General features: G+C 67.6%; 38 protein-coding genes, 2 tRNA genes and 1 pseudogene. 18 read left to right on the top strand and 23 right to left on the bottom strand.

Annotated features, from left to right (window positions below; all coding sequences use genetic code 11):
* Positions 1–2: 2 nt before the first annotated feature.
* The 5 genes from NQ204_RS16120 to NQ204_RS16100 all read right to left on the bottom strand — a co-directional run bounded on the left by NQ204_RS16120 (position 3) and on the right by NQ204_RS16100 (position 3,353).
* Positions 3–76, bottom strand: a tRNA-Pro gene (locus tag NQ204_RS16120).
* Positions 77–217: 141 nt separating this feature from the next.
* A tRNA-Pro gene (locus tag NQ204_RS16115) sits at positions 218–294 on the bottom strand.
* Positions 295–349: 55 nt separating this feature from the next.
* Entirely contained in the window at positions 350–466 is a 117-nt protein-coding gene (gene cydX / locus NQ204_RS16110) for a cytochrome bd-I oxidase subunit CydX (protein ID WP_079222503.1), read from the bottom strand.
* 133 nt (positions 467–599) lie between these two features.
* Positions 600–1,754, bottom strand: coding sequence for a cytochrome d ubiquinol oxidase subunit II (gene cydB, locus NQ204_RS16105; protein WP_116864928.1), 1,155 nt, complete (start codon positions 1,752–1,754; stop codon positions 600–602).
* 15 nt (positions 1,755–1,769) lie between these two features.
* A complete protein-coding gene (locus NQ204_RS16100; RefSeq protein ID WP_256644388.1) occupies positions 1,770–3,353 on the bottom strand; it encodes a cytochrome ubiquinol oxidase subunit I in 1,584 nt (527 codons plus the stop codon).
* 223 nt (positions 3,354–3,576) lie between these two features.
* Here NQ204_RS16100 and cydD point away from each other — a divergent pair, with 223 nt between their 5' ends.
* Entirely contained in the window at positions 3,577–5,325 is a 1,749-nt protein-coding gene (gene cydD / locus NQ204_RS16095) for a thiol reductant ABC exporter subunit CydD (RefSeq protein ID WP_256644387.1), read from the top strand.
* Complete coding sequence (gene cydC / locus NQ204_RS16090; RefSeq protein WP_256644386.1) at positions 5,322–6,995, top strand: thiol reductant ABC exporter subunit CydC; 1,674 nt, start codon at positions 5,322–5,324, stop codon at positions 6,993–6,995. The genes cydD and cydC overlap by 4 nt, the downstream gene beginning before the upstream one ends.
* 118 nt (positions 6,996–7,113) lie before the next feature.
* Here the strand turns inward: cydC and NQ204_RS16085 are convergent, their stop codons facing one another.
* From NQ204_RS16085 to ccmA, 11 genes are all read right to left on the bottom strand, one after another.
* The gene (locus NQ204_RS16085) at positions 7,114–7,458 is read right to left on the bottom strand and encodes a DUF1294 domain-containing protein (protein ID WP_256644385.1); all 345 of its coding nucleotides are present in this window, start codon (positions 7,456–7,458) and stop codon (positions 7,114–7,116) included.
* Positions 7,459–8,571: a homoserine O-acetyltransferase MetX gene (metX, locus tag NQ204_RS16080; protein WP_256644384.1), complete on the bottom strand. Its 1,113-nt coding sequence runs from the start codon at positions 8,569–8,571 to the stop codon at positions 7,459–7,461.
* A gap of 136 nt (positions 8,572–8,707) precedes the next feature.
* Complete coding sequence (locus NQ204_RS16075) at positions 8,708–9,700, bottom strand: tetratricopeptide repeat protein (RefSeq protein WP_343238534.1); 993 nt, start codon at positions 9,698–9,700, stop codon at positions 8,708–8,710.
* Positions 9,694–10,143, bottom strand: coding sequence for a cytochrome c-type biogenesis protein (locus NQ204_RS16070; protein ID WP_256644389.1), 450 nt, complete (start codon positions 10,141–10,143; stop codon positions 9,694–9,696). Before NQ204_RS16070 ends, NQ204_RS16075 begins: the two co-directional genes overlap by 7 nt.
* A 4-nt stretch (positions 10,144–10,147) precedes the next feature.
* Complete coding sequence (locus NQ204_RS16065; protein WP_079222496.1) at positions 10,148–10,765, bottom strand: DsbE family thiol:disulfide interchange protein; 618 nt, start codon at positions 10,763–10,765, stop codon at positions 10,148–10,150.
* 8 nt (positions 10,766–10,773) lie between these two features.
* The gene (locus tag NQ204_RS16060; protein WP_116865084.1) at positions 10,774–12,693 is read right to left on the bottom strand and encodes a heme lyase CcmF/NrfE family subunit; all 1,920 of its coding nucleotides are present in this window, start codon (positions 12,691–12,693) and stop codon (positions 10,774–10,776) included.
* A gap of 12 nt (positions 12,694–12,705) precedes the next feature.
* Entirely contained in the window at positions 12,706–13,167 is a 462-nt protein-coding gene (gene ccmE, locus NQ204_RS16055) for a cytochrome c maturation protein CcmE (RefSeq protein WP_108769353.1), read from the bottom strand.
* Positions 13,164–13,352, bottom strand: a complete 189-nt coding sequence (ccmD, locus tag NQ204_RS16050; protein ID WP_116865085.1) for a heme exporter protein CcmD — start codon at positions 13,350–13,352, stop codon at positions 13,164–13,166. The genes ccmE and ccmD overlap by 4 nt, the downstream gene beginning before the upstream one ends.
* A complete protein-coding gene (ccmC, locus tag NQ204_RS16045; RefSeq protein WP_256644382.1) occupies positions 13,349–14,101 on the bottom strand; it encodes a heme ABC transporter permease CcmC in 753 nt (250 codons plus the stop codon). The genes ccmD and ccmC overlap by 4 nt, the downstream gene beginning before the upstream one ends.
* 43 nt (positions 14,102–14,144) lie before the next feature.
* Positions 14,145–14,840, bottom strand: coding sequence for a heme exporter protein CcmB (ccmB, locus tag NQ204_RS16040; RefSeq protein ID WP_116865087.1), 696 nt, complete (start codon positions 14,838–14,840; stop codon positions 14,145–14,147).
* A complete protein-coding gene (ccmA, locus tag NQ204_RS16035; RefSeq protein WP_481563019.1) occupies positions 14,837–15,484 on the bottom strand; it encodes a heme ABC exporter ATP-binding protein CcmA in 648 nt (215 codons plus the stop codon). Before ccmA ends, ccmB begins: the two co-directional genes overlap by 4 nt.
* 212 nt (positions 15,485–15,696) lie before the next feature.
* Here ccmA and NQ204_RS16030 point away from each other — a divergent pair, with 212 nt between their 5' ends.
* From NQ204_RS16030 to NQ204_RS16020, 3 genes are all read left to right on the top strand, one after another.
* Positions 15,697–16,845, top strand: a complete 1,149-nt coding sequence (locus NQ204_RS16030) for a pyridoxal phosphate-dependent aminotransferase (protein ID WP_256644381.1) — start codon at positions 15,697–15,699, stop codon at positions 16,843–16,845.
* A 13-nt stretch (positions 16,846–16,858) separates the two neighbouring features.
* The gene (locus NQ204_RS16025) at positions 16,859–17,665 is read left to right on the top strand and encodes an amidohydrolase (RefSeq protein ID WP_108769347.1); all 807 of its coding nucleotides are present in this window, start codon (positions 16,859–16,861) and stop codon (positions 17,663–17,665) included.
* Positions 17,666–17,783: 118 nt separating this feature from the next.
* A complete protein-coding gene (locus NQ204_RS16020) occupies positions 17,784–18,218 on the top strand; it encodes a hypothetical protein (protein WP_256644380.1) in 435 nt (144 codons plus the stop codon).
* Positions 18,219–18,323: 105 nt separating this feature from the next.
* Here the strand turns inward: NQ204_RS16020 and NQ204_RS16015 are convergent, their stop codons facing one another.
* Genes NQ204_RS16015 through NQ204_RS16005 form a run of 3 tightly spaced genes read right to left on the bottom strand, consistent with a single transcriptional unit; the run spans position 18,324 to position 21,793 of the window.
* Positions 18,324–20,000, bottom strand: coding sequence for a pseudouridine synthase (locus tag NQ204_RS16015; protein WP_256644379.1), 1,677 nt, complete (start codon positions 19,998–20,000; stop codon positions 18,324–18,326).
* Positions 19,993–20,874, bottom strand: coding sequence for an SMC-Scp complex subunit ScpB (gene scpB / locus NQ204_RS16010; RefSeq protein WP_116864332.1), 882 nt, complete (start codon positions 20,872–20,874; stop codon positions 19,993–19,995). The genes NQ204_RS16015 and scpB overlap by 8 nt, the downstream gene beginning before the upstream one ends.
* A gap of 13 nt (positions 20,875–20,887) precedes the next feature.
* Positions 20,888–21,793 (bottom strand): segregation and condensation protein A, encoded by a 906-nt coding sequence (locus NQ204_RS16005; RefSeq protein ID WP_116864331.1) that lies wholly within the window; start codon positions 21,791–21,793, stop codon positions 20,888–20,890.
* A 371-nt stretch (positions 21,794–22,164) separates the two neighbouring features.
* On the opposite strand from NQ204_RS16005, the gene NQ204_RS16000 reads away from it, so the two are divergent.
* The 10 genes from NQ204_RS16000 (at position 22,165) to NQ204_RS15955 (ending at position 36,017) form a co-directional block, all read left to right on the top strand.
* Complete coding sequence (locus NQ204_RS16000; protein ID WP_116864333.1) at positions 22,165–22,464, top strand: YciI family protein; 300 nt, start codon at positions 22,165–22,167, stop codon at positions 22,462–22,464.
* Complete coding sequence (locus NQ204_RS15995; RefSeq protein WP_116864330.1) at positions 22,461–22,736, top strand: BolA family protein; 276 nt, start codon at positions 22,461–22,463, stop codon at positions 22,734–22,736. The genes NQ204_RS16000 and NQ204_RS15995 overlap by 4 nt, the downstream gene beginning before the upstream one ends.
* 148 nt (positions 22,737–22,884) lie before the next feature.
* Complete coding sequence (locus NQ204_RS15990; RefSeq protein WP_116864329.1) at positions 22,885–23,922, top strand: LacI family DNA-binding transcriptional regulator; 1,038 nt, start codon at positions 22,885–22,887, stop codon at positions 23,920–23,922.
* A 75-nt stretch (positions 23,923–23,997) separates the two neighbouring features.
* Positions 23,998–27,057: a TonB-dependent receptor gene (locus tag NQ204_RS15985; protein WP_256644378.1), complete on the top strand. Its 3,060-nt coding sequence runs from the start codon at positions 23,998–24,000 to the stop codon at positions 27,055–27,057.
* Between the two features lie 248 nt (positions 27,058–27,305).
* Positions 27,306–28,910, top strand: a complete 1,605-nt coding sequence (locus NQ204_RS15980) for a glucoamylase family protein (RefSeq protein ID WP_116864327.1) — start codon at positions 27,306–27,308, stop codon at positions 28,908–28,910.
* 49 nt (positions 28,911–28,959) lie between these two features.
* Positions 28,960–30,255: a sugar ABC transporter substrate-binding protein gene (locus tag NQ204_RS15975; RefSeq protein WP_305888447.1), complete on the top strand. Its 1,296-nt coding sequence runs from the start codon at positions 28,960–28,962 to the stop codon at positions 30,253–30,255.
* Positions 30,252–31,133, top strand: coding sequence for a carbohydrate ABC transporter permease (locus tag NQ204_RS15970; protein ID WP_116864325.1), 882 nt, complete (start codon positions 30,252–30,254; stop codon positions 31,131–31,133). Before NQ204_RS15975 ends, NQ204_RS15970 begins: the two co-directional genes overlap by 4 nt.
* Complete coding sequence (locus tag NQ204_RS15965; protein ID WP_079222477.1) at positions 31,130–31,966, top strand: carbohydrate ABC transporter permease; 837 nt, start codon at positions 31,130–31,132, stop codon at positions 31,964–31,966. Before NQ204_RS15970 ends, NQ204_RS15965 begins: the two co-directional genes overlap by 4 nt.
* A complete protein-coding gene (locus tag NQ204_RS15960; protein ID WP_256644376.1) occupies positions 31,963–35,130 on the top strand; it encodes a discoidin domain-containing protein in 3,168 nt (1,055 codons plus the stop codon). The genes NQ204_RS15965 and NQ204_RS15960 overlap by 4 nt, the downstream gene beginning before the upstream one ends.
* A 2-nt stretch (positions 35,131–35,132) precedes the next feature.
* The gene (locus tag NQ204_RS15955; RefSeq protein WP_256644375.1) at positions 35,133–36,017 is read left to right on the top strand and encodes an endonuclease/exonuclease/phosphatase family protein; all 885 of its coding nucleotides are present in this window, start codon (positions 35,133–35,135) and stop codon (positions 36,015–36,017) included.
* A gap of 164 nt (positions 36,018–36,181) precedes the next feature.
* Here NQ204_RS15955 and NQ204_RS15950 read toward each other — a convergent pair whose 3' ends face one another.
* A complete protein-coding gene (locus NQ204_RS15950; RefSeq protein ID WP_256644374.1) occupies positions 36,182–39,436 on the bottom strand; it encodes an Rne/Rng family ribonuclease in 3,255 nt (1,084 codons plus the stop codon).
* Positions 39,437–39,843: 407 nt separating this feature from the next.
* On the opposite strand from NQ204_RS15950, the gene NQ204_RS15945 reads away from it, so the two are divergent.
* Positions 39,844–40,818 (top strand): RluA family pseudouridine synthase, encoded by a 975-nt coding sequence (locus NQ204_RS15945; protein ID WP_116864321.1) that lies wholly within the window; start codon positions 39,844–39,846, stop codon positions 40,816–40,818.
* A gap of 101 nt (positions 40,819–40,919) precedes the next feature.
* Here the strand turns inward: NQ204_RS15945 and zupT are convergent, their stop codons facing one another.
* The 3 genes from zupT to NQ204_RS15930 all read right to left on the bottom strand — a co-directional run bounded on the left by zupT (position 40,920) and on the right by NQ204_RS15930 (position 42,591).
* A complete protein-coding gene (zupT, locus tag NQ204_RS15940; protein ID WP_256644373.1) occupies positions 40,920–41,729 on the bottom strand; it encodes a zinc transporter ZupT in 810 nt (269 codons plus the stop codon).
* Between the two features lie 98 nt (positions 41,730–41,827).
* Entirely contained in the window at positions 41,828–42,244 is a 417-nt protein-coding gene (locus tag NQ204_RS15935; protein ID WP_079222471.1) for an energy transducer TonB, read from the bottom strand.
* Positions 42,241–42,591: a 4a-hydroxytetrahydrobiopterin dehydratase gene (locus NQ204_RS15930; RefSeq protein ID WP_079222470.1), complete on the bottom strand. Its 351-nt coding sequence runs from the start codon at positions 42,589–42,591 to the stop codon at positions 42,241–42,243. The genes NQ204_RS15935 and NQ204_RS15930 overlap by 4 nt, the downstream gene beginning before the upstream one ends.
* 90 nt (positions 42,592–42,681) lie before the next feature.
* Between NQ204_RS15930 and NQ204_RS15925 the strand changes: the two genes are divergently transcribed.
* Positions 42,682–43,281 (top strand): NfuA family Fe-S biogenesis protein, encoded by a 600-nt coding sequence (locus tag NQ204_RS15925; protein WP_116864319.1) that lies wholly within the window; start codon positions 42,682–42,684, stop codon positions 43,279–43,281.
* A gap of 10 nt (positions 43,282–43,291) precedes the next feature.
* Positions 43,292–43,813 (top strand): annotated as a pseudogene (locus NQ204_RS15920) (hypothetical protein); the annotation flags it as partial.

Raw genomic sequence — 43,813 nt, 5'->3', positions numbered from 1 at the left:
GGTCGGGGAGACAGGATTCGAACCTGCGACCTCTACGTCCCGAACGTAGCGCTCTACCAGACTGAGCTACACCCCGAGGGGAGCCGCCTATTCTATCCATTCACCCCGATGGCGGCAAGGGGCAAATGGTGTTTCTTCACACTGCCGAAGCAATGGAATCCTTCAGGGAACAAAAAAGCCTGGAAGACTTCACCAGGCTTCAATGCGACCACCGAAGTGGTCGGGGAGACAGGATTCGAACCTGCGACCTCTACGTCCCGAACGTAGCGCTCTACCAGACTGAGCTACACCCCGAAGGAGCCGCCTAAGATACCGTGTGAAGGCCAAGGCGGCAAGGTTTTTTTACAGCTCAGCGACTGTTTTCTTTCTCGAGGCGGTTCCGCTCGCGCGATTCGAACCACATGCCGTTGAGGATGGCCACGGTGGAGGCCAGGCCAGTGCCGAGGATCCAGGCGAAATACCACATGCTCGTATCTCCTTCGTTCGGGGCAGGTGCCGACCGTGGGTCGGCGCCTATTGCTCATGGTGGGTGCCGACCATCGCTCAGCACCTGTTGCTCGTGGTGGGTGCCGACCGTTGGTCGGCACGGATGCAATCCATCAATACGCGTTCGGGTTGTCGCCCATTTCTTCGACCGTGGTCTTGCCCTTCAGCACGCGGTACACCCAGGTGGTGTAGGCGAGGATGATCGGCAGGAAGATGGCCGTCGCCAGCAGCATGATCCACAGCGTCAGGTGGCTGGACGAGCTGTCCCAGACGGTGAGGCTGGAGGTGGGCTGGCTGGAGGACGGCAGCAGGAAGGGGAAGATGGCGAAGCCGACGGTGAGGATGATGCCGGCGATGGACGCGCCCGAGGCGATGAAGGCCAGACCGCCGCGCCGTGCACGCAGCAGCACCGCACTGGCCAGCGCACCCAGCAGGCCCAGCACCGGGAACACGATCGTGGCCGGCATGCTGCTGTAGTTGCGCAGCCAGCCACCGGCAGCCGTGCCGATCGCCGCCGTCTTCAGCAGCGGGTTGGTCGGGCCGTCGGTCACCACCTGCGAGGTGATCTGGTAACCGGGCAGGCCGAAGGCCACCCAGAGGCCTGCCACCGCGAACAGCACGAAGCTGATCAGTGCGGCGATGCTGCCGTAGCGTGCGGCACGTTCGGCCACCGGGCCGTCGGTCTTGATGACCAGCATGGCCGCACCGTGCGAGACCAGCATGGCCACGCTGACCAGGCCGGCGATGAGCGCGAACGGCGTAAGCAGGCCGAAGAACGAACCGGTGTAGGTCACGCGCAGGGTGTCATCGAAGTGGAACGGCACGCCCAGCAGCACGTTGCCCACCGCCACGCCGGCAATCAGGCCCGGCAGCAGGCCACCGACGAACAGCACGCGGTCCCAGTTGTCGCGCCAGCGCCTGGACGGCATCTTGCTGCGGTACTTGAAGCCGACCGGCCGCAGGATCAGGCCGAACAGCATCGCGAACACCGCCAGGTAGAAGCCGGAGAAGCTCACCGCATACAGCGGCGGCCAGGCGGCGAAGATCGCACCGCCACCCAGCACCAGCCAGACCTGGTTGCCTTCCCAGACCGGGCCGACGGTGTTGATCACCAGCCGGCGTTCCTCATCGGTTTTCGCCACGAACGGCAGCAGGGTGCCGACGCCGAGATCGAAACCGTCCATCACCGCCCAGCCGACCAGCAGGATGCCGAGCAGCAGCCACCAGATCACGCGGAGCGTGGTGTAATCAAGTGCAATGAATTCCATCTGGATTCTCCTGCCTCAGGCCTGTCCGGCAGCGGCTGCAGTGGGGGAAACAGGGCGGATGTCGGCCTGCAGCGTCGGCAGGATGTCATCCGGTCCGGTGCGCACGGCCTTGAGCATCAGCTTGATCTCGATGACCAGCAGCACCGTGTAGGTTGCGGTGAAGATGGCCAGCGTGGTCAGGATTTCATGCAGGGCCAGGCCCGACGCGGCGTAGAAAGTGGGCAGCACGCCATCCACCGCCCACGGCTGGCGGCCGTATTCGGCCACGAACCAGCCACATTCGATCGCGATCCACGGCACCGGCAGGCTCCACACCGCCAGCTTCAGGAACCAGCGCTTGTCCTGGAAGTTGTTGCGGCAGGAGAAGTAGAACGCCAAGGCGAAGAACGCGATCAGGTAGAAGCCCAGGCCCGCCATGATGCGGAAGGTCCAGAAAAGCGGTGCCACGCGCGGCACGGTATCCATCGCGGCCTTGGAGATTTCCTCCGGGGTGGCGTTGAGGATGTCCTCGCGGTAACGCTTCAGCAGCAGGCCATGGCCCAGGTCCTGCCAATGGCGGTCGAACATCTCGCGCGCCTGCAGGTCGGTCTTGTCCTTCTTGATGCGTTCCAGCGCGCCATAGGCGAGCTGGCCACCGCGGATGCGGTGCTCGGCGCGGTCCACCAGTTCCAGGATGCCGGGAATCGGCTGGTCCAGCGAACGGGTGGCGATCAGGCCCATCAGGTACGGGATCTTGATCGCGTAGTCGTTCTGGTGCGTGGTCTGGTTGGGAATGCCGAAGGCGGTGAAGTCGGCCGGCGCACGCTCGGTTTCCCACATCGCTTCGATCGCGGCCAGCTTCATCTTCTGGTGCTCGCTGGCGGCGTAACCGCTCTCGTCACCCAGCACCACCACCGACAGCGAGGACAGCAGGCCGAAGGCTGCGGCCACCGCGAACGAGCGACGGGCCATGTCCTTGTGCTTGTTGCGCAGCAGGTACAGGGCGCTGATCGACATCACGAAGATGGCACCGGTCACGTAGCCGGCGCTGACGGTGTGCACGAACTTGGCCTGCGCCACCGGGTTGAACAGCACCGCGGCGAAGTCCACCACTTCCATGCGCATCGTGTCCGGGTTGAACACCGCACCGGTCGGGTTCTGCATCCAGCCGTTGGCGATCAGGATCCACACCGCCGACAGGTTGGTGCCCAGCGCCATCAGCCAGGTGACGGTGAGGTGCTTGACCGGGCTCAGGCGCTTCCAGCCGAAGAAGAACAGACCGATGAAGGTCGCTTCGAGGAAGAAGGCCATCAGGCCTTCGATGGCCAGCGGCGCACCGAAGATATCGCCCACGTAGTGGCTGTAGTACGACCAGTTCATGCCGAACTGGAATTCCATCACCAGGCCGGTGGCCACGCCGATGGCGAAGTTGATGCCGAACAGCGTGCCCCAGAACAGGGTCATCTGCCGCCAGACCTGTTTGCGGGTCATGACGTACACGCTCTCCATGATGGCCACCATGAAGGACAGGCCGAGGGTGAGCGGTACGAATAGGAAGTGGTACATCGCGGTCAGAGCGAATTGCAGCCGCGACAGTTCTACGACTGTCTGATCAATCATGGCCTGGCTACCTCGTGGGATAGTGCCGTTGCGGGTGGCGGGAAGGGTGGTCTACGGGGGAATGATGTGACCGACTACTTCAAACAGCCTTGATCCAGATCAATGTATGAATGAGTGCCCAAGGGGATCGTATGCCTTTCCCGTGACGCCTGCGACCACCTGCCGCAGGGGCGCCTGCGACCTGCGCCTACAATGCGGAGCATCCCCGTTGCCTGTGAAGACCTTGAGCGCTGCCGAACCTACTGCTGCCGAGCCCCGCACCGCGGAGGAGGAATCGACCCTGCAACGGCGTGCCCGCACCGCCTGGCTGGCCGGCCTGGCCCATGCCGCGCGTGGCCGGCAGCGGCTGGCGGCCCTGTGCATCAGCCTGTCCGGCGCCCTGCTGATCGGCCAGGCTGCCGCGATCGCCTGGCTGGTGCAGACGGTGCTGGTGGAGCGCGCGCCGCTGGCCAGCGGCCTGCCGGTGCTGGCCGCGCTGGCGGTGATCCTGGTGCTGCGCACGCTGTTGGGCAGTGCCACCCAGGCCGCCGCGGGCGACGTCGCCGATGCGGCCCGCCTGGCCCTGCGCGAGCGCGTGTTCGCGCGCCTGCTGGGCCGTGGCCCGCTGTGGCTGCGGCAGCGCCGCACTGGCGAGCTGGGCGAACTGATGCTGCACCATGGCGATGCCATCGAGAGCTATTACAGCGGCTTCCTGCCGGTGCGTACCGAAGTGGTGGTCGTGCCGCTGCTGATCCTGGCCGCGGTGGCCTGGGTCGACTGGGTGGTGGCGCTGATCCTGCTGTTCACCGCGCCGCTGGTGCCGTTCTTCATGATGCTGGTGGGCTGGGGCGCCGAGGCCGCCGGTCGCGCGCAGCTGGGCGAACTGGCACGCATGAGCGGCCACTTCGCCGACCGCATCAAGGGGCTGGGCCTGCTGCGCCTGTATGGGCGGGGCGAGGCCGAACTTACCGGTATCGAAGCGGCTGCCGAAGGGGTGCGCGTGCGCACGATGAAGGTGCTGCGCATCGCTTTCCTGTCCTCCACCGTGCTGGAATTCTTCGCCTCGGTAAGCGTAGCGATGGTCGCGCTATACCTCGGCCTGAGCTACCTGGGGCTGATGTCCCTGCATGCGACGGTGCCGACGCTGGGCGCGGGCCTGTTCTGCCTGCTGCTGGCGCCGGAGTTCTACGCACCGCTGCGACGGCTGGCCGCGCATTACCACGATCGCGCCAATGCACTGGCCGCCGCTGCCGAAGTCGAGCGCCTGCTGCTGTCGCTGCCCGAGGAGCCAGCGGTGGCCGAGGTACCGCCGGCACCGCTGGCGGTGGAGCCGGCCGAGGCCGCCTTGCCGCCGCTGCAGGCGCAGGGTCTGGTGCTGCGCCCGCTCGGTGCCCCGCACGATGTGTTGCAGGACGTGGACCTGCGGCTGGAGCCCGGCCAGCGGCTGGCCCTGGTCGGCCCCAGTGGCTCGGGCAAGAGCACGCTGCTGGAAGCGCTGGCCGGTTGGCTGCCGCCGCGTGCCGGGCGGGTGCAGCAACGCGCCGGCGTGCAGGTGGCCTATGCCAGCCAGCGCCCCTATCTGTTCCATGGTTCAATCGCCGACAACCTGCGCCTGGCCGACCCCGGTGCCAGCGATGCACGCCTGCGCGCGGTGGCCGAGGCGGCGCAGGTGCTGCAGTTCGCCCGGCGCCTGCCGGAGGGGCTGGACACGCTGATCGGCGAGCGCGGCTTCGGCCTGTCCGGTGGCGAGGCGCGGCGCATCGGCCTGGCCCGCCTGCTGTTGCGTGACCCACAGGTGCTGCTGCTGGATGAGCCCACCGCCTTCCTCGATGCCGAGACCGAAGCGGCGCTGCTGAGCAGCCTGGCCGCATACGCGCGTGGCCGCAGCGTAGTGGTGGCCACCCACAGCCCGGCGGTGATCGCCTGGGCCGATCGCTGCCTGTTGTTGCCGGAAGGGCGCCTGGTCGATCCGGCACAGGCGGTGCGCGCATGAGCCGCTCGACCGATTCGCTGCGCGCGGTGTTCCTGCGCCACCGTCCGCGCCTGCTGCTGACGGTGCTGCTGCTGTGGATCACGATGCTGGCCGGCACCGCGCTGCTGGGCCTGTCCGGTGGCTTCCTCACCGCCGCCGCGCTGGCCGGTGCGGCAGGCCTGGCGCAGGGCTTCAATTTCTTCTCGCCCTCGGCCGGCATCCGCGGCCTGACCATGGCGCGCATCGTTTCGCGCTATTTCGAAAAGCTGGTCGGCCACGATGCCACCCTGCGCATCGCCCGCGACCTGCGCGTGTGGTTTTTCCGCCGCGCGCTGCCGCTGGCCCCGGCGCGGTTGGGTGCCACGCGTACGGGCGACCTGCTGGCGCGTCTGCTGGGCGACATCGGTGAGGTCGACGGCCTGCTGGTGCGCGCCATCGGGCCGCTGGTGGCGCTGGGCGCGTTGTCGCTGGTGGCGGTGGCTTCGGCCGCCCTGATCCTGCCCTCGGCCGCCGTGCTGCTGGCCGTGCTGGCGCTGCTGATCGGCTTCGGCGTGCCGTGGCTGGGCGTGCGCGGGCATGACGATGAAGAGGCTGACCGTGCCGCACATCGCGCCGCACTGCGTACCGCTGCATTCGAAGGCCTGGAGGGTGCGGGTGATCTGGCCGCGCTGCATGCCGACGCCGCGTGGCAGCTGAAGGTGCGGGTGGCTGCCAAGCAGCTGGCCTCGCGCGACCGGCGTCGGCGCTGGCGGCTGATCGCGGCCTCGACCCTGCACGGCCTGGTGGCCGGGCTGGGTCTGGTGGCGATGCTGGCGCTGGCCCTGCAGGCCGCCGAGCAGCAGCGCATTCCCGCGGAAATGGCCGCCGGCCTGGTGTTCCTGACCGTGGCGATGATCGAGTTGTGGGCGGGCATGGGCCTGGCCTGGCAGTCGCTGCAGTCGGGCCGCATCGCTGCGGATCGCCTGCAGTCCATCGTCGAGCAGACGCCGACGGTAGAGGATCCGGCAGTGCCGCAGGCAGTGCCCCGCGCCGCGGCCGTGCAGTGGGAAAACGTGCATTTCCGTTGGCCGGGCGCGGCGCGACCGGTACTGGCCGGCCTGCAGCTGAGCCTGGCGCCGGGTGAGCGCATCGCCATCCGCGGCGACAGCGGCAGTGGCAAGACCACGCTGTCGAGCCTGCTGCTGCGCCTGTGGGATCCGCAGCAGGGGCGGGTGAGCTACGGCGGTCGCGACCTGCGCGACTTCGCCCAGGAAGACTGGCACCGGCAGCTGGCGTGGCTGCCGCAGAACGCGCCGGTGTTCGCCGGCACGGTGGCCGAGAACCTGCGGCTGGGTGATCCGGACGCCAGCGATGACGCGCTGTGCGCAGTGCTGCGCCGCGTGCGCCTGGGTGAGTGGGCCGAGCGCAATGGCGGCCTGCAGACCTGGGTGGGCGAGAACGGCGCGACGATGTCGGCCGGCCAGGCAAGGCGGTTGGCCTTGGCGCGCGCGCTGCTGCGCAATGCACCGATCCTGTTGCTGGACGAACCGACCGAAGGGTTGGACGTGGATACCGCGCATGCGCTGCTGCAGGACCTGGCCGGATTGCTGGACGGGCGCAGCCTGTTGATGATCACCCACGACGACCTGCCCGACGGCGTGGTCGATGCGCAGTACCGTTTGCGTGACGGCGTGCTGGAGCGGGAAACCTGATCGCGGTGGTGCCGGCCGTACGTGGATCACCTGTAGAGCCGAGCCCATGCTCGGCTGCCTTTGTGCACGGAGCCGAGCATGGGCTCGGCTCTACAGGTGTCGTGAGCACGGCGGTTGGTTACCGCGAAAACTCGCGCAGCATCACCGCGATCGACGCCACGTTGGCCAGCACGCACAACCAGAACACCCATTGGAATTCCGCCTTGCGGTGCTTGTGGCGGAACAGCGCCTGGCCCAGCAGCGCGCCCGGCCAGCCACCGGCGAAGGCCAGCAGCTGCAGCGTGCGTTCGGGAATGCGCCATTGCTTGCGCCGTGCCGCCCGCTTGTCATGCCCGTACAGGCCGAACGACAGCGCACTGGCCAGCAGGCACCAGCCACCCAGCCACAGCGGCAGCACGCCGCTGACCGTCAGCGCGAGGAGCGCGCCGAACGCGGCCAGGGCCAGGTTGCGCCGCCAGGCCACTTAGAGCCCGTCGAGGAAACCGCGCACGGCCGGGCCGAAGCGATCGAAATCGACGAGGAACGCGTCGTGGCCCTGCGGTGAGTCCAGGCCGATGAACTGCGCGTCGGCACCGCCGGCACGCAGGCCGTCGGCGACCTGTTGCTGCTGCTGTACCGGGAACAGGATGTCGGTGTTGGCGCCGATGGCCAGCGCCTTTTCAACACGGATCTTCGCCAGACCGGCCAGCACGTCACCGTCGGCATACTCGGCCAGGTCGAACCAGTCCATCGAACGGCTCAGGTACAGGTAGCAGTTCGGATCGAAGAAGCGCACGAAGCGCCGTGCATGGCCTTCGAGGTAGCTTTCCACCTGGAACTCCAGGCCGAACGGGTCATCGTCGGTCTGGTCCGAATCCAGTCGCACGCGTCCGAAGCGGCCATCCCACTCCAGCGCGGAACGGTAGGTGATCACGCCGAGCTTGCGTGCCATGCGCATGCCCGATTCCGGGTAGTCGGTTTCGGTGTAGCGCCCGCCATCCCACTTGGGGTCGAGGCGGATGGCTTCGCGCTGCAGCGAGCGGATGGCGATGGAGAACGGCAATGCCTGCGCGCTGCCGGAAATGTTGACATGGCTGCGGGCGATCCCCGGCTGCAGCATCAGCACCGCCAGCGCGGTCATGCCGCCCATCGAATTGCCGACCACGCAGGCCAGCTGTTCGATGCCCAGGGCATGCACGACCTCGATGGCCGCGCGTGCGCCGTCTTCCACCGACAGTTCCGGGAAGTCGAGGCGATAGAGCTCGCCGGTGGCCGGATTCAGCGAGGCAGGGCCAGTGGAGCCCTTGCAGCTGCCCAGCGAATTGACGCAGACCACGAACCAGCGGTCGGTATCGATCGGCCTGCCGGCGCCGACCATCGCTTCCCACCAGCCTGGGGCCGGGTTGTCGGCGTTGGCGGCGGCATGTGCATCCGGCGACAGGCCGGTGACGATCAGGATCGCATTGCGGCCATCGGCGGCCAGCGTGCCCCAGGTCTCGTAGGCCACGCGCGCACCGTGCAGGGCGCCACCGCGCTTGAACGGGAACGGCGAGGGCAGGGCGTGGAAGCGGGTGCCGGGCGGGATGAATTCGGTCATGCGGGCATTCTAGCGGGGCCGCCTGTGTAGCAGGCGACACGCTGGTTTCCATTGGGGCCGGTATCCGCGCATGGCGTGGATCTAATGTAGAGCCGAGCCCATGCTCGGCTGCCCGGCGAGCGCAGCGGCGCGCGATCTACGGGAACCGCAGCTCCACCACGCCGTCATGCGGCAATGTCACCCGCACCACCTCGCTCTGTAGGTCGCCTTCGCTGCGATTGGCGCTGCCGCTGCGCGAAATGCGTGCCAGCACTTCCACTTCGGCATGCGCGGACAGCGGTGCGGTCGGCATCGGGCTGTCGCCGTCACCGAGGCCGACCGTGGCCGGGAAACCGTCCAGTGGCAGCCTGCGTGCGGCCACCGGCATCGGTGGACCACCGACGGCGCGTGCGAGCACGAACATCTGGGTGCTCGCCGGCCAATCAGCCTGCTTCAACGAGGCGGGCAGCAGCACGCGGACCTGCAGCAGGGCGGGCGCCTCCGCTGCCGGTGCGTCCACTGCCTGGCCGGCGGCCTCGCGGGCGATGGCGACCTGCGCCTGCAGTGCCTGCGCGGCACCGGGCTCCAGGCGCGGCAGCAGGCTGCTCCAGACATCGGCCGCCTCGGCATTGCGGCCGCGTTGGCGCAGGGCGATGCCGAGCAGCCAGCTGGCGCGCTCGGCATCGGGTGCCAAGCGACGGGCCTGCTGCAGCCAGTCCATCGCGGTGTCATCGAACTGTTTGCCCGCATCGGCCTGCGCGCGGGCCTGCGCGGCTTCCACCAGCACGCCGGCATCATCCGGGGCGAGGGCAACGGCGCGGGCGAAGGCGTCGGCGGCGGCGGTGGCATCGCCGAGCTCGGCCTGCGAGCGTCCCAGCAGCGCCCAGCCATCGACGCGTTGCGGGTCGCGCTGCAGTGCCTGCTGCAGTGCCTTCACCCCATCACGCAGGGTCGCCACCGACGGCGCCGGCTGCACCTGTGCGGCGCGCGGGTCGCCCACCAGCAGGTACAGGCAGGCGCCGACCACGCCCAGTGCCAGCACACCCGGCACGAAGCCGCGGCGGCCCTGCCGGCGCAGTGGCCACAGCACCAGCGCGGCCATCAGCGCGGCGACCAGGCCGGCCAGCACAGGCAGAAGGTTGCTCACCAGCCATCTCCTTCGTCGGCGTTGCCGGCCGGTACCGGCGCCACGTTGCGGCCACGGCGGCGGACGATCCCCAGCACCACCACGCCACCGGCGCCGAGCAGCAGCAGCGGGCCACCCCACAGCAGCCAGGTACCGGGCTGCAGCGGCGGCTGGTAGAGCACGAACTCACCGTAGCGGGTCACCAGGAACTGCTTGATCTGCGCATCGTCGAGGCCCTGCTGCATCAACTGCAGCACCTCGCGGCGCAGGTCCTGGGCAATCTGTGCGTTGGAATCGGCCAGCGACTGGTTCTGGCACTGCACGCAGCGCAGCTGCGCGGCCAGGTCGTGGAATCGGGCCTCTTCAGCCGCGTCGCGGAAGGCGAGCGGACGCGGGTCGTGCAGCGGCTGCTGGGCAGGCGCGGGCATCGCCGCCGCCATCAGCAGCGCAAGCAGCAGCCAGTGCAGCGGCTTACGGATTACCGTGCAGGCCGGCATCGGCATTGCCCTGGGCCTTCTCGATCTTCTGCAGCGCCGGGATCAGCTTCTCGTCGACCACCTGCTGGGTCATCGCACCGCTGTACTTCCAGCGCACGATGCCGCTGCCGTCGACCAGGAAGGTCTCCGGCGCAGCAGTCACGCCCCAGTCGATGGCGGTGCGGCCTTCGACATCGCTCAGCACCACCATGAACGGGTTGCCCAGCGTTTCCAGCCAGTGCAGCGCGTCGGTTGGCTCATCCTTCCAGTTGTAGCCGATCACGCGCACGCGCTTGCTCTCGGCGAAGCGGGTCAGCACCGGATGTTCCTCGCGGCAGGCCGCGCACCAGCTGCCCCACACGTTCAACAGGTAAGGCGCACCGCGCAGTTCTTCGCTGCGCACGGTCATGCTCGGGTCGTGCAGCACCGGCAGGGCGAAGGCTGGTGCCGGCTTGTCGATCAGCGCCGAGGGCAGCACGTCGCGCTGCGGGTCGCCCGATTTCATCACCCCGTAGATCATCAGCCCGAGCAGGCCGAAGAAGAACAGCACGCCGATCACGATGGCTACCGGCGGCAGCGGGCGGGACGGGCGCGGGGCGGGGGACTCGGACATGGAAACTCCTACGGACGACGGAAACGACGATCAGCGGCGGTGATGAATCCGCCCAGGGCCATCAGCAGCGCGCCCAGCCAGATCCAGCGCACGAAGGGCTTGATGTGCACCCGAACCGCCCATGCATTGTTGCCCAGCGGCTCGCCCAATGCCACGTAGACATCACCGCTCAGGCGTGCATCGATGCCGGCTTCGGTCATCACCTGGCCGCCGCTGGCGTACTGGCGCTTTTCCGGATGCAGCAGGGCCAGCTCGCGGCCGTCGCGGAACACGCGCAGGTGGCCGCGGTCGGCAGTAAAGTTGGGGCCTTCGCGATGGTCCACGCCTTCAAAGCGCACTTCATGGCGGCCGACCACCACCTGTTGGCCCGGTGCCAGCGCGACCTCGCGCTGCACGTTCAAGGCTTCCACCAGCAGCGCGCCGGCCAGGAACACGGCGACGCCGGCATGGGCGACGATCATGCCGAGCATTTCGCCGGTAAAGCGGCCATTGCCGCGCAGGCGCTGCCAGACGAAGCGCGCCGTGCCGAGGCCAACCCAGGCGGCCGCCGCCACGCCGAGGCCGGCCTTCCACCCGTTCTGCGGCGCCTGCCACCAGGCCAGACCGCCCAGCAGCACGGCCAGGCCCAGCCACGGCGCCAGCAGGGCGAACGCGCGCGACGGCTGGTCACGCTGCCACTTCACCAGCGGGCCAAACGGCAGCAGCAGCACCATCGGCGCCATCAGCAGCAGGAACAGGCTGCCGAAATAGGGCGGGCCGACCGAGATCTTGCCCAGCGACAGCGCGTCGGCCAGCAGCGGGTACAGCGTGCCCAGCAGCACCATCGCGCAGGCGGTGGCCAGCAGCAGGTTGTTGGCCAGCAGCAGGGTCTCGCGCGAGGTCGCGGTGAAGCCGCGGCGCGGGTCATCCGCATCCACGCTGAGTCCGCTGGCACGCAGCACGTACAGCAGCAGGCTGCCACCGACCAGCAGCGACAGGAACACCAGGATGAACAGGCCGCGCGAGGGATCGGCGGCAAACGAATGCACGCTGGTCAGCACACCCGAGCGCACCAGGAAGGTGCCCAGCAGCGACAGCGCGAAGGCGGCGATAGCCAGCAGCAGGGTCCAGCTGCCGAAGGTGCCGCGCTTTTCAGTAACGGCCTGCGAATGGATCAGCGCCGCGCCGACCAGCCACGGCATGAAGCTGGCATTTTCCACCGGGTCCCAGAACCACCAGCCGCCCCAGCCCAGCTCGTAATAGGCCCACCAGCTACCCAGCGCGATGCCCAGGGTCAGGAAGCCCCAGGCCACGTTGGTCCACGGCCGCGTCCAGCGCAGCCAGCGTGCATCCACGCGGCCTTCCAGCAGGGCGGCCACGGCGAAGGCGAACGGCACCGCAAAGCCCACGTAGCCCAGATACAGCATCGGCGGATGGATGATCAGGCCCGGGTCCTGCAGCAGCGGATTGAGATCGCGGCCTTCCAGCGGCGCCGGATTCAGGCGCAGGAACGGGTTGGAGGTGAAGATCAGGAAGGCGAGGAAGCCGACGCTGACCACGCCCATCACCGCCAGCACGCGGGCCTGCACCGGCGCGGGCAGGTGCCGCGAGAACAGCGCCACCGCACCGGTCCACAGCGCCAACACCAGCGCCCACATCAGCAGCGAGCCTTCGTGCGCGCCCCAGACCGCCGAGTAGCGGTAGATCATCGGCAGCAGTGAATTGGAATTCTCGGCCACGTAGCGCACCGAGAAATCCTGCTGCACGAAGGCAGCGGTCAGCACCGCGAACGCGCCGGCCACCAGCAGCAGCTGGGCCAGCGCGGCCGGTCGGGCCACCGCCATCCACGCGTCGTTGCCACGCTGCGCGCCGACCAGCGGCAGGCCGGCCTGCAGCAGCGAGGCCAGCAACGCACACAGCAGCAGGATCTGGCCCAGCTCTGGCAGCACTCCAGGCAACACTCAGCGCACCTCGGTGGCCGGTACCGGCACGTCGTGCTTGCGATGAGCATCACCCATCTTGTCGGCCACTTCCTTCGGCACGTACTTCTCATCGTGCTTGGCCAGCACTTCATCGGCGACGAACACGCCGTCCTGCAGGCGCCCGCTGGCCACCACGGCGGTGCCTTCGGCAAACATGTCCGGCAGGATGCGCGAGGTCAGCACGGCCAGCTGCGCATCGCCATCGGTGACCTCGAAACGGGCATCGAGCGAGCCGACCGGGCGGTTGAACGAGCCCTTGACCACCATCCCGCCGAGGCGGAAGCGGGTCTGCGCATCGACATCGCCGCGCAGTACTTCCGATGGCGTATAGAGGTAGGCGATGTTGCGTTCCAGCGCCATCGCTACCAGTGCGGTGGCCAGGCCGGAGGCGAGCAGGGCCAGCAGCACCCAGGCCATGCGGCGGCGCTGCACCGGCGTCATCGTTCCAGCTCCGCCGTCAGCGCCGGCGCGGACTGCTGCGCGCTCTGTCGTGCCTGCTGCCGCTGCTGGCGCGACCGCGCCTGGCGGCGCGCGGCGCGCAGGCGCAGCCACGAACCGATGGCATCGGCCAGCAGTACCAGCACGAACACCGCATAGGCGCCGATCACGAAGGGCAGGTGGGTCATCGCGGGGTCTCCTCCACGCGCGCGCCGACCCAGGCCTTGCCGGCCTCGCGGTCGAGGTTGTCGGCGCGTGCCTTGGCCAGTACCGAGCCGGCGAACCAGAACTTGGTGCCGATCACCATCCACCACAGCGGCGCGATCATCGCGCTGCTGATCGCCGAGTCACCGAACACGCTGATCGACTGGCGCTGGTGCAGTCCGCCCCACCAGTCCACCGAATAGCGGATGACCGGCAGCAGGCTGACGCCGACGATGGCCAGCAGGCCGGCCGCGCGCGCGGCGCTGCGGCGGTCTTCGATGGCGTGGTACAGGCCGATGACCCCCAGGTACAGGAACAGCAGGACCAGTTCGCTGGTCATGCGCGGGTCCCAGTCCCACCAGGTGCCCCAGGTGCCCTTGCCCCAGATGCTGCCGGTGAGCAGGGTGACGAGGGTGAAGCCGGCGCCCATCGGCGCGCAGGCCATGGCCAGGATCTCGCAGATCTTGATGCGCCAGATCAGCGCGATGGCGGCGTACAGGGCCATCAGCGCGAACACGAACAGGCTCATCCAAGCGCTGGGCACGTGGATGTAGAGGATGCGGAAGCTGTCCAGCTGGCGCGCTTCCGGCGGCACCACCAGCAGCGCCTGATACAGGCCGACCAGCAGCACCGGCAGCGCGGCGATGTAGAACACACGCGACCAGCGGGCAGCGAAACGATCGAAGGTGGGCGGCGAACCGAGTTGATGGAACCAGCGGACGATCGGATTCATGCGTGACGGCTATCCAGCAGGGGTGGATTGGCTCTCTGCCCGTTCAACTCAGGGAAATACGGATGGCCGCAGCCGTCGCCAGCGGTGCCAGCAGCAGTGCGACCACCAGTCCTGCGCCCAGCATCAGCAGCGCACCGACCGGATCCTGCCCGCGGCTGGCCGCCGCCAGGCTGCCCGCACCGAACACCAGCACCGGTACGTACAGCGGCAACGACAGCAACGCCACGAGAATACCAGAGCGCCGGATGCCGACGGTCAGCGCGGCGATCACGCCGCCGATCAGGCTCAGCACCGGTGTTCCCAGCAGCAACGATGCCAGCAACATCGGCAGTTGGTCATGTGGCAGATGCAGCATTTCCGCCAGCAGCGGGCTGACCACGATCAGCGGCAGCGCAGTGGTGGCCCAGTGCAGCAGTACGCGCACCAGCACCAGCCAAGCCAGCGGCACCGGGGCCAGCAGCCATTGTTCCAGCGATCCATCCTCGGCATCGGAACGGAACAGCGAATCCAGCGCCAGCTGCCCGGCCAGCAGTACCGCCAGCCACAGCACAGCACCGGCGGTGGCCGCCAGCGGCTGCGGATCGCGGCCCTGCGCCAGCGCAAACAGCACCACCACAAGCAGGGCGAACAGTACCGGCTGCAGCGCATCGCCACGGCGGCGCCAGAGCAGGCGCAGATCGCGCGAGAACAGGGCGCGGGCGGTCTGCCACAGGCCGGGTTCGGTACCCGGGGCGATCATGCGGCACCTCCGGGCACGGTTGCGGCCGGTTGCCCGGGCACGCGCAGTTCCAGCAGGCGCGTGCGCACCGGCGGTGCGGCATAGGCGCCGTGGGTGGTGACCAGGGCCGCACCGCCGCCGCGCAGATGCGCTGAAATCATCCGGTTGACCAGGTTGATGCCATCCAGATCGAGGTTGGCGTAGGGTTCGTCAAGCAGCCATAGCGGTGCCGGCGACAGCCAGATGCGGGCCAGCGCCAGGCGCCTTTTCTGCCCGGCCGACAGGTGTCGCACCAGGGTGTCCTCATAACCGGCCAGGCCGACGATGGCCAGCGCGCTGCCGGGCATCTGCTTGGCCCGACGGCCGTGCAGGCCGCAGAGGAAGTGCAGGTTCTCCAGCGTGTCCAGGTCCGGCTTCAGCGCGGGCAGGTGGCTGAGGTAGGCGACATAACGGGCGCGCTCGGTGTTGCTGGCCTGCTTGCCGTCGATGCGCACCTGGCCCGCGCCAGGGCGGGCCAATCCCGCCAGCACGCGCAGCAGGGTGGTCTTGCCGGCACCGTTGCCGCCCTGCACCAGCAGGGCCTCGCCGGCGTCCACGTGGAAGTCCAGCGGGCCGAACACGGGTTCGTCATTGCGGGAGAAGCTCAGGCCGCTGGCGGCCAGCAATGCTGGGGTGTTCAAGGGGCAGGGGTCTTCGTGCCGGAGTGCGGCGGCAATTGTAGCGATGAAACCTGCCCCGGTAGTGCCGGGCCATGCCCGGCGGCCGCAGGGAATATGCAACGAGTCGCCGGGTATGACCCGGCGCTACCGGCCTGGTCCACGGGCAGGGCGTGGATTTCGTACACTTTCAGTCCTTGTCTCCCCATTCCCCCAGGCCGATGCAACCCACCACCAAGCTGCCCAAGGTCGGTACCACGATCTTCACCGTGATGTCCCAGCTCGCCGCCGAACACGGCGCGGTCAACCTGGGCCAGGGTTTCCCGGATTTCTCCGCGCCGCAGCGCCTGATCGACGAAACCACCAAGGCGATGACCGCCGGCCTCAACCAGTACCCGCCGATGACCGGCGTGGCCCCGTTGCGCCAGGCCATCGCGCAGAAGTCGCTGGACCAGTACGGCGCCACCATCGATCCGGACATCGAGATCACCGTCACCAGCGGTGCCACCGAGGCGATCTTCAACGCCATCCACGCCGTGGTGCGTGCCGGCGAGGAAGTAATCGTGCTGGACCCGGCCTACGACTGCTATGAACCGGCCATCGAGCTGGCCGGCGCCGTCGCCGTGCACGTGCCGCTGGACCCGCAGACCTTTGCCGTGGACTGGGACCGCGTGCGTGCGGCGATCACCCCGCGCACCCGCATGCTGATGGTCAACACCCCGCACAACCCGTCGGGTGCGATGCTGGACGAGGCCGACATGCAGGCGTTGGCCGACCTGCTGCGTGGCACGCAGATCTACCTGATTTCCGATGAGGTGTACGAACACATCATCTACGACGGCCGCCGCCACGAATCGGCGCTGCGCTACCCGGAACTGCGCGAGCGCACCTTCGTCATCTCCAGCTTCGGCAAGACCTACCACTGCACCGGCTGGAAGATCGGCTACGCGGTGGCGCCGCCGCTGCTGACCGCTGAATTCCGCAAGGTGCACCAGTACAACACCTTTACCAGCTTCGGCCCGGCGCAGTACGGCTTCGCCGCGATGATCCGCGACGAGCCCGAGCACCACCTCGAGCTGGGCGCGTTCTACCAGGCCAAGCGCGATCGCTTCCGCGAGCAGCTGGCCGGCACCCGCCTGAAGCCGCTGCCGGTGCCGGGCGGCTACTTCCAGCTGGTCGACTACTCGGCCATCAGCGACCTGCCCGACCACGAATTCGTGAAGTGGCTGACCATCGAGAAGGGCGTCACCGCCATCCCGCTGTCGCCGTTCTACGAGACCGCGCCGGTCGGCCAGCGCCTGGTGCGTCTGTGCTTTGCCAAGAACGAAGCGACTCTGGACGCGGCGATCGAACGCCTGCGCCTGCTCTGAGGACGTGACGACCATGCAGGACCTGCGCATTTCCCTCGTCCAGGGCGACACCCGCTGGCACGACCCGGCGGGCAACCGTGAGTACTACGGCGCGCTGCTGGCGCCGCTGGCGGGCAGCACCGACCTGGTGATCCTGCCGGAGACCTTCACCAGCGGCTTCTCCAACGAGGCCATCGCCCAGGCCGAAGGCATGGACGGCCCGACCGTGGCCTGGGTGCGCGAACAGGCCAAGGCGCTGGACGCGGCGGTGATCGGCAGCGTGCAGCTGCGTGATGGCGAAGGCGTCTACAACCGCCTGCTGTTCGCCACGCCGGACGGCGCGCTGCAGTACTACGACAAGCGCCACCTGTTCCGTTACGGCGGCGAGCACGAGCGCTACGCCGCTGGTCGCGACCGCCTGAGCGTGGAATGGAAGGGCTGGCGGATCAATCCGCAGGTCTGCTATGACCTGCGTTTCCCTGTGTTCTGCCGCAACCGTTATAACGTGGAGCGGGCAGGGCAGATGGATTTCGACCTGCAGATCTTCGTGGCCAACTGGCCGTCGGCGCGTGCCTACGCGTGGAAGACCCTGCTGCGCGCACGGGCGATCGAGAACCTGTGCTTCGTGGCGGCGGTCAACCGGATCGGTGTGGACGGCAACCAGCTGCACTACGCCGGCGACAGCGCGGTGATCGACTTCCTCGGCCAGCCGCAGGTGGAGATCCGCGAACGCGAGCAGGTGGTCACCACCACCATCTCGGCCGAGGCCCTGGCCGCGCACCGCGCGCGCTTCCCGGCGATGCTCGATGCCGATGCGTTCCACCTGGACGAACGGGCCTGAGACCGGCCCCGGTGTGGCGGCTGAACGCTTGCCACACCGCCTCGCGCGCCTGCATCCACGGTGCACGCGCGCGCTGCTAGATTCGCGGCCAGTCCGACCTGAACTGGAAGTCCTGCCGATGAACAAGCCCCTTGTCCTGCTGCTGGCGCTGGCCGCAGCCTCCCTGGCCCCGGCGGCACACGCCGGTGGCAACCTCGACTGCCAGCTGCGCTACACCCTGTCCGGCTGGTCGCTGATCTACAAGACCGCCTCGGGCAACGGCACCCTCCAGTGCAGCAACGGCGCGACCATGCCGGTGCGCATCCAGCTCAAGGGCGGCGGCCTGACCGTGGGCAAGTCGAAGATCACCAACGGCCGCGGCAGCTTCACCGGCGCGGTGGGCATCAACGAGCTGCTGGGCACCTATGCCTCGGTGGGCGCGCACGCGGGCGTGGTGAAATCCAGCAACGCGCAGGTGATGACCAAGGGCGACGTCTCGCTGGCCCTGTCCGGCACCGGCAAGGGCTGGGACCTGGGCGTGGACGGGACTGCCTTCACCATCAGCCGCCGCTGAGCTCGGTCCATCCACGCATGGCGTGGATCTACTAGGGAATCGTTCCACCCGTCAAAGAAAAACCCCGGCCGGAGCCGGGGTTTTTCATTTCAGACGTATCAGCGATCAGCCGCCGCGCGGGCCGCTGCGACGCGGGCCGCCCGGACCGCGGTTGCTGCCGGGGCCACCCGGGCCACGGTTGCCACCCGGGCCGCCGGGACCACGGTTGCCGCCGGGACCACCCGGGCCACGGTTGCCGCCCGGGCCGCGATTGCCACCCGGACGTGCATTGGCGTTGCCGCCTGGACGACCGTTGCCGGCCGGACGCGTGCTGCCGTACGGGCTGAAGCCCGGATTGGCGTGGTCGGACGGGAAGCTCGGAGCGTTGCCCGGATGGCCGTAGGGGTGCTTGTTGCCCTGGCCCTGCGAGCGGTTGCCCGCACCGCCCGGACGACCCTGGCCGCCGCCGGCGCCACCACGGCCTTCGCCGCCGAAGCCGCCGCGACCCTGGCCGCCACCTGTACCGGCGCCCGGGCCCTTCGGCTTGCCGTACGGGCGGCCCTGGCCGCCTGCACCTGCGCCCGGACCACGGGCACCCGGGCCACGTGCGCCCGGACCGGCGTTGCGGTGGCCGCTCGGGCCGGTGCTGACACCGTCCGGCACGTACCAGGTACGGAACGCGGCCGGGTTGCCTTCCGGCAGCGAACGGTCATTCTTCGGCGCGCGCTGCTTGAACGGCTTCTGCGACTGCTTGGCCGCCGCTTCACCGCTGACGGTCAGGCCGCCCTTGAAGCCGCCACCCTTGCCGCCGCGACCACGGCCGCGGTCTTCGCGCACGTTGTCGAAGCGACGCAGTTCGCGACCTTCATCGGCGGTGCTGTGGCCGTTGACGTAGGCATTGCCACGACCGCCTTCGCGCACGCGCACGGTGGTCTTGGCGGCGCGACGCTGGCCGATCACCGGCTGCAGGGTCAGTGCCGACGGCGCGCCTTCTTCCAGCTTGAGTTGCGCGCGCAGGGCTTCGACCTGCGCGGTGGGCAGTTCGACCGAGTGGCCACGCACCAGTTCGCGCGGCAGGCTGACCTTGCCGTAGCGGGTGCGCTTCAGACGGCTGACCTGGCAACCCTGCGATTCCCACAGGCGGCGCACTTCACGGTTGCGGCCTTCCTTCACCACGACGCGGAACCAGTCGTGCGAATCGGTGCCGCCGATGCGTTCGATCTCGTCGAACTTGGCCGGGCCGTCTTCCAGCGCCACGCCACGGGCGAGGCGGTCGACGATGGCGTCGGAGACCTTCTCTTCGCCTTCCGGGGCGCGCACGCGAACCACGTACTCGCGCTCGACCTCGAACGACGGGTGCATCATGGCGTTGGCCAGTTCACCGTCGGTGGTGGCCAGCAGCAGGCCGGTGGTATTGATATCCAGGCGGCCGATGGCGATCCAGCGCGCGCCCTTCAGCGGCGGCAGGGATTCGAACACGGTCGGGCGGCCTTCGGGGTCTTCGCGGGTGGTCACTTCGCCTTCCGGCTTGTTGTAGACCAGCACGCGCGACGGCTCGGCCAGGGCGGTGGCGACGAAGCCACGGCCATCCAGCTCGATCTTGTCGCCGCTCTTGACCGACATGCCGGTCTGCGCGACTTCGCCGTTGACCTTGACCAGGCCTTCGGCGATGCGCTGCTCCAGCGCACGGCGCGAGCCGAGGCCGGCCTGGGCCAGCACCTTGTGCAGGCGCTCTTCCAGCTTGAACTGTTCGGAGGTGGCTTCACGCTTCAGCGAGAGCTTGTTACGGGGGGTGTCACTCATCAGTTTTGCTCCGGCCGACGGTTTCGAGGCCGGCCTCTGGTTCGGAATCGGCTTGGTCAACAGCCACGGTCGTCGTCGCGACGGCGTTGTCTTCGCGTTCGTTCACTGGCACCGCGCGCTCGCCCGGCGCGGAATCGGGGTGCCCATCATCGAGGGGCGAAGGTGCTTGCTCATCGGTGGCCGGCGCAGCAGCTGCCGCGTCGACGGAATTCTCGGTGTTGCCATCGCCGCCCTGCAGGCCGGCGTGATCATTACCGGCCGCATCGGGGTCGGCGCTGATGTCCGGGCCGGCGGCACCGGCAACGGCGGGACCATCACGGTCCAGCGCCAGCTGCGGTTCCAGCTCGCCCAGGTCTTTCAGTTCCGACAACGGCGGCAGTTCATCCAGGCGCTTCAGGCCGAAATAGTCCAGGAAGCCCTTGGTGGTACCGAACAGCGCCGGCTTGCCGGGCACGTCGCGGTGGCCGACCACGCGGATCCACTCGCGTTCTTCCAGTGCCTGGATGATGTTGCTGCTGACCGCCACGCCGCGCACCTGCTCGATCTCGCCGCGGGTGATCGGCTGCCGGTAGGCAATCAGCGCCAGGGTTTCCAGGGTGGCACGGGTGTAACGGGTCTTGCGTTCGGTCCACAGCCGGCTGATCCAACCATGCACTTCGCCGGTCACCTGGTAGCGGAAGCCGGAGGCGACCTCCACCAGTTCCACGCCGCGGCCTTCGCAGCCCTCGCGCAGGCGCTCCAGCGCACGTTCGATGCTGCCCGGCGGTGCCGGTTCCTCTTCCGGGAACAGGTCTTTCAGCTGGGCCAGGGTAAGCGGCTGGCTCGAGGCCAGCAGGGCACCTTCGACAATGCGGTTGATCAGCGTCTGGTCCATCGGCAGTCAGCGCTCACTCTTTCTCATTGGCGGCGTCGTTGTCGTCGAACTCGCTGCTGAACTGCAGCGGGGCGTTGGTGTTGCCGGCGGCCAGGGATTTCACGTAGATCGGCGCCAGCGGCTCTTCCTGGACCAGGTCCAGCAGCTGTTCCTTGGCCAGTTCCAGCACTGCGAGGAACGTGACCAGCACGCCCAGCTTGCCTTCTTCGGCGGTGAACAGCCCTTCAAAGCGGTAGAACCTGCCGTCCTCTAGACGACCCAGCACTTCACCCATGCGCTGGCGCACGCTCAGGGCCTCGCGCTTGATCGCGTGGCCGCTGAACAGCTCGGCACGCTTGAGCACGTCGTGCAGGGCCAGCAGCATTTCCTTCAGGTCCACCGGCGGCGGCAGCTTCACCGTCGCCCGCTCGGGCATGAAGGCGTGCGCAACCGTGGTGTCGCGGTCCTGGCGGGGCAGGGCGTCGATATCCTCGGCGGCCTGCTTGAAACGTTCGTACTCCTGCAGCCGGCGCACCAGCTCGGCACGCGGGTCGGCCTCGTCGCCCTCCTCGCTGACCGGGCGCGGCAGCAGCATGCGCGACTTCACCTCGGCCAGGATGGCGGCCATCACCAGGTACTCGGCGGCCAGCTCGAAACGCAGCTCGCGCATCACGGTGATGTATTCCACGTACTGCCGGGTGATCTCGGCCACGGGAATGTCCAGCACGTCCAGGTTCTGCCGGCGGATCAGGTACAGCAGCAGGTCCAGCGGACCTTCAAAGGCATCCAGGATGACTTCCAGCGCATCCGGCGGGATGTACAGGTCCTGCGGAATCTGCAGGACCGGTTGCCCATGCACCACGGCCAGCGGCATTTCCTGCTGCTGGGGGGCGGGCGGCCGGGTTGGCGGGTTCGCGTCGAGCGCGAGTTCGGAAGTCATCTAATGGACAATAGGATTGCAACGGACCAGTCGCGGTGCCGGTTCTGCCGGGCCTTCGCCACGGCGCCGCAGGCACCAGACACGCCGGGATCGGCGCGATTCCACACATATCAAACAGCAGGACGCGCCGCAGGAAAACGGCGGCGACGGGACTACGGGGAGGTCGTCTACGTGGCCCGGCCGGTTGGCCCGGTTCGAAGCAGCGGTACGGTCGTCGGGGCTGCGCTGGCCGCAAAAACCGACGGGCTGCTGCATCACGCCACGTGCAATGGTGTCTAGGGTACGGCTTTGCCTGGCCAGTGTCCAGCCGGGCCGGTATCGGCGGCCCATTGGCTAGAATCGACGCACCGCAACATGAACGAGGAATGCCCGTGTTCTATGTGATTGAAGGTTACGACGGCCAGGATGTGCTGGCGCAGCGGCTGCAGGCCCGGCCCGAGCACCTGGCGCGGCTGCACGCGCTGCGCGACGAGGGACGCCTGCTGCTGGCCGGGCCGTGCCCGGCGATCGACAGCGAGGATCCGGGTCCCGCTGGCTTCAGTGGTTCGGTGGTGATTGCCGCGTTCGACTCACTGGCGCAGGCCCGCGAGTGGGCCCACGCCGACCCGTATGTGGCCGCGGGCGTGTACACCCGCGTCGAGGTCCGGCCCTTCCGCAAGGTGCTGCCATGAGCGCGCAGCGCATCGATCTAATACGTGCTGCATTGCAGCAGGCATTGGCGCCCAGCACGCTGCAGATCGAAGACGACAGCCATCGCCATGCCGGCCATGCCGGCGCGCGCGACGGACGCGGCCATTTCAACGTGCTGGTGGTCAGCGAACAGTTCGCCGGCATGGCCCCGTTGGCGCGCCATCGCGCCGTGTATGCCGCGCTGGGTGGGCTGATGGAGACCGATATCCATGCGCTGTCCATCCGCGCATACACCCTGTCCGAGCAGGGCTGATGTCCTGTCCCGCAAAGTCCTGCCAGGTCCAGGAACAGACCTGTCCACGTCAGATTTCTGTGTCCATCCGAGGACATTCGTCTAACGGAGTGTTTACAAGCGCAGATGGAAACGCTTACATTCCGCGCCAAGCTGGTAGGTCCAAGCCGTGGAGGGCGGCTTCGTGAACAAGGCAGCCATAACAATCAAAGACGTCGCACGAGAAGCCCGGGTCTCCGTGGCCACGGTTTCCCGCGCGCTGAATGGGCATGAGAATGTCGCCGAACCGGTCCGCCAGCTTGTGCTGGAGGTCGCCGCGAGGCTGCGTTACACCCCGCACGCCGCCGCACGCAGCCTGAGCAGCCGCCGTACCAATACGGTGGGCGTGGTGCTGCCTGATCTGTACGGCGAATTCTTCTCCGAGCTGATGCGCGGCATCGACAACGTTGCCCGCAACCGTCGCCAGCACCTGCTGGTGTCCAGCTACCACGGCGACCAGGTACAGCAGGGCGCCGCCCTGCGTGCCATGCGCGGCCGCGTCGATGGCCTGCTGGTGCTCTCGCCCTATGCCGAGAGCCCCGGCTTTCTAACCGACAACCTGCCGCAGTCGCTGCCCACGGTCCTGATCAACACCTATCTGCCGGGGCAGGATCACCCGGTCCTGAGCATCGACGATCACGCCGGTGCGATGGCCATGACCCGCCACCTGCTCGATGCCGGCCACCGCCGCATCGCGTTCATTTCTGGCCCGGACCTCAACTTCGACGCGCGCGAGCGCCTGCGTGGCTTCCGCGACGCGCTGGCGGCTTTCGGCAAGGGCGCCGAAGGCATCGAGTTGCCCGGTGATTTCGACGAAGCTTCCGGCCATCGCGCCGGTCAGGAGATGCTGGCAGCCGGCGCGCTGCCTGATGCCGTGTTCGCCGCCAACGACATGATGGCCCTGGGTTGCCTGTATGCCTTCGCGCAGGCAGGCATCCATGTGCCCACCGATGTCGCCCTGGCGGGTTTCGATGACATTCCACTGGCGCGGTTTGTACACCCATCGTTGACCACCATGCAGGTCAGTATCGCCGAGTTGGGCGATAGGGCGATGACGCGTCTGATGCAGTTGATGGACGGCAACACCCCCGAAGGGGCAGGTGACAAGCAGACGCTTGTTCCCCGCCTCATCGTTCGCGATTCCACTACTCCGCCATCGGGCCACTGAAGCCAGAGGCGTTCCTTCTTTTTGATTGATCGCAGGTACCGCATCCGCGGATACCGCCACCCGGAGATTGAGTTGATGATGCATTCCACGATCCGCATGCCGGCCCGCCGGCTGCTGAGCACCGCCCTGGTCAGCTGCCTGATGCTGGCCGCCGCCCCGAACGTCATGGCGCAGTCGGCCAACGCCAGCCTGCGCGGCCAGGTGGCCGGCGCCCAGGCCGGTTCGGAAGTCACCGCGACCAACGTTGCCACCGGCACCGTCCGTCGCGGCACCGTGCGCGCCGATGGCACCTATTCGCTGATGGGCCTGGATCCGGGCACCTATGATGTGGCTGCCAACGGCCAGACCCAGAAGGTCACCGTCACCGTCGCCTCGACCTCCACGCTGAACTTCAGCGAGGCCGCCGCCGGCGGTACGTCGGGTGGCAGCGCCGCGACCAACCTGGATACCGTCAACGTCGTCGCACCGACCCTGCTGCAGGAAGTGCGCACCTCCGAAGTCGGCAAGACCGTCAGCCTGCAGCAGATCCAGACCACCCCGCAGGTGTCGCGCAACTTCCTGGAGTTCGCCGATGCGGTGCCGGGCCTGATCTTCACCCGTGATGCCAAGGGCAACACCTCGCTGCGCGGCGGTGCCACCAACTCCGACGGCACCAACGTCTACATCGACGGCGTGGGCCAGAAGAGCTACGTGAAGGGCGGCGGCGTGGCCGGCCAGTCCGGCAGCGCCGGTAATCCGTTCCCGCAGCTGGCGATCGGCGAATACAAGGTCATCAGCGGCAACTACAAGGCCGAGTACGGCCAGGTGTCGAGCGCCGCAGTGACCGCTGCGACCAAGTCCGGTACCAATGAATTCAAGGGTGAGGCGTTCTACCGCTACACCGACGAAGACATGCGTGCCAAGACCCCGGCCGAGCGCCAGGGCGGCAAGGACAAGATGGTCTCGGCCGAGAAGGAATACGGCTTCGCCCTGGGCGGCCCGATCATCCAGGACAAGGCGCACTTCTTCGTGACCTACGAAGCCAAGCGCTTCGACCTGCCGGTCACCATCGCGCCGGACGGTGCCGTCACCGGCGCCGCCAGCCTGCTGCCGCCCGCCGGCGCCGCCGGCCTGGGCCCGGCCAGCCAGCCGTTCCAGCAGGACCTGATCTTCGGCAAGATCGACTTCGAGCCGACCGACAACGACCGCATCGAGCTGACCTTCCAGGACCGCGACGAAACCCAGTCGCAGTTCAGTGGCCAGACCTCGCCGGAAGCCGGCCGTGAAGTGGTCAACACCGACCGTCGTTACGCCCTGCGCTGGAACCACAGCGGCGAGCGTTTCTACAACGAAATGATGGTCACCCACGAAGACTCGTTCAACAACCCGACCCCGCTGACCCTGGCCAACGGCATCACCTACACCGCACCGGACGGCACCGAAGACCGCACCATCGTCAAGATCGGTGGCGCCTCGGCGCTGGATTCGCAGGTGAAGGGCCAGAAGGGCTGGTCGATCGAAGACAACCTGACCCTGGACGGCATCCAGTGGGCCGGCGACCACACCATCAAGATGGGCGTGAAGTACAAGGCGATCGACCTGTACGCCTCCGATGCGGCGCAGATCAACCCGACCTTCACCTACAGCCTGGGCGATCCGGACTTCCCGGATTCCATCCCGTACAAGGCGCAGTTCGTCAAGCCGGTGACCGGCGTGTCGGGCGTGTCAGGTGAAGTGCGTTCGAAGTCCAAGCAGTACGGCGTGTTCATCCAGGACGACTGGCAGGTCAACGACCACCTGCAGGTCAACCTCGGCCTGCGCTGGGATTACGAAAAGACCCCGTCCTACCTGGACTTCGTGACCCCGCAGCAGGTGGTCGACGCCATCTACTCGCAGGATCCGCGCGCCCCCGTCGGCCAGACCTACGCCGATTCGCTGGCACTGGGCGGCCTGGACATCAGCGATTACATCAGCAACGGCCACAACCGCAAGGCGTTCAAGGATGCCTGGCAGCCGCGCCTGGGCTTCTCGTATGACATCAACGCCGACGAGCAGCACGTGATCCACGGTGGTGCCGGCCGTTCTTACGACCGCGATCTGTTCGACAACCTGCAGCTGGAAACCACCAAGCTGGCCCTGCCGCAGCCGACCATCTACTTCCGCAACCCGGCCACCGGCACCTGCATCAACGGTCAGGCCGCCTGCTATGACTGGAACCCGAACCTGCTCAACGGCATTGGCAACCTGCAGGCTCTGGTCGGTTCGACCAGCAATGCCGGCCTGGAAGTCGACCTGCTCAACAACAAGCTGAAGGCGCCGTACTCGGATCAGTTCAGCCTGGGCATGAGCAACCAGATCGGTGACTGGCTGACCGACGCCACCATCGCCCGCACCCTGAGCTACGACGGCTTCGCCTTCACCCTGGGCAACCGTTACCCGACCGGCCAGTTCTTCGATGACCCGCGCCTGTGCGGTGGCACCGAGCCGGGCCTGAGCCAGGCCTGGAGCTGCAACGTGCCGGGCTTCGGCAGCCTGATCATCGGCCAGCAGGGCATCAAGACCCGTGCGACCCAGGTCCTGCTGTCGGCGCAGAAGCCGTTCACCAAGGAAAGCGGCTGGGGCACCTCGATCGCCTATACCTGGACGACTGCACGCCACAACCGCGACATCAACGAGAAGTACGCATTCGACCGCGGCCTGATCGAGGATTACCCGACCATCCGTTCCAACGGTGCCCCGCGCCACCGCCTGGTGATGACCGGTTCGTACGCTGGCTTCTGGGGCATCACCTTCGGTGGCAAGATCACCCTGGCCACCCCGACCGCCGTCAACGACTGGTATCCGGTGCCGCAGGCCAGCGGCTACAACCTGCCGACCCCGCAGGCCGCCGTGCCGAACGCCAACGGCAAGTTCCTGCTGGGTGGCAAGATCTTCGGCTACCGTTCGGTCGACCTGCAGGCGACGAAGACGTTCAAGATGCCGGGTGACACCGAGATGTATGCGCGTATCGACATCATCAACGTGTTCAACTTCGACAACTTCTCCACCTACAACTACGTCAAGACCAACGGCAAGCTGCAGGCCAGCTACAACGAGACCGGCGACATCATCGGTACTCCGCGCCAGGTCAAGGCGGAAGTGGGCTTCCGCTTCTAAGCAGTGGTGTACGCAACACCCCGATGCCAGTGGTCCGCCGCTGGCATCGGGACCTGGCAATGGCCGGTCCCTGCGGCCGGTCCATTGTCCAGCCCCCTGCGCCGTATCGATGACGGGGCAGGGGACTGGGCAATGGCAGCAGTTCCGCGACCACGCTGCGTGGTTTTTTTTGAGTTCGGTTTGTAAACGATTTCAGGCCATTGGACGTTATGCTTTCCGATCGATCAGTTTTCCGGAGGACCCGCGCCATGCAGGCACGCCACCTGTTGACCGCCGCTGCGATGACCCTGGCCATCGCCGCCTGCAAACCGGCCCAGCAGGCGCCTGCCAAGCCGAAGCCGCCGGTGATCCTGCTGGAAGCCGATGCGCCGCCGCGGCCGATGAAGCCGGAACTGCCGCCGCTGTTCGATGACATCGAGCGCCGTACGTTCCAGTTCTTCTGGGACACCACCAACGAACTCAACGGCCTGACCCCGGACCGCTACCCGTCGCGTCCGTTCGCCAGCATCGCCTCGGTCGGCTTCGCCCTGACCGCGTACCCGATCGGCATCGAGAACGGCTGGGTCAGCCGCAACCAGGCGATCGACCGCACCCTGACCACGCTGAAGTTCTTCCGCGACGTGCCGATGGGCCCGCAGCGCACCGGCAAGGCTGGCTACAAGGGCTTCTATTACCACTTCCTGGACATGCAGGAAGGCCGCCGCTACGACAGCTGGGTCGAGCTGTCCTCGGTCGACACCGCGCTGCTGATGATGGGCGTGCTGTTCGCCCAGTCGTACTACGATGGCGATGACCCGCGCGAGAAGGAGATCCGGCAGATCGCCGACCAGCTGTACAAGCAGGTCGACTGGCCGTGGCTGCAGCAGCGTGCGCCGCTGATCTCGATGGGCTGGTTCCCTGAGAGCGGCTTCATCGACCACGACTGGATGGGCTACAACGAGGCGATGATGGTCTACATCCTCGCCCTGGGCTCGCCCAGCCATCCGGTCAGCCCGGATGCGTGGACGGTCTGGACCCGCACCTACGACAACGACTGGGGCGTCTACCAAGGGCAGGAATACCTCTCCTTCGGCCCGTTGTTCGGCCATCAGTACAGCCACGTCTGGATCGACTTCCGCGACATCCAGGACGCCTACATGCGCGAGCGTGGCAGCACCTACTTCCTCAACAGCCGCTCGGCCGCGCTGGCCCACCGCGAATACGCCATCGCCAACCCGATGCAGTGGAAGGACTACGGCGAGAACGTCTGGGGCCTGACCGCCAGCGACGGCCCGCAGAATACCACCCAGGAATACCGTGGCGAGCAGCGCCAGTTCCGCCATTACTCCTCGCGCGGCGCCGGCCTGCGCGAGAACTTCGATGACGGCACCATCGCCCCGACCGCGGCGATCTCCTCGATCGTGTTCGCGCCCGAGGAAGTGATCCCGGCCACGCTGGAGATGCACAAGCGCTACGGCGACTACATCTATTCCAGCTACGGCTTCCTGGATTCGTTCAACCCGAGCTTCAACTACGACATCCCGATCAAGACCGGCCGCATGGTGCCGGACCGCGGCTGGGTGGCCAGCGATTACATCGCCATCGACCAGGGCCCGATCCTGACGATGATCGCCAACTACCGCAACGACTTCGTCTGGGAAGTCATGAAGAAGAACCCGTACATCCGCAAGGGCCTGGAACGGGCCGGTTTCAGCGGTGGCTGGCTGGCCCCGGAAGGGTCGTTCCAGCCGCTGGTGCTGGAGAAGGATGAGAAGGCCGCGGCGGCACGTGCGGTCGGTATCGCAGAATCACGCGCGGCTGCCGCGCAGGAACAGAAGAACAATGCCAACCGCAACACGGGCCAGGGGAAGTAACAAGGTGCAAGACTGGATTGACCGCCTGCGACGCTGGGCCCTGCCTGCGATGGCCGCACTGGCCATGGCCGGCTGCGCGCGAACCGAGCAGGGCACCACCACGGTCCGCTTCTGGGCGATGGGCCGCGAGGCCGAAGTGGTCAGCGAACTCATCCACGAGTTCGAGGCCGAGAACCCCGGCATCAAGGTGGATGTGCAGAACATTCCCTGGACGGCCGCGCACGAAAAGTTGCTGACCGCGTTCGCCGCCGACGGCCTGCCCGATGTCTGCCAGCTCGGCAACACCTGGGTGCCCGAGTTCGCTGAACTCAACGCGCTGACCCCGCTGCAGCCGTTCGTGCAGCATTCGTCGGTGGTCGATCCGCAGGATTATTTCCAGGGCATCTGGGATACCAACGTGATCCATGGCGAGCTGGTGGGCGTGCCGTGGTACGTCGATACCCGCCTGATCTACTACCGCAAGGACCTGCTGGCGCAGGCCGGCTTCGACCATCCGCCGCGCACCTGGGCGGAATGGGACGAGCAGATGGCTGCGATCAAGAAGATGCAGGGGCCAAACCGCTACGCGGTGCTGATGCCGATCAACGAGTTCGAGCAGCAGTTGTCGCTGGCCCTGCAGCAGCCCGATCCGCTGCTGCGTGACGACGACACCCGTGGCAACTTCTCCAGCCCCGGCTTCCGTCGCACCCTCGCCTTCTACGGCAACATGTTCGAGCAGGGCTGGGCGCCGAAGATGTCCGAGACGCAGATCTCCAACGTCTGGGATGAATTCTTCCGCGGCTTCAACGTGTTCTACATCTCCGGCCCCTGGAACATCCGCGAGTTCAAGAAGCTGCAGCCCAAGGAACTGGAAGGGAAGTGGGGCACTGCCGCCCTGCCGGGCCCGGACGGTCCGGGCGCCGGGATCGCCGGTGGCACAAGCCTGGTGATCTTCCGCAAGTCGCAGCAGAAGGAAGCGTCGTGGAAGCTGATCGAGTTCCTGTCGCGCCCGGAAATCCAGGCCCGTTTCCATTCCATCATCGGTGACCTGCCGCCGCGCCGCAGCACCTGGAACGCCCCGTCGCTGGCCAACGATCCGCTGGCCGCCGCGTTCCGTGACCAGCTGGAGCGCGTCAAGCCGACGCCGAAGGTGCTCGAATGGGAGCGCATCGTGCAGGAAATGCGCATCGTCACCGAAAAGGTGGTGCGTGGCGGCATGCCGCAGGACAAGGCCGTGGAAGAGCTGGACCAGCGCGTGGACAAGGTGCTGGCCAAGCGCCGCTGGATGCATGAACAACAACGCCTGCAGCGCAGCGAGGCCCCTTCGGGCTCGACCAGCGCAGTCGCGGCCGGGAGCCCGCAATGAAACGTTCGTCCCTCGCCGGCTGGATCTTCGCCGGCCCCTCGCTGATCGTGCTGGGCGTGTTCTTCGGCCTGCCGGTCGCCTCGGCGCTCGCCCTGAGCGTGACCGACTTTGACCTGTACGCGCTGGCTGACGGCGCCAACCTGCGCTTCGTCGGGCTGGGCAACTACATCGACCTGCTGCAGACGCCGATGTTCTGGAAGTCGCTGTGGAACACCACGTACTTCGTGGTGATCGGCGTCCCGCTGTCGATCAGCGTGTCGCTGGGCGCGGCGATGCTGCTCAATGCGCCGGCCGCCCGCTTCAAGGCGCTGTTCCGCACCGCGCTGTTCGCCCCGGTGGTGACCACCCTGGTTGCGGTGGCGGTGATCTGGCGCTACCTGTTCCATACCAGCTATGGCCTGGTGAACTACGGCCTGGGCCACATCGGCATCAGCCCGATCGACTGGCTGGGCGACCCCAACTGGGCGATGCCCACCATCATGCTGTTCGCCGTGTGGAAGAACTTCGGCTACAACATGGTGATCTTCCTGGCCGGCCTGCAGGCCATCCCGCATGACCTGTACGAGGCCGCGCGCATCGACGGCGCCTCGCGCTGGAAGCAGTTCCTGCACATCACCCTGCCGATGCTCGGCCCGGTGCTGCTGGTGGTCGGCGTCATTACCGTGTCCGGCTACTTCCAGCTGTTCGCCGAACCGTACGTCATGACCCGCGGCGACCCACTGCAGAGCACCGTCAGCGTGCTGTATTTCATGTTCGAGGAAGGCTTCAAGTGGTGGAACCTGGGACGCGCCTCTGCCGTGGCGTTCCTGCTGTTCCTGATCATCCTGGCGGTGACCACCGTGATGCTGCGTTTCGGCCGCAAGAGGCAGTTGGTATGAGTCGTGAGATCGGCCAGTCGCGCTGGCACCCGTGGATGATCAATGGCGCGTTGCTGGTGCTGGCCCTGGTCAGCCTGGCGCCGCTGTTGTGGATGCTCTCGGTATCGTTCATGCCGCAGGGTGAGGCGACCCATTTCCCGCCTCCGCTGCTGCCCTCGCACGTCACCACCCACAACTACACCGAGCTGTTCGCGCGCACCGGCATGGGCGGCAACTTCGCCAACAGCCTGCTGGTGTCGGTGGCGATCACCTTCGGTTCGCTGCTGCTCAACACCATGGCCGGCTATGCCTTCGCCAAGCTGAACTTCGTCGGCCGTGAACGCCTGTTCCAGGTGCTGATGGCCGCGCTGGTGATCCCGGCGCAGGTGGCGATGCTGCCGCTGTTCCTGCTGATGAAGCAGCTGGGCCTGGTCAACAGCTTCGGCGGCGTGATCGTGCCGGCGCTGGCCAGCGTGTTCGGCATCTTCCTGGTGCGCCAGTACGCCCGTTCCATCCCGGACGAGCTGCTGGAAGCGGCCCGCATCGACGGGGCAGGGGAGCTGCGCATCTTCTTCCAGATCGTGCTGCCGATGCTCAAGCCGGTGCTGGTGACCCTGGCGATCTTTACTTTCATGGGCGCGTGGAACGATTTCATGTGGCCGCTGATCGTCTTGACCGACCAGGAGCACTACACTTTGCCGGTGGCGCTGGCCACCCTCTCGCGCGAGCACATCATGGACGTGGAAATGATGATGGCCGGCGCGGTGGTCACCGTGGTTCCGGTGCTGGCCCTGTTCCTGGTCCTGCAGCGGTACTACATCCAAGGTCTGTTGCTGGGGAGCGTCAAGGGATGAAGCGAGCGATCGCCGTTGGATTGGGCCTGTTGTGGACCTCCCTGGCGATCGCCGCACCACCGGCGCTGCCGGCGCCCAAGGTGCTGGATGACTTCGACGACATCAGCGCATGGAAGCTGGTGCTGTCCGACCAGGTCAGCGGTTCGCTGCGGCCGGTCAGCGGCGCCGGCGGCGGCCGCGCGCTGTGCCTTGATTACGACTTCCACAAGGTTTCCGGCTATGTGGGCATCCGCCGCGCGCTGAACATCGAGTACCCGGCCAATTACCGGTTCGGGTTCCAGCTGCGCGGTGATTCCCCGCGCAACGACCTGCAGTTCAAGCTGATCGATGCCAGCGGCGACAACGTCTGGTGGGTCAACCGCCCCGGCTACAGCTTCAACAAGGCCTGGACGCCGGTGGAGTACCGCCGCCGGCAGATCGACAAGGCCTGGGGGCCGTCGGCCGAAAAGGAGATGGCGCGCAGCGCGGCGGTCGAGTTCACCATCTACAGCAAGGTCGGTGGCCGCGGCACCGTGTGCTTCGACAAGCTGACCCTGCAGGGCCTGCCGCCGCAGGATGACTCGGCGCTGATGCCGTCGGTGATCGCCGATACGGCCACCGCGCTGCAGGACCGCATGATCGACGGCAAGAGCGATACGTTCTGGGTCAGCGGCGGGGTCAAGCAGCAGACCATCAGCCTGGACCTCCACAAGAGCCGTGAGATCGGCGGCGCGGTGATCGACTGGCTGCCCAACCTGGAGGCGACCCGTTACGTCGTGCGCACCTCCGAGGACGGCCGTGACTGGCGCACCGTGCGCGAGGTCAGCGGTGGTGGTGGCGGCCGAGACTGGCTGGCGCTGCCCGATACCGATGCGCGCTACGTGCGCTTCGACCTGGAAGACGGGCCCAACTGGCGCTACGGCATCCGCGATATCGCGCTGAAGCCGCTGGCATTCGCGGCCACGCCCAATGCCTTCCTGTCCTCGGTGGCCGCAGACCTGCCGCGCGGTTCGCTGCCGCGTGCCTACGTCGGCGAGCAGCCGTACTGGACCCTGCTCGGCCTCGATGGCGGCCAGGAACAGGCCCTCATCAGCGAGGATGGCGCGCTGGAGCCGGCCAAGGGCAGCTTCAGCATCGAGCCGTTCATCCGCCTGGACGGCAAGCTGCTGGACTGGTCCAGCGTGGCCGCCACGCAGTCGCTGCAGGACCGTTACCTGCCCATCGCCACAGTCGACTGGGTGCATGAGAAGGCCGGCCTGTCGGTGACCAGCTTCGTGCAGGGCACGCCCGACCGCGCCCAGCTGATCGGCCGCTACCGCCTGAGCAACCCGGACAAGGTCGCCCACGAATACACCCTGGCGCTGGCGATCCGGCCCTGGCAGGTCAACCCGCCGACCCAGTTCCTCAACACCACCGGTGGCTTCAGTCGCATCGAAGCGCTGGACGTGGGCGATCAGCTGGTGCGCATCAACGGCGAGCCGCGCATCTACCCGCTGCAGGCCCCGGACGCCCGCTTCGCCACCACGTTCGACGGCAAGCTCGATGCGATGCACCTGGCCTCAGGCAAGTTCCCGACGACCACGGCGGTGAAGGATTCCACGGGCCTGGCTTCCGGCGCCCTGCTGTACACGATCAAGCTCGAACCCGGGCAGAGCCGCGAGGTGGCCGTGGTGCTGCCGCAGACCGGCGGCTGGAAGCCGCAGGCGCTGGACGTGGCCAAGGCGCAACAGCAGGTCGCGGTGATGTGGCGCGACAAGCTGGGCGTGGTCAGCCTGCAGGTGCCCGCGGCGGGCCAGCCGCTGGTGGAAACCCTGCGGACCGCGGTGGCGCACATGCTGATCTCGCGTGTCGGCCCGCGCCTGCAGCCGGGCACGCGTTCGTACGCGCGCAGCTGGATCCGCGATGGCGCGATGATTTCCGAAGGCCTGCTGCGCATGGGCCGCAGCGATGCCGTGCGCGATTACGTGACCTGGTATGCGCCGTTCCAGTTCGAGAACGGCAAGGTACCGTGCTGCGTCGATGCCCGCGGCAGCGACCCGGTGCCGGAGAACGACAGCCATGGCGAGCTGATCTACAACATCGCCGAGTACTGGCGTTACACCGGCGACGGCACTTTCCTCGAGCTGATGTGGCCGCACGTGCAGGGTGCCTACAGCTACATGGAGCAGCTGCGCGCCAGCGAGCGCACCGAAGAGAACCGCGCGCGCAATCCCGCCTTCTACGGAATGATGCCGGCCTCGATCAGCCACGAAGGCTATTCTGCCAAGCCGATGCACTCGTATTGGGACAACTTCTGGGCACTGCGCGGTTACAAGGATGCCGCACAGGTGGCCGCCCAGCTGGGCAAGCTCGAAGCCATGCAGATCAGCGAGTCGCGCGACCAGTTCCGCGACGACCTGCAGTCCTCGCTGCTGTCTGCCATGCAGCAGCACAGGATCGACTACCTGCCCGGTTCCGCCGAGCTGGGTGATTTCGATGCCACCTCCACCACCATCGCGCTGGCGCCGGGTGGCGAGCAGGGCCGGTTGCCGCAGGAGGCGCTGGAGGCGACCTTCGAACGCTACTGGACCGAGTTCGTCGCGCGCCGTGATGGCAAGCGCGAATGGAAGGATTACACGCCCTACGAGTGGCGCAACGTGGCGGCCTTCGTGCGCCTGGGCTGGCGCGACCGTGCCTGGCAGGCCACCCAGTTCTTCTTCAAGGACCGCGCGCCGCAGGCCTGGAACCAGTGGGCCGAAGTGGTCTCGCGCACGCCGCGCAAGCCGTTCTTCGTCGGTGACCTGCCGCATGCCTGGGTGGCATCCGACTTCGTGCGCTCGGCACTGGACATGTTCGCCTACAACCGCGACGCCGATGAGGCGCTGGTGCTGGCTGCCGGCATTCCCACCGCCTGGTTCCAGGGGGATGGCATCGCGGTACAGGGCCTGCGCACGCCGCAGGGCCAGCTGAACTACCGCCTGCAGCGCAGTGACAAGCAGCTGGTGCTGGACCTGCAGCCGGGCCTGATGCCGCCGCCGGGTGGCGTCGTGCTGCCGTGGCCGTACAGCGGCGAACCGGGTGCGGCCACCATCAATGGCGAGCCGGCCGAATGGAGCAACCGCGAGCTGCGCGTGCACCAGCTGCCGGCACGGATCGAGATCGACGTGCCAAGCGCGGTGCGCCGCGCAGAACGCAAGGGGCAGTGAGCATGGCGTTGAAGCAGGGGAGGGCGCGCGTGGCAGTGCGCGCCCTGGGGCTGGCAATCGCGTTGGCGTTGTCGGAGCTGGCGGTGGCGCAGCCGTTGGGTGAACCCGCCGTTGTGGAGTCATCGACCGCACCCGGAATGGGCATGGTGACCTTCAACCTGCACCATGACCGCGAGGACTGGCCGACCCGGCGGCGCACGATCGTGGCCGAGCTCAAGCGCCTGCAGCCCGATGCCATCGCCCTGCAGGAAGTGATCCAGCGCCGCAACGTGCGCAACCAGGCGCAGTGGCTGGCCAGCCAGCTCGGCTACAAGTACGTCTTCGTCTCCACTGATCCGGTGGGCGCGCCCAAGCGCTATGGCAACGCCCTGCTGACCCGGCGGGCGATCCTGGCCCACGGCGAGCACCTGCTGCAGCCGCTGGATGACTACCGCACCGTGGCCCACCTGCGCATCGACGTGGACGGGCAGCCGGTGAACGTCTATGCCACGCATCTGAACGAGCGCAGCGACGAGCGTGGCCAGGGCATCCGCCGAAGCCAGGTGGAAGACCTGCTGCGCTATATCACCGACACCTCGGCCGGTGCGCCGGTGGTGATCGCCGGTGACTTCAACGCTCTGGTGGATGCGGGCGACCTGAGCGAGCTGCGCAGCCATTACGGCGACAGCTACGGCAGCGTGCACTTGAACACCGACCTGACCGGTGTGAGTACGTTGAACCGGCACTACTACCAGGCGCCCTCGCGCATCGACCACATCTTCTTCCAGCAGGACCGGATGGTCGCGCGCGAAGCGAAGATCCTGTTCGACCAGCCCGACGACAGCGGTCGCTGGGCGTCGGACCACTACGGGGTCTGGACCCGCCTGCAGTTCGCCCCGGCACGCTGACCCCGCAGGGTTTCACGTGATGGCAGGTGCCAACCTTGGTTGGCACGGGTGTATCCGCGTGCGTTGAATCGGCGTGGCATCCACCAGCGCGGCGGCAGACGCACAAGCAAAAACGGCGGGGATCATCGATCCCCGCCGTTTCGTTCTACGCGATCAAAGAACGATCAGTTCGCCGGCGGCGTGCGCTTGGCGGCTTCTTCGTCTTCGTCCCATTCCTGGGCATCAGCGGCCTGGCTGGCCGAATCGGCATGGCCATCGGCCACCGGGTCGATCGACGGCGTCACCACGGCTTCGGCCACCGGTGCTGCGGCTTCGACCGGCGCGGCTTCGACGGCCACCGGCGCTGCCGGCTGCTCGACGACCGGTGCGGTTTCGACCACCGGGGCGGCCTCGACGACCGGCTTCGCTTCCACCACCGGAGCGGCTTCCACCACCGGGGCGGCTTCAGCAATCACCGGCTTGGCTTCGACGACCGGAGCCACTTCCAGCGCCGGAGCGGCTTCGACGACCACCGGTGCCGGCGCGGCCACCGGGGCAGCTTCCTCGACAACCGGCTTGGCGTCAGCCACCGGAGCGACCGGTGCTTCCGGCTGGGCCGGGGTTGCAGCGTCGATCTGGTCCAGCATGCTGGTCTGCACCGGCTGCGGGGTCGGCTCGGCCTTGGTGACCGGTGCCGGGGCTGCCGCTTCCTGCGGAGCGACGGCTTCGACGACGGCGCTGCTCACGGCAACCACCGGGGCGGCAGCGGCAACGGCGACCGGCGCACGGGCGGGCTTTTCAGCTTCCACGACCACCGGTTCGGCTTCGTCATCGAAATCGAATTCCGGCTGCGAGCGCGACGGCTGCGCGGCGGCGACCGGAGCAGCCTCGGCGGCAGTGTCGGCAGCCTGGTCGGCGCTGTCGTTGTCATCGCCTTCGTCACCGTCGTCCTGGTCATCGCCCAGGGCATCGGTACCGGCGGCATTCTCGGCGCCACCGCGGCGACGACGACGGCCACCGCGACGGCCACGACGGCGGCGGGTCGCGCCTTCGCCGGCCTGTTCGCCTGCGGCATCGGTCGCAGCATCTTCGCCGGACACGGCAACCGCGTCGGCGTCCGTACCTGCAGCCACCGTGGCATCGGCCACCGGTGCGCCATCAGCCACCACCACGTCGGCGACCGGTGCAGCCGGTGCCACCGGTGCGGTGCCTTCCTGCGCGGTCACCGCGTTGGCGGCGACGGCGGTCGCGGCCACGGCGGCAGCCGCGGTTGCGGTGTCGGCCGGTGCTTCGGCGGCGGCGCGCTGCGGCTTCTCGGCCGGCTTGTCGCCGTCCTGCTGCGGACGCGGTTGCTTCGGCTGCTTCAGCTTCGGCTGCTGCTGCGGGTTCTGGCCCTGCTGCTCGTTTCGCGGCTGCTTCTGCTGCTGCGGCTGCTGCTGGCCGTCCTTCTGCTGGGCGTCCTTCTGCTTGCCCTGCTGCGGCTGCTGCTGGGCATTGCCGTTGTTGTTGCCGCCCTGGCGGCCGTCCTTGCGCTGCTCACCACGGTCCTTGCGGTTGCCGCCGTCCTTCTGCTGCTGCGCATTGCCGTTGCCGCCGTTGCCACGGCTGTCTTCGCGACGATCCCTGCGGTCCTTGTTGCGATCCTTGTTGCGGTCCTTGCGGCCGCCATCCTGCTGCGGCTGGCGGGCTGCCGGGGCCGGAGCGGCGGCCGGAGCCGTCTCGCCACCGAAGATGCGCTTCAGCCAGCCGACCACGCCGCCACTGGCGGCCGGTGCCGGGGCAGCGGCGACCGGTGCCGGGGCCGGGGCGGCCACCGGTTCGGCTTCGGCACGCACCGGGGCCGGTGCGGTGTGCTTGACCTGGGTCACGGCCGGCGGCGGGATGTTCAGCTGGCCCTTGGTCAGGGCGTGCACCGGCAGCTTGCGCGGGGTGCCACGCTGGTAGCTCGGCTTGTTGCTGTCTTCACCCAGCTCGTTCTCGCGCAGGCGGGTCACGTTGTAATGCGGGGTGTGCAGCTGCTCGTCGGCGACGATCACGATCGGCGCTTCGTGGCGCTGCTCGATCTCACGCAGGGCGCTGCGCTTCTCGTTCAGCAGGTAATTGGCGATCTCCACCGGGGCCTGGACCAGCACCTGCCCGGTGTTCTCCTTCATCGCATGCTCTTCGGCGACGCGGATGATCGACAGCGACAGCGACTCGACGCTGCGCATGCGGCCGTGGCCGTCACAACGCGGGCAGACGATCTGGCTGGACTCACCCAGGCTCGGGCGCAGGCGCTGGCGGCTCATTTCGAGCAGGCCGAAGCGCGAGATTCGGCCGACCTGGACGCGCGCGCGGTCATATTTCAGCGCGTTGGCCAGGCGGTTCTCGACCTCACGCTGGTGCTTGTTGGAGGCCATGTCGATGAAGTCGATGACCACCAGGCCGCCCAGGTCGCGCAGGCGCAGCTGGCGGGCCACTTCCTCGGCCGCTTCCAGATTGGTCTGGAAGGCGGTGTCCTCGATGTCGCTGCCCTTGGTGGCGCGCGAGGAGTTGACGTCGACGGCGGTCAGCGCTTCGGTCTGGTCGACCACGATCGAGCCGCCCGACGGCAGGCGCACGTTGCGCTCGTAGGCGCCTTCGATCTGCGATTCGATCTGGAAGCGGTTGAACAGCGGGATGTCGTCCTTGTAATGCTTGAGCTTGCGCAGGGTCTGCGGCATCACCTGCTGCATGAACTCGCGGGCGTGCTCGTACATCTCCTCGGTGTCCACCAGGATCTCGCCGATGTCGGCGCGCAGGTAGTCACGCAGGGCGCGCACGATCAGGCGCGATTCCTGGTAGATCAGGAACGGGGCCGGCTTGCTCAGGGCAGCTTCGGCGATGGCGCGCCAGACGTTCAGCAGGTAATCCAGATCCCACTGCAGTTCTTCGGCATCGCGGCCGACGCCGGCGGTGCGGATGATCACGCCCATGTCGTCGGGGATGTTCAGCTTGTCCAGGGCGTCCTTCAGGGCGGCCCGGTCTTCGCCTTCGATGCGACGCGAGACACCGCCAGCGCTCGGCGAGTTCGGCATCAGCACCATGTAACGGCCGGCCAGGGAGATGAACGTGGTCAGGGCGGCGCCCTTGTTGCCGCGCTCTTCCTTGTCCACCTGGACGACGATTTCCTGGCCTTCCTTCAGCAGCTCGCGGATGCCGGCCTTGTTGTGGTCGACGCCGGCCTGGAAGTAGTCGCGGGAAATTTCCTTCAGCGGCAGGAAGCCATGGCGGCCACCGCCGTATTCGACGAAGGCCGCTTCCAGCGAGGGCTCGATGCGGAAGATCCGGCCCTTGTAGATGTTGGACTTCTTCTGTTCCTTCGCCGGCTGCTCGATATCGATGTCATACAACGACTGGCCATCGACGATGGCAACACGCAGTTCTTCGGCCTGCGTGGCGTTGATCAGCATTCGCTTCATTGTTGCGTTCCTCGCAAGCGGCTACCGCGCGGAACGCCATGGGGTTTCGCCTCTGGACACGGTTCACCGCCCATTCGCGCATGCGCGGGGAGGGCGGCTTGGGTTTCCAGCGCTACGACACCACGGCAGGCCGCGGGAGCGCTTCACTTTTCTGGTTTTGGGGTGTTGCAGGGCCGGAGGCAGCTGTCAGCCAGGCTGGAGCGCCACACGGGACATGTTCAGCACGGTTGCGTGTCAGGCATCCGGCGATGGCCGGGAAGGCCGGTGAGCCGCTAACATGGCCGCCCCGCGGGCGGTGGTCGCGCACTGTGCCGGATTCGTCGGAAGCTGGGCTTCTGGCCCTGAGTAACTTCCAACAAAATCAATCCCTTATCTCGCCCCCCGAGTGTAACAGAATAAACAGCCAGATGACTGCATCAGACCCCACCAAGCCCGCTGGCGACAAGCCTTCCGTGCGCATGATCACCGTTCCCGAGGACCGTGCGGGCCAGCGCCTGGACAATTTCCTGCTGGGCCAGCTCAAGGGCGCCCCGCGCAGCCTGGTCTACAAGCTGGTGCGCAGCGGCCAGGTCCGCGTGAATGGCGGTCGCGCCAAGGCCGAACGCAAGCTGGAAGCGGGCGACGAGGTGCGCGTGCCGCCGGTTCGTCTCACCGAGGAAGGAGACAAGGCGGGTCCGCCCGAGTCCTTCATGCGCCGCCTGGAACAGGCCATCGTCTTCGAAGATGCGCGCCTGCTGGCCCTGAACAAGCCGACCGGCGTGGCCAGCCACGGCGGCAGCGGCATCAGCTTCGGCGCCATCGAGACCCTGCGTGCCCTGCGTCCGGGGCAGACCTTGGAGCTGGTCCACCGGTTGGATCGCGACACCTCGGGCCTGCTGATCGTGGCCAAGAAGCGTTCGGCGCTGAGCGAGCTGCAGGCGCTGCTGCGTGAAGACCACGGTGCCGGCATCCGCAAGCGCTACCTGACCCTGCTGGCCGGCCGCATGCCCGACGGCGTGATGACGGTCGACGCGCCGCTGCACGTGGGCCTGCGCCAGGGGGGCGAGCGCCACGTGCAGGTCAACGCGATCGGCAAGGAATCGATCAGCCACTTCCGGGTGCTGGAGCGCAAGGGTGGCCATTCATACTGCGAAGTGCGCATCGAGACCGGCCGTACCCACCAGATCCGCGTGCATGCCCAGCATCTGGGTCATCCGGTGGCCGGTGACGACAAATACGGCGATCCGGCGGTCAACAAGCGGCTTCGTGAGCAGATCGGGCTGAAGCGCCTGTTCCTGCATGCGGCCTCGCTGGAGTTCGCGCTGGACGCCGGCAAGACCCCGTACGTGCTGAACGCACCGCTGGCCGACGAGCTGGTGGAAGCGCTCGAACGGCTGAAGTAAGGAGCTCTTGTAGAGTCGAGCCACGCTCGACTGCTCTTCTGCCGGGTTGCGCAGAAAGCCAGTCGAGCAAGCTTGACTCTACGGGGCTGCGCGCAAATCCCTCACCACTTGAACAGCACCAGGCTGATCGCCAGCGTGCCCATGCCCGCCACCAGCCCGTACACGGTCTCGTGGCCCTTGGCATAGCGCTTGGCCGCCGGCAGCAGTTCATCCAGTGCCAGGAACACCATCACCCCGGCAATCAGCCCGAACACCCAGCCGAACGTGGCGTGCGACAGCGAGCCCTTCAGCAGGAAGTAGCCGAGCACCGCGCCCACCGGCTCGGCCAGGCCCGACAGCAGGCTGGCCATGAAGGCGTGCAGCTTGCTCTGGGTGGCGAAGTACACCGGCACCGCGATGGCGATGCCCTCGGGGATGTTGTGGATGGCAATGGCGAAGGCCAGCGGCATGCCCACCGACGGGCTTTCCACCGTCGCGAAGAAGGTGGCCAGGCCTTCGGGGAAGTTGTGCGCGGTGATCGCCACGGCCGTCAGCAGGCCGACCCGCTTGATGTAAGCCTTGTTGTTGTCGCGGAACGCAGGTTCCTTTGAATCCAGCGTCTCGTGCGGGTTCGGGATCAGATGGTCGATGGCCACGATCGCCAGCACGCCCAGCAGGAAGGCGATGGTGCCCCAGGTGAAGCCGCCGCGCGCGCCGTAGGCCAGCGCGAACGATTCGATCGACTTGTTCAGGATTTCCGACAGCGAGACGTACACCATCGCGCCGCCGGCAAACGCCAGGCCGAACGCCAGCAGGCGCGGGCTCGGGCGGCGCGAGAACAGGACCAGCAGGCTGCCGATGGCCGTAGCCAGGCCAGCGGCGAGGGTGACCGAAAGCGCGATCCAGAAGTTTTCCGGGGAGATCTGCAGCATTTACCGACGCGTTCCTGGTCATTCAGCAGCCGCCCCGGGTCAGGACGGGGCGGCGGGGGCACGGCGGGCGTCGGCTGGCCTGGTCGCTACGTCGGCCTTCAGCCGCCGCGGCGCATCCGCTCTTCAATGGCGAAGCACTGGTCCGGCTTCGGCTGCGGCGGGTTGAAGCTGACCGGCACCTGGATGGTGGCGGGCACGGCCTGGCCGTTGCGGGTGGCGGCCTTGAACTCCCACGCCTGGACGGCGGTCCTGGCCAGGTCATCCAGCTGCGCGTTGCCGGCGCCGGTCAGCAGCAGGACTTCGCTGGGGCGGCCATCGGTGCCGATGGTGACCTTGAAGGTGCTGGTGCCGCCCACGCCGGTGCAGGCCAGCTCCATCGGGTACTGCGGCGGCGGGGTCTTCACCGCGGCCACCTCGGTGGGCGGCGCGGCCGGCGGTGCCGGCGGCTCGGACGAACCGCAGCCCGCCAGGCCGGTGGCGGCGAGCAGGGACAGGCTCAGCAGTCGAACATTCATTTCACGTGCTCCGTCAGGGCCGAGGTCTTGGCCGCGCAGATGAAGTCGTTCTCGCTCAGCCCGCCCACGTCGTGGGTGGAATAGCGCACGACGGCGCGGTCGTAGTGCACGCCCAGGTCCGGGTGGTGGTCCTCGTGGTGGGCGATCCAGGCCAGCGCGTTCACGAAGGCCATGGTGGCGTAGTAATCCTTGAAGCGGAACGTGCGCACCAGCGCCTGGCCGGCCTCGGCCAGTTCCCAGCCCGGCACCTGCGGCAGCAGTTCGGCCAGGCGCGCTTCGCCCAGCTTGTGGTCGCTGCCCTTGCGCGGCACGCAACGCGCCTGTGCCAGCGGAATCAGGTCGGACATGGGTTCCTCCACCTCGAATTGACTGAACAATGCGCCGGCCGGTGTATAAACCGAATGAGCGACCGGCGCTGACTTGGCTAGAATAGCCTGATGATCCAGATCTCCGACACTGCCCAGACCCACTTCCGCAAGCTGATCGAACGCGAGGGCGTGCCCGGCATGGGCGTGCGCCTGAGCGCCGTCGATCCCGGCACGCCGCGCGCAGACGCCCGCCTGGAGTTCGCCGAACCCAGCGACCTGCTCGGTGACGAGTGGGCCGTGGACTGCGATGGCTTCACCCTCTATGTCGACGCGCTCAGCGTGGGCTGGCTCGACGGTGCCGAGATCGACATCGTTCCCGGCACCGCAGGCACCCAGCAGCTGACCATCAAGGCCCCGCGCATCAAGGGCGAAGCGCCCGGCGAGGCCGCCTCGCTGGTCGAGCGCGTGCATTGGGTGGTGGAAAACGAAGTCAACCCGCAGCTCGCTTCGCATGGCGGCAAGGTCGCCGTGCAGGAAGTCTCGGCCGATGGCGTGGTGCTGCTGCGCTTCGGCGGCGGCTGCCAGGGCTGTGGCATGGCCGACGTCACGCTCAAGCAGGGCATCGAAAAGACCCTGATGGGCCGCGTGCCGGGCGTCACCGCCGTGCGCGACGCGACCGACCATGACAGCGGCCACGCGCCGTACATCCCCCGCGGCAACGCCGCCTGATCGCCAACGCGTGCCTCTGCCCAGAGCCGAGCAACTGATCGATCTGCTGCTGGCGCGCCAGCAGCACCCTCTCATCCTCGAAAAACGCACGCGCCTGCCCTATGGCTGGGCGATCTGGCTGCGCTCGCTGAAGCCGATCGCGCGGCCGTTCCATGCCAGCGACGTGATCGCGGTGCTGCTGCCACGCCCATTGCCCGGACGCCCCGGGCTGCTGCCGGCCTTGAGCCCGTGGGGGGCGGCGCGGCGCCTGCTGTGGCAGGGATGGGAGCCGGCCCCGCGTGACCAGCGCTGGATGCGCTGGACCTCGGCGGTGGTCAGCGCGCTGCTGCACCTGCTGTTCTTCCTGTTGCTGCTGTGGGTGGCGGTGATCCGCACCACCGCGCCGGACGACGCCGGTGCCGAAGGCGAGCGCGTGCGGATTGAATTTGTCGGCCGCGGCGCGCAGGAAGGCGGCGGCGACCAGCCCGGCGCCGAGGCGGCCGCTGCCGCCGAAGCTGGTGCGGTGGCCAGTGGCCAGCCGGCGGGCGAGGCC

The organism is Stenotrophomonas testudinis (assembly GCF_024499815.1).
Lineage (GTDB): Bacteria > Pseudomonadota > Gammaproteobacteria > Xanthomonadales > Xanthomonadaceae > Stenotrophomonas.
This window is presented reverse-complemented; position numbering and strand designations above follow the sequence as displayed.

Excerpts from the sequence above, each read along its gene's own strand:
- cydX (WP_079222503.1), bottom strand. The coding sequence starts at position 466 with ATGTGGTATTTCGCCTGGATCCTCGGCACTGGCCTGGCCTCCACCGTG.
- cydB (WP_116864928.1), bottom strand. The coding sequence starts at position 1,754 with ATGGAATTCATTGCACTTGATTACACCACGCTCCGCGTGATCTGGTGG.
- NQ204_RS16100 (WP_256644388.1), bottom strand. The coding sequence starts at position 3,353 with ATGATTGATCAGACAGTCGTAGAACTGTCGCGGCTGCAATTCGCTCTG.
- cydC (WP_256644386.1), top strand. The coding sequence starts at position 5,322 with ATGAGCCGCTCGACCGATTCGCTGCGCGCGGTGTTCCTGCGCCACCGT.
- metX (WP_256644384.1), bottom strand. The coding sequence starts at position 8,571 with ATGACCGAATTCATCCCGCCCGGCACCCGCTTCCACGCCCTGCCCTCG.
- NQ204_RS16065 (WP_079222496.1), bottom strand. The coding sequence starts at position 10,765 with ATGTCCGAGTCCCCCGCCCCGCGCCCGTCCCGCCCGCTGCCGCCGGTA.
- ccmE (WP_108769353.1), bottom strand. The coding sequence starts at position 13,167 with ATGACGCCGGTGCAGCGCCGCCGCATGGCCTGGGTGCTGCTGGCCCTG.
- ccmD (WP_116865085.1), bottom strand. The coding sequence starts at position 13,352 with ATGACCCACCTGCCCTTCGTGATCGGCGCCTATGCGGTGTTCGTGCTG.
- ccmC (WP_256644382.1), bottom strand. The coding sequence starts at position 14,101 with ATGAATCCGATCGTCCGCTGGTTCCATCAACTCGGTTCGCCGCCCACC.
- ccmB (WP_116865087.1), bottom strand. The coding sequence starts at position 14,840 with ATGATCGCCCCGGGTACCGAACCCGGCCTGTGGCAGACCGCCCGCGCC.
- NQ204_RS16030 (WP_256644381.1), top strand. The coding sequence starts at position 15,697 with ATGCAACCCACCACCAAGCTGCCCAAGGTCGGTACCACGATCTTCACC.
- NQ204_RS16025 (WP_108769347.1), top strand. The coding sequence starts at position 16,859 with ATGCAGGACCTGCGCATTTCCCTCGTCCAGGGCGACACCCGCTGGCAC.
- NQ204_RS16020 (WP_256644380.1), top strand. The coding sequence starts at position 17,784 with ATGAACAAGCCCCTTGTCCTGCTGCTGGCGCTGGCCGCAGCCTCCCTG.
- NQ204_RS16015 (WP_256644379.1), bottom strand. The coding sequence starts at position 20,000 with ATGAGTGACACCCCCCGTAACAAGCTCTCGCTGAAGCGTGAAGCCACC.
- scpB (WP_116864332.1), bottom strand. The coding sequence starts at position 20,874 with ATGGACCAGACGCTGATCAACCGCATTGTCGAAGGTGCCCTGCTGGCC.
- NQ204_RS16005 (WP_116864331.1), bottom strand. The coding sequence starts at position 21,793 with ATGACTTCCGAACTCGCGCTCGACGCGAACCCGCCAACCCGGCCGCCC.
- NQ204_RS15995 (WP_116864330.1), top strand. The coding sequence starts at position 22,461 with ATGAGCGCGCAGCGCATCGATCTAATACGTGCTGCATTGCAGCAGGCA.
- NQ204_RS15985 (WP_256644378.1), top strand. The coding sequence starts at position 23,998 with ATGATGCATTCCACGATCCGCATGCCGGCCCGCCGGCTGCTGAGCACC.
- NQ204_RS15980 (WP_116864327.1), top strand. The coding sequence starts at position 27,306 with ATGCAGGCACGCCACCTGTTGACCGCCGCTGCGATGACCCTGGCCATC.
- NQ204_RS15975 (WP_305888447.1), top strand. The coding sequence starts at position 28,960 with ATGGCCGCACTGGCCATGGCCGGCTGCGCGCGAACCGAGCAGGGCACC.
- NQ204_RS15970 (WP_116864325.1), top strand. The coding sequence starts at position 30,252 with ATGAAACGTTCGTCCCTCGCCGGCTGGATCTTCGCCGGCCCCTCGCTG.
- NQ204_RS15965 (WP_079222477.1), top strand. The coding sequence starts at position 31,130 with ATGAGTCGTGAGATCGGCCAGTCGCGCTGGCACCCGTGGATGATCAAT.
- NQ204_RS15960 (WP_256644376.1), top strand. The coding sequence starts at position 31,963 with ATGAAGCGAGCGATCGCCGTTGGATTGGGCCTGTTGTGGACCTCCCTG.
- NQ204_RS15955 (WP_256644375.1), top strand. The coding sequence starts at position 35,133 with ATGGCGTTGAAGCAGGGGAGGGCGCGCGTGGCAGTGCGCGCCCTGGGG.
- NQ204_RS15950 (WP_256644374.1), bottom strand. The coding sequence starts at position 39,436 with ATGAAGCGAATGCTGATCAACGCCACGCAGGCCGAAGAACTGCGTGTT.
- NQ204_RS15945 (WP_116864321.1), top strand. The coding sequence starts at position 39,844 with ATGACTGCATCAGACCCCACCAAGCCCGCTGGCGACAAGCCTTCCGTG.
- zupT (WP_256644373.1), bottom strand. The coding sequence starts at position 41,729 with ATGCTGCAGATCTCCCCGGAAAACTTCTGGATCGCGCTTTCGGTCACC.
- NQ204_RS15935 (WP_079222471.1), bottom strand. The coding sequence starts at position 42,244 with ATGAATGTTCGACTGCTGAGCCTGTCCCTGCTCGCCGCCACCGGCCTG.
- NQ204_RS15930 (WP_079222470.1), bottom strand. The coding sequence starts at position 42,591 with ATGTCCGACCTGATTCCGCTGGCACAGGCGCGTTGCGTGCCGCGCAAG.
- NQ204_RS15925 (WP_116864319.1), top strand. The coding sequence starts at position 42,682 with ATGATCCAGATCTCCGACACTGCCCAGACCCACTTCCGCAAGCTGATC.